The following is a 57,671-nucleotide window of genomic DNA, read 5'->3' as shown; positions in this document are numbered from 1 at the left end:
TGAAGGAACAATTACCTTTAATCCCGGAGTATTCGCATACCAGCTCTCAAAAGCCTGGGAGTGGGTAGCACCCAACTGACCCGCAGAAGCGGTAGGCCCGCGAAAAACGATAGGAATATTAAACTGCCCGCCACTCATCTGGCGCATCTTGGCAGCATTATTAATGATCTGGTCAATTCCCACCAGGGAGAAGTTAAAGGTCATAAATTCAACAATAGGACGGTTGCCATTCATAGCACTACCTACTCCAATCCCGGCAAAACCAAGCTCCGAAATCGGGGTATCTATCACACGCTCGGGACCAAATTCATCCAACATCCCCTTAGATGCTTTGTAAGCACCATTATATTCCGCTACTTCCTCACCCATCAGGTAAATGGACTCGTCTTTTCGCATCTCTTCGCTCATCGCTTGCTGAATGGCTTCCCTAAATTGAATTGTCTTCATTATAGTGTTTGATATTTATTCTAATTCTTGAAAGAACAAAAATAGTAATTCAGTAATGTTTATACCACAATTCAGGTACAAAAATTTACCCGACAAACAGACCCGATCGCAGTAAAAATTAAAACGCGAGAAAATCTACAGCAAAAAAGGGCTTCAGTTTTATTAAAATTAATAAAAACACGCTTTTTTTAAGATATCTTTAATTTAATAAAAACAAAAAGCTTGAAATTTATTATGCACGCATAGCATTTTTTGATTAAAATTATGTAACTTCGTAAACGAAAACGATATAATTAAAAACATTCTTCATATGAAAATATTAGTGTGTATTAGCCACGTACCTGATACAACCTCAAAAATCAATTTTACCGATGGTGATACCAAGTTCGATACGAACGGGGTTCAGTTTGTGATCAACCCTAACGATGAGTTTGGTCTTACCCGGGCAATGTGGTTCAAGGAAAAGCAGGGAGCAAGTGTAGATGTGGTAAATGTTGGAGGAGCCGATACCGAACCTACCCTTAGAAAAGCGCTTGCCATTGGTGCCGATTCTGCAATTAGAGTGAACACTCCTGCAACCGACGGATTCCAGGTAGCTAAAGAACTAGCAAAAGTAGCCAAAGACGGGGAATATGACCTAATTATCGCCGGAAGGGAATCCATAGACTACAACGGAGGAATGGTACCGGGAATGCTTGCCGCTTTACTGGATGCTAACTTCATAAACAACTGCATCAGCCTTGAAATTGATGGAGACAAAGCCAAGGCTATTCGTGAGATTGACGGAGGTAAAGAAACCCTTACTGCCAGCCTTCCTTTGGTGATCGGAGGTCAGAAAGGACTTGTAGAAGAGAGCGATCTTAAGATCCCTAATATGCGCGGAATTATGCAGGCAAGAAAGAAGCCGCTTAATGTAGTGGAGCCTGCCGGAGCCGAAGCGCAAACCGAAGCAGCCCATTTCGAGAAACCTGCGCCTAAAGGTGACGTAAAACTGGTAGACCCTGAAAACCTTGACGAATTAATAGATCTGCTTCACAACGAGGCTAAAGCGATCTAAGCGATCTTTTTCAGAGACCGGTTTAAAAGAAATAAGAATATAAGGGCGCTAAGCCCGCAAAAAATATAGAAAACATATGTCAGTTTTAGTATATACCGAAACAGAAGAAGGAAAATTCAAGAAAGCTTCCTTTGAGGCCGCTTCTTATGCAAAAGAAGTTGCCGGAATGTTACAAACCTCAGTAACCGCAATAAGTTTTAATGCTGAAGACACTTCCGAATTAGGAAAATACGGAGTGGATAAGGTATTGAACGTAAGCAACGATAAATTAAAGAATTTTAATGCCGAAGCTTATGCAGACGCGATAAGCCAGGCTGCAGAAAAAGAAGGAACCAAGGTGGTTATAGTTAGCCAGAGCGCAAACGCCAAATACCTTGCTCCTCTATTATCTGTACACCTTAATGCCGGCTATGCTTCGAACGTAGTGGCATTACCGGAAAGCACCGATCCATTTACAGTTAAAAGAACGGCTTTCACTAACAAGGCATTCAACTTTACCACCTTAAAGACCGATGTGAAGATCGTTGGTCTTTCCAAGAATGCTTTTGGAGTTAAGGAAAACAGCGGAGATGCTACGGCTGAGGACTTCTCTCCTAATCTTGCAGAAGGTGATTTCTCTGTAAACGTGGAATCTGTAGATAAAGCAAAAGACAAGGTTACCATTGCCGATGCCGAGATCGTGGTATCCGGAGGTCGTGGTCTTAAAGGACCTGAGAACTGGGGAATGATCGAGGAAATGGCCGATATCCTTGGTGCTGCCACCGCTTGTTCCAAGCCGGTGAGCGATATGGGATGGAGACCGCACAGCGAGCACGTTGGGCAAACAGGGAAGCCTGTTGCCTCTAACCTGTACATTGCTGTAGGTATTTCAGGAGCCATCCAGCACCTTGCAGGGATCAACGCTGCCAAGACTAAAGTGGTGATCAACAACGATCCGGAAGCGCCATTTTTCAAGGCTGCAGACTACGGTGTTGTTGGTGATGCCTTCGAGATCGTTCCAAAGCTGAACGAAAAATTGAAGGAATTTAAAGCAAAAAACGCATAATTTTCATAACTTGCACCCCTTAAAAGGGCTGTCTAAATCTGGTGAAAATGTCCTTATTTAGACAGCCTTTTTTAATTTTTACTGCTATATGAGTTTAGTGCGCCTTAACATTAAAGGAATCTCTTACAGTCAAACCCAAAACGGTGCTTACGCATTAATTTTAAGCGAGGTAGACGGGGAAAGGAAACTCCCTATCGTAATCGGAGCTTTTGAAGCACAGTCTATCGCCATAGCCCTGGAAAAGGAGATAAAACCTCCAAGACCCTTAACCCACGACCTTTTCAAGAATTTCGCCGATCGCTTTGACATCGTTGTCAAGCAGGTAATCATTCATAAACTCGTGGACGGAGTTTTCTATTCCAGCCTTATTTGCGAACGAGATAAGATCGAAGAGATCATCGATGCCAGAACAAGTGATGCCATTGCATTGGCATTAAGGTTTGATGCGCCTATTTTCACCTATAAAAACATCCTTGATAAAGCCGGTATTTACCTTAAAGGTGAGGAACCACGCAAAAAGGAACAGGAAGAAAATGAAGAAGAAATAATCTCAGACGAATTACTTCCGGACGATATTAATATCAAATCTGACGATACAGATTATAAAAAATTATCTTTGGACGAACTTAAAAGCCTTCTTTCACAAGCCGTTAATAATGAAGATTATGAAAAGGCTGCCCGTATAAGGGATGAGATCTCCAAACGAAAATAATCCTCTATGAACAGAACCTGGTGCTGCCTGCTATTAGTTCTTTTTGGCATTTCAACTACGTTTTCACAAAGCATCTCCAAGAACTGGCGATTTGAAAACTCCAACGACACAACTCAAACCTCTCAACCTGCCTTTTCAGCAGACCAAAGCCTGGAGCTCTCCGACGGACGTTTCAGTATAACTCCTGAAGGTGCAAAGGAAGCTTCAGCTTCCGGAGACTATCTTTACCAAAACAATTTGCTGGTGTTTTTTTACCAAACACCAAAGGACACCATTAGAAATTACAGGATCGCTGAACTGACCGATTCTTCGATGGTGGTTTCTGAAGGAGAGACCAAATACAGTTTCGTACAGGCAGATCAAAAAGTAACCGAAGCAGTGCCCGCCCCGGTGGCTAAAGAAATGATCCCAAACCAGGGAATTTCCACAAGCAGTGTCTTGCGCGGTGCCCTTGGAATGCTTGCTCTTTTATTTATAGGCTTTTTATTTAGCAGTAACCGTAGGGGAATAAACTGGAAAACAGTGGGTATTGGTCTTGCCGCCCAATTGCTTCTGGCAGTGGGAGTACTAAAGATCACAATTGTTCAGAAAATCTTTGAATTTGTAGGAAACATATTTGTCCGAATTCTGGACTTTACCGCGGCAGGAAGTGAATTTCTGCTGGGAGGAATGATGAATGTCGACACTTTTGGCTTCATATTTTTATTCCAGGTGCTTCCTACCATCATATTCTTTTCCGCCTTAACCTCGGTACTTTTCTATCTAGGGGTGATCCAGATCATCGTAAAAGGAATGGCCTGGATCCTCACAAAACTCTTAAAAATATCAGGAGCCGAGAGTCTGAGTGTTGCAGGAAATATTTTCCTTGGACAGACAGAAGCCCCCCTAATGATAAAAGCTTACCTGGAGCGAATGACCCGCTCTGAAATACTCCTGGTAATGATTGGCGGGATGGCCACCGTTGCCGGCGGAGTTCTTGCGGCCTACATAGGCTTCCTTGGAGGTGATGATCCTGCGATGAGGCTTCAGTTCGCAAAACACCTTCTGGCAGCATCGGTAATGGCTGCTCCTGGAGCCATTGTGATCTCCAAGATCCTCTACCCTCAAACCGAAAAGATTAACACCAATCTGGAGGTTTCTTCAGAAAAAATAGGTTCAAATATTCTTGACGCCATTGCTAATGGTACTACCGAAGGCCTGAAACTGGCTGCCAATGTTGCGGCAATGTTATTGGTATTTATCGCCTTTATCGCAATGATCAATTTTATCCTGGGTAAAATTGGAGGCTTCACCCATCTTAATATGCTAATGGCGGAATACACGCCTTACTCTAAGTTCTCCCTGGAATCTATTCTTGGTTTGATCTTCGCGCCTCTTATGTGGCTTATTGGTGTTGCCAAAGAAGATATGATGTTAATGGGACAACTCTTGGGTATTAAGCTTGCAGCGAGTGAATTTGTCGGGTATGTACAACTTGCCGACCTTAAGAATCCTGCAAACCCGTTAAGTCTTACCTATCAGAAATCGGTGATTATGGCAACTTATATGCTGTGCGGATTTGCCAATTTCGCTTCTATCGGGATCCAGATTGGAGGAATAGGCTCTCTTGCTCCCGGCCAGCGAAAAACCCTGTCAGAATTCGGGATGAAAGCCCTGATCGGGGGAACACTTGCTTCCCTGCTTTCGGCTACCATTGCCGGAATGATCATTGGCTAGGCGTTCCATAACCAGGCTTAAGACACCGCGTTAATAACTAATTGATAACTCCGGGGAACTTCCGGTTTTATTCTATGCTTCATTTCCATATTTTAGCTTCAGTTTCACTATTTTACAGAGTTAAAAGCAGAAGAGATTATGAAGCAATATCACGATTTACTTAAACACGTGCTGGAGCACGGAGCAGAAAAAGGAGACCGCACTGGCACCGGAACAAAGAGTGTTTTCGGGTACCAGATGCGCTTTGATCTTAGCGAGGGCTTCCCTATGGTCACCACGAAAAAACTTCACCTGAAATCGATCATCCACGAACTGCTTTGGTTCCTGAAAGGAGATACCAACATTAAATACCTAAAGGAGAACGGGGTTCGAATCTGGAACGAGTGGGCCGATGAAAACGGAGACTTAGGTCCTGTTTACGGGCACCAGTGGCGTAACTGGAATAGTGAAGATATAGACCAGATCGCAGAGATCGTGGAGACCTTAAAAAAGAACCCGAACAGCCGAAGAATGCTGGTTTCAGCCTGGAACCCTTCGGTGTTACCCGATACCTCAAAATCTTTTTCAGAAAATGTGACTAACGGAAAAGCTGCCCTCCCGCCCTGCCACGCCTTCTTCCAGTTTTACGTGGCCAATGGCAGGCTTTCCTGCCAGCTATACCAGCGCAGTGCCGATATCTTTTTAGGTGTCCCCTTCAATATCGCTTCCTATGCCCTGCTTACGATGATGATGGCCCAGGTTTGCGGTTATGAAGCCGGAGATTTCATACATACTTTTGGAGACGCCCATATTTACAGCAACCATATGGAACAGGTAGAACTTCAGCTTTCAAGAGAGCCAAGGAATCTGCCTACTATGAAGCTAAACCCTGAAGTAAAAGATATTTTTGGATTTACGTTTGAAGATTTTAAATTAGAGAATTATAACCCGCATCCGGGCATAAAAGCTCCGGTTGCCGTTTAGTATTTATTAATTTAAAATTTCAAAGAATTATGAAAAAGTTAGTAGTTATTGCATGTATGTTAGTAGGAGGTCTTGGCGTAGCCCAGGCACAGCAAACCTCACCGGTTTGGCCGGGTTGTGAAGGCAGTGATGATGTGAAGGCATGTTTTAACCAAAAACTTTCACAACACGTGAGAGCCAATTACGAATACCCAAAGAATGATAAGGGAGAGTATGTTCGCGGAAAAGTGACCATTACTTTCGAGATCGATGAAAATGGAGAAGTTGCCGTAAAATCTGTTGAAGGATCTGAACCTGCAGTAAATGAAGCAGCCAAAGCAATGATCCTTGAAATCCCAAAAATGAAGCCGGGAACTCTAAACGGTGAAGTTGACGCGAGGGAATTTACCGTACCTTTCAACTTCTAGAATAGTATAAAAAAAACACCTATGAAAAATTTATTAATTATTGCCTGCCTGCTGGTTACAAGTCTGGGTTTTGCCCAGGACGATGTTGATGTAAAAGGCAACACAGTAACTGTTAGGGAAAAAGCACCGGTATGGCCGGGCTGCGAAGCGCAGGACGACAAAAAAGCCTGTTTCAACAAACAGCTTATGAAACACGTTCGGGAGCATTATAAATATCCCAGAAATGAAGCAGGGGAATTAGTACGCGGAAAATCGACGATTTCCCTTCAGGTAAATGAAAAGGGAAATGTAGAGATCCTTTCCATAAAAGGCGATAAAGAGATGGTAAATGAAGCTGCGCGAAGAATGATAGACGCCATCCCGCAAATGACGCCGGGAACCCGGGGCGGAAAAGCCACCGTTATTAAATACACCATCCCGCTCACCCTCTAGACCAGGCATTTTATACTTTAACTTCGCCTTAACTCCTTTGAAGAAGGAGCATTGACAAAAAATCGTAAATTTGAGAGATACCCTAAAAAGTATCTCTCTTTTTTATGATGTCACAACAGGAACTATTAGAGTTTTTTAATGAAACCCGGGCAAAATCGGAAAGAATTTGCTCCTTTCTGGAAACCGAAGACTATGTGGTACAACCCATAGTAGATATTTCTCCTCCTAAATGGCATCTTGGTCATACCACCTGGTTCTTTGAGGAGTTCGTACTTAAGGATCACCAGGAAAATTACCGGCTTTTCGATAAAAATTCAGCTTATGTCTTCAATAGCTATTATGAGAGCGTAGGCGATAAAGTTGTACGTACCAACAGGGGTAACCTCTCCCGCCCAACCGTGGCCTGGGTCTATGATTACCGCACCTATGTTACCAAAGCGATGGATAAGGTGCTGAAGGAAGAGGAACTTTCAGAAAAGCTTCTGGGCATCATAGAAATTGGCTGCCATCACGAAAAACAGCACCAGGAGCTCCTGCTCACAGACATCAAGTATATCCTCGGAAATAATCCGCTCTTTCCAGAATATAATGACCAGTTCAGAGAAAACCCTATCCAGGACTTCAAAAGAGAATGGATAAATATCGCAGAAGGAGTTTATGAATTCGGTCATAAATCTGATGATTTCTGTTATGACAACGAGCTGGGCAAACATAAAAGATACCTTAACGAATACCAGATCTCGAACAAACTGGTTACCAATCGTGAATATATAGAGTTTATGGAAGCCGGCGGGTATGAAGATGTTCTGCTCTGGCACGCCGAAGGCTGGGATTGGATAAATGAGAATAAAATTAAATCTCCATCCTACTGGCATAATATAAACGGAAGCTGGAATCAATACACCCTGAACGGACTCGAAGAGCTCGTGCCCGATGCGCCTTTAAGTCATATTTCTTACTATGAAGCTTTTGCCTACGCCCAATGGAAAGGGATGCGCCTTCCTACCGAATTTGAATGGGAAGCGGCGCAAAATTATTTTAAATGGGGTTCCCGATGGGAATGGACCGAAAGCGCTTACTCCCCCTACCCAGGGTTTAAAACCGCTGAAGGTGCCCTTGGTGAATACAACGGAAAGTTTATGGTTAACCAGAAAGTGCTGCGAGGCGGTTCGGTAGCCACTTCCAGGAATCATACACGTCCTACTTACAGGAATTTTTTCCATCCGAACCTGCGATGGCAATTTACAGGTCTCCGACTTGCAAAATAATCAACAGATTACATGAAAAAAACACCGAATTTACATTTTGATTCTCCTTTTAAGGAGGATGTTTATAAAGGGCTAAGCGCTTTTCCGAAGTACCTGCTTTCAAAATATATCTACGACGAAAAAGGAGACAAACTGTTCCAGCAAATAATGGAGATGCCGGAATATTACCTTACAAATTGCGAATTAGGCATCTTACAGACACATACCGCCGCGATTTCAGACTCCTTTAATGCCGAAGCAGGTTTTGACCTAATTGAGCTTGGCGCCGGGGACGGAAAAAAGACCAAGATCATTCTTAAATACCTTTCTGATAAGAATTACGATTTTAATTACCTGCCTGTAGACATCAGCCAGAGCGTGCTGGTAGAACTGGAGGCTTCGTTAAAGAAGGAACTCCCAAAGGTGAAGGTTCAGCCACAACAGGGCACCTATTTCAAGACGCTTGAAAAACTTTCGGATTATAACCGCCGGAAAAAGGTAATTCTTTTTCTGGGCTCCAATATCGGAAACCTGCTTCACGAAAAAGCAATAGACTTCCTTAGGAATATAAGAGAGGCGATGAACCCTGAAGATATGCTGTTTATGGGTTTCGACCAGAAAAAACATCCGCAAAAGATCCTTGATGCCTATAATGACCCTGCGGGGATCACCGAAGCCTTTAACAAAAACCTGCTGGTAAGGATCAACCGGGAACTAGATGCCGATTTTGATCCCGACCAGTTCCTGCACTGGGAAACTTACGATCCCGAATCGGGAACGGCCAAGAGTTTCCTGGTAAGCAAAAAACCACAAAAAGTATTCATTAAAGGCCTTGATCTGAAAGTTAGTTTTAAGGCCTGGGAAAGTATCCATACCGAGATCTCCCAGAAATATGATGACAGCGTAGTGAAATGGCTTGCGGATGAAGCCGGACTGGAAGTAGAGACCAGCTTTAAAGATAATGAGAACTGTTACAAGAATTATATTTTCAGAAAGATCATAAATTAAAAACTCAACTTATGAAAAAGCTACTTATTGTAATGCTTCTGCTTTTTTTGAGCAGTACCGTTATTTACTCGCAGAAATCAGAAGGGAGCATTAAAAATTTTTTAAACGAGGAAAGCATCAGCTTAAAGGATATAGTGCTTAATCCCCAAAACAAGGAAGCCGAATACCTGAGCTCAGAAGAACAGGCCAACTTTCAATATCTAAGCATCCGGGAACAGATAAAACTTCAGGAAGCTTTTAATAAGGAAGAGAAGCCCGAAACATTAAAAAAAGAAGGAGAGATCTCTTACGAAATCGATAAAACCGACAAAGCGATCATTTTGAGCCCGGATGCAGATGATCTTCCTGAGATCCTTATATACTTTAAAAAGGATAAAATGAAACTAGGGGAACACAGCCTTCAATTTGACAAGGAACTCGAGGCCACAGATTCCGATAATATTTTCAACAGTCCCTGGAAAGGTTACAGGTGGAAAAAAGGGCATTCGAAGGTGGTTATAGGAAAACTCGAAAAAGACGGCAGGTACTTTATACACTTGAACAACCTGACAACCGGCAACAAGAGAGACAGAATACTTGTGGAATAACTTAAGACCTGAATTTCTTAAGCTCTTTTATCAATATCCCGAGTTCTTCCTCGGTATTGAAGTAATGGAAACTCACCCTTATTCCATTTCCCCGTTGCGAAGTAATAATACCTCTGCTTCGCAAGTGCCTGTATAATTTGTCATCACCTTTAATATTGAAAATTGAAGAATGCTCCTTTCTTGCGGCAACGGCATCTTCCAGCAGCTCCAGTTCCATAAATTGCTCTTTTGCCCTGGCTTTTAAACTGTTGATCTGCGTTTCGACCTTTTCAAGGCCTGTAGAGCTAATAAGGTCCAGTGCAGTTTTCAGGCTTCCATAATTCAAGGTGTCCTGGTGACCAGGCTCGAACTTCCCTATAAAATTCCCTTCCTGGGCCTTATATTTCCCCTGCAACGAATTAAAGCCTATGGCTTTCGTCAGGATCTTAGGCTGTACGTTTTTGTTAAAAAGAATAAACCCGTTCCCATAGCCGGCATTCAACCATTTATAGGTGCTGCTTATCAAAACATCTATCCCGCTATGGTCAAAATCGAAAACTTCTGTTCCGCAGTATTGGGTCCCATCAGCTACAAATACCACTTCCGGAAATTCTTCTTTCAGATTTTTCAGAAAATTGATATTGAGTTTTATGCCGTTTATATACTGTACGATACTAAAGGCAAAGAAATCAGGTTCCTCCTTTCTAAGAGCTTCAGCGATATTTTCCTCCAGATGCTCATCAATTTCGGCATAAGAAACATCATAATTCCGAGATTCTACAGCCCAGTTGATGGAAGGATAATCATTTTTTAAAAGCAGGGCTTTCTTAGGTTTTTCGAGCCCTTCAAGCAGGGTATTAAACCCATAACTGAAATTAGGCACAAGAGCCACCCTGTTTGGAGCACAGCCAAAAAAGCTCCCGACAGTTTCCCGGACCCCCGTAAGAATCTCTCCCTGCCTTTCCTTAAGAAGGCTGGCCTGTAACAGGAAATCAAGATCGTGATCCTGCCTGAATTCCCATACTTTTTCAGGGAGCAAGCCTGAAGTTGCAGTATTCAAATAGGTATATTGTTCCAACACCGGAAAGCCTTTTCTTAAATTATCCATATACAGGCAAGGATTCTTTTTGTAAATAATGTAAATTTGATAAGACACTAAATTACTTCTAATTATGTTTTCTAAAAAGAAAAACACCTCGAAACTGGACACAGAGCAGCGTGAGCTATATGAGAATGCACGCCGAAGAACCCTCCAGAAAAGAAGGCTTTTCCAGCACTTTGTAGTCTTCTTGATTGGCGCAGTTTTTTTAATTGTCCTCAATGTGGTTATAGGCTATAAAAGCGATTTTCGTCCGCTGGGTTATGACTGGTTTGTTTGGGCGGTGTTACTGTGGGCTTTTATCCTGCTGGTACATTTCTTCAACGTTTTTGTTGTGGACAGCTTTATGGGCAAGGAATGGGAAGCCCGTCAAATGGAAAGGCTTGTTAGAAAACAAAAAGAGAAGATCGCAGAGCTGGAACAAAATGTAAAAAGAGATTTCCCACTGCCTCCGAAAAAAGAAAAAGAACCTAAAAAAATAGATCCGGAGAAACCGGACCAACCAATTAATAGTTAGTATGATCACAATGATTGCCGCGGCAGCGGAAAATAATGCCCTCGGAAAAGACAATGACCTGGTATGGCACCTGCCGGACGATTTTAAGCGATTTAAAAAACTTACTACCGGTCATCATATCATAATGGGCCGGAAAACCTTTGAGTCTTTTCCGAAGCTCCTGCCTAACCGAACTCACGTGGTGATAACCCGAAAAAAGGACTATCGCCCTGAAGGCACCATAGTTGTAAATTCTTTGGAGGATGCATTAGAAATTTCAAAGAATGACGACCAGCCTTTTATTATAGGCGGAGGTGAGATCTACAAAATGGGGATGGAAAGATCTGATAAAATTGAACTCACCCGCGTACACGGAACTTTTGACGCCGACACCTATTTCCCGGAAATAGACACAAATAAATGGAAGGTGACAGCCGAAGAACATCACAAAAAAGACGAAAATCACGATTATGCATTTACCTATTTAACCTATGAACGTAAATAAGCATTTTACGAAACTCATAAGTGAGATTGGAGAAGAAAACAATTTAAAGATCACCGAGATCTCCAGCCTATCGGGGGGAGATATCAACAACGTCTTTCTTGTCGATACCGAAGCTTCCGGAAAGAGAGTGATCAAAATCAACCTGGCAGAAAAATACCCGGGGATGTTCGAGGCCGAAAAGGAAGGGCTTCAGGCTTTGGCTGCCCCAAAAGTAATTGACGTTCCCGAAGCTATTGCCACAGGACAGGTGGACGAAGAATCCTACCTGCTCCTGGAATATAAAGCCCCGGGGCGGGAGACCCAGGATTTTTGGGAAAAGTTCGGGGCCCAAATGGCCGCTCTGCATAAAAACACTTCTGATACCTTTGGCTTCGGAATAGACAATTATATAGGAAGTCTCCCGCAGTATAATACCAAATGCAGTTCGGCTTCAGAATTCTATATCACCCAGCGCCTGGAACCACAGTTTAAAATGGCCAGAGACAGCAAGTATGAGCTTGGCAACATCCGGGCCTTTTTAAATAAGGTCCCTAAGCTTATTCCGGAAGAACCACCCGCACTCATTCACGGTGATCTGTGGAATGGCAACTACCTTGTGAATATAGACGGGCTTCCCTGCCTTATTGACCCCGCAACCGCATACGCCCCAAGGGAAATGGACCTGGCAATGATGAAACTCTTTGGCGGTTTTAATGACAGGCTTTTCAATATTTACAATGAAAAATTTCCTTTGGAAGAAGGCTTTGAAGACAGAATTAAACTGTGGCAGCTTTATTATCTTCTTGTACATCTTAATTTATTCGGCAGCGGCTACCTGAACTCTGTAACGGGTATCATTAAACGATACCTTTAATTTTACACTTCTTAACAGAGCGAACATATCTTTTAGGAGTTTATTAGCGCAAATCACATAAGCAGCTTATTATCTTCATTTTATAAATCAAAAAAATCAGAGATAATGAGCACTGAAAACCTTAGCAGCAGTGAAGCCAGGAAGAAACTAGCCGATTTGGCGCAGGATATAGGAGTCGCGATGATGGTCACCAATATTGGGCATAAACCGCTTAGTGCCATCCCAATGTCTACAAAAAAAGTAGATGAAAATGGGAATATCTGGTTTTTAAGCAGGCTTGACAGCGAACATAACAACCATATAGTTAAAGATAATGATGTACATCTGTTATACAGTAAACCTTCCGGTATGGAATTTTTAAGCGTATACGGAAAGGCCTCTGTAAGTACGGATAAAAAAATACTGGAAGAACTTTATAGCAAAATAGATGATGCCTGGTTTGATGGTATAGACGACCCCAATCTTACCGCATTAGTGGTAAGCCCTAAAAGCGCCTACTATTGGGACACTAAACAAAATAAATACATAAGCCTTTTAAAGATAGGAATGTCGGCCCTAAACGGGAACCAAAAAGACATTGGTGAAAAAGGAAAATTGAATCTGTAAAGGCTGTATTTGTCGAAAGACCTTATAACTCTTAGTGGTTATGAGGTCTTTTTTATTTAGTTTCTTATTTTAGCCGAACCAAAATGAAAACACTATGAACGCATATATATTTCCGGGTCAGGGCGCACAGTATCAAGGGATGGGCAAAGACCTTTACGAAAAATCTGAAAAAGCCCAGGAACTTTTCAAAAAGGCTAACGATATCTTAGGCTATTCCATAACTGATATCATGTTCGAGGGTTCTGCCGAAGACCTTAAGCAAACCAAGGTTACCCAGCCTGCAGTATTCCTTCATTCTGTAATTCTGAGCAAAGTACTGGGAGACAGCTTTAAACCCGATATGGTTGCCGGCCACTCTCTTGGAGAATTTTCTGCACTTGTAGCCAACGGGGTGCTGAGTTTTGAGGACGGACTGAAACTGGTTTATAAACGGGCTATGGCTATGCAGCACGCCTGTGAACTGGAGCCTTCAACTATGGCCGCGGTCCTGGGGCTGGAAGATGAAATGGTGGAAGCTGTTTGTGCTGAAGTTGATGGCACCGTAGTCGCGGCAAACTATAATTGTCCCGGACAGCTGGTCATTTCCGGAGAAGTAAAGGCTGTTGAAGAAGCCTGTGAAAAACTAAAGGAAAAAGGAGCCCGAAGAGCTATGCTGCTTCCAGTAGGCGGAGCATTTCACTCTCCTTTAATGGAGCCGGCAAGGAAAGAACTCGCAGAGGCTATTGAAAATGCGACCTTTAATAAACCGATTTGCCCGGTATACCAGAACGTAAGCACATTTGCAGTGACAGACCCCGAAGAGATCAAGAAAAACCTTGTATTCCAGCTTACGGCACCGGTTAAATGGACACAATCCGTTCAGAATATGATCAAGGACGGAGCGACCCACTTCACTGAAGTAGGCCCCGGAAAGGTCTTACAAGGGCTGGTTAAGAAAATTGACAGAAGCGCAGAAACCGCATCTGCTACTATTTAAAAGATATAAGACCAACAATAAAAAAAAGCCCTGAATCACTTCAGGGCTTTTTTATTTTTTATGTGGGAAATTACATTTTATAGATCTTCCCTTCCTTCATCACAAACTTAACCTTTTTCAGGGTTTCGATATTTTTGGTCGGGTCTTCATCTACCGCAATAATATCGGCATAGAAACCAGGCGCGATCTGTCCTGTCCTCTCTTCAAGTTTAAGGATTCGCGCAGGAATAATGGTTGCACTTTGGATAGCTTCCATTGCCGGCATCCCGGCTTCAGTCATATAAACGAATTCACGGGCATTTTCTCCGTGCTTAAAAACGCCTGCATCTGTCCCGAATGCAATACCCACTCCCCTTTTATAAGCTTCAGCAAAAGTATTCTGGATCTTAGGTCCTATCTCTTTAGCTTTAGGCACAACCAGTTCGGGATAATAGCCTTCAATTTCAGCCTTTTCTGTCACTTCTTTTCCGGCTGTAATAGTAGGAACAAGATAAGCATCATATTCTTTCATAATATCCATCGTTTCCTTACTCATAAGCGTTCCGTGCTCAATGGTCTTCACCCCGCCTCTTACGGCCCTCTGCATTCCTTCATCTCCGTGGGCGTGGGCGGCGACGTGAAATCCGTAATCTTTGGCAGTTTCGGTAATACCCTGGATTTCTTCCAGGGTAAACTGCGGATTGGAACTGCTCTTGGCCACACTTAGCACCCCTCCGGTAGCGGTGATCTTTATCATATCGGCTCCGTTCTTATAGCGTTGTCTAACCGCTTTCCTGGCATCGGCCACCCCGTTCACCACACCTTCCTTTGGCCCGGGATCCCCAACAAGCTTTTTATTCATCCCGTTAGTAGGGTCGGCGTGTCCCCCCGTGGTTGCAAGCGATTTTCCCGAAGTAAAGATTCGAGGCCCCATCACTTCACCCTTATTGATGGCATCGCGAAGAGAGATATTTACTCCCGTGCCACCAACATCACGAACCGTAGTGAAGCCCGCAAGTAATGTCTTTTCAGCAAAACCTATAGATTTAAACGCAAGATCGGCTTCATTATCGGTATAGCGCTGAAGGTAGGCTTTTGGATTCGACTCACTTTCCAGGTGTACGTGCATATCGGTAAGCCCCGGTAATAAGGTCTTATCCCTTAATTGAATAAGGCTGTCCTCTTCTTTTTCTGGAGACACATAACCGTCTTCCACACTTTTAATCCTGTTCCCGGAAACTATGATGGTCTTTTCATTCAGTACTTTTCCGTTCTTAGTATCTACTAATTTTCCCGCCTGGATGTAAATATCCTGAGCCTGGACTCCGGTTGAAAGGGCCATCCCAAAGAACAGCATTAAAAGTTTTTTCATATATAAGGATTTAGTTATTCACAAATTCTATCACCGCTTTGGTAATATGATCTATCTGGTCATCTTCCAATTCGGTATGCATAGGCAATGAGACCACCTCTTTCACCAAACGGTTGGTTACCTCAAAATCTGCCTCATTATACCTTTCATCGGCATAAGCCTTTTGCTTGTGCAACGGGATTGGATAATACACCCCGCAAGGGATATCATTCGCCTGCAGGTGTTTCACAAGGGCATCACGCTTTCCGTTAGTGATCTGTAAGGTATATTGGTGATAAACGTGGGTATCTGGCGCTCCTTTCAGAAAGGGAGTCACTATATGCTCCTGACCTTTAAAAGCCTGGTCATATTTATTTGCTGCCTGGCGTCTGGCCTCGTTATACTTGTCAAGCCTTGGAAGTTTAGCTCTCAACACCGCAGCCTGCATGCTGTCCAGCCTTGAGTTTACCCCTACGACATCGTGATGGTAACGCTCGTACATTCCGTGGTTTACTACGCCCTTAATGGTATGCGCAAGTTCATCATTATTGGTAAAGATGGCTCCGCCGTCCCCATAGCACCCAAGATTTTTGGAAGGGAAGAAAGACGTAGCACCTATATCTCCAATAGCCCCGGTCTTATAGGTCTTGTTTTCTTTTGAATGAAAATTACCGCCTATGGCCTGGGCATTATCTTCAATCACATACAGGTTATGCTCCCTGGCAATTTCCATAATCGCATCCATATCGGCAGTCTGCCCGAAAAGATGCACAGGAACAATAGCCTTGGTTTTCGGCGTAATTGCCTTGCGTATGGCTTCGGGATCTATATTAAACGTATCAGGTTCTACATCTACCAACACCGGGGTAAGTTGCAAAAGAGCAATCACTTCCACCGTGGCTGCAAAAGTAAAATCTGCCGTAATCACCTCATCTCCGGGCTTAAGGCCCAGTCCCATCATAGCTATTTGCAGGGCATCGGTTCCATTGGCACAGGGAATCACATGCTTCACCCCAAGGTAATCTTCAAGTTCTTTCTGGAAATTATGAACCTGAGGCCCGTTTATAAAGGCAGTAGACTCCAAAACCTCCTGCAGGGACTCGTTCACTTCATCTTTAATCGTGGCAAATTGACCTTTAAGGTCAACCATTTGTATCTTCTTCATGTATTTTTTATTGTAGTGTGACGAAAATACGAAATATCACCCCTATCGCCAATCCAATTTTAAGGAAAGGCCTATTTTAGCAATCAGAAAATAAAAGCATTGCATTCAGTTTATAATTTCATAGTCAGAACTTCGGAAGTCCTACTTCCCATAGCAGGTAATTTCAGTAATAAAATGAAGCTTTTTACCGAAGGCCGGAAAGAAGTTTTCTCAAAGCTGGAAAAGGAAATTACCCCAGAGGACAGGATCATCTGGGTGCATGCGGCCTCCCTGGGAGAGTTCGAACAGGCTGTCCCTGTGATGGAAATGCTGAAAGAAGACTATCAGAATCACCGAATCCTGGTGACTTTCTTCTCTCCCTCGGGTTATGAAAACAAGAAAAAGCATCCGCTTGCCGATGTGATCACCTATCTCCCGCTGGATACTCCGAAGAATGCCAGAAAATTCCTTGACCTTGCCCATCCGGAACTGACCCTTTTTATCAAATACGATATCTGGCCCAACTTCCTGGCGGAATTAAAAAAACGGCAGATCAGAACTTTCCTGGTATCGGGGGCCTTCAGAGAAAACCAGGTTTTCTTTAAGCCATACGGCGGCTGGATGAAAAAAGCCCTGTACAGCTTCGAGCACTTTTTTGTTCAGAATAAGAAATCTCAGGAACTGCTGAATTCCATAGGCTTTAAAAATGTAAGTATTAGCGGAGACACAAGATTCGACAGGGTTTCCCGGCAGATTGAATATGACAATAAGCTGGAGTTCATCGAAGAATTCCTACAGGATGAGCTTGCTGTTGTTGCGGGAAGCACCTGGCCTGAAGACGATGAACTGCTGATTCCATATATCAACTCTGCTCCAGAAGGTGCCAAATTCATCATTGCCCCCCACGAAATAAAACCCGAAAAGGTCAAAAAGCTCCAGGAAAAGATAAAGCTTCCAGTAGTGCTCTTTTCCGAAATGGAGGATAAAAACCTAAAAGATCATAAAGTACTGATAATTGACACCATAGGTCTTTTAAGCAAGATCTACAGTTATGCCGATATTTCTTACGTTGGCGGAGCAGCCGGAAATACCGGGCTGCACAATATTCTGGAACCGGCAACTTTCGGCATCCCGGTAATAATAGGTAAGAACTTCGACAAGTTTCCTGAAGCGAAAAAACTTCAGCGACTGGCAGGACTCTTTTCAGTTTCAACTAAAGAAGAGCTGTCCCAGGTCCTCTTAAAACTTATAGAAAACAGGGGTTTTCGGGAAAAAACCGGTATGATCTCGGGACATTTTATAAGCTCCAATACCGGTGCTACCCGTACAATTCAGTCTTACCTGCACCAAAACCCCTGAAAATTTCAATGTTTTTTAAGGTATTATCTTAAAAATTTACAAAAATAGCAGCTTCAACCCATATAAGTCGTAATTTCGATTTATGAACTAAAAAACCCTAAATCATGAAACGAGTTTTTGTTTTAGCTACTTTACTTATTATGAGTGCATCAAGTTTAATTTCCTGTAGAGATACGAAGGAAAAAGAAACAGTGATCAAAGAGGTAGAAGTGGAAAAGGAGCCTGAAGTTAAAGAAGTAGAAGTAGAAAAAGAAAGAGAAGGTATTCTTGAAAGAACCGCCAAAGAGGTGGACAAGGAAGTAAATAAGGAAATCGACGAGGAGATCGAAAAAATAGGAGACGATAACTAAACTACAGTCGGCTCTTTAAAAACATTAATAAATAAAACAACCAAATTATGAAACGATCAATTTTATTACTGGCTATAATATTTAGTATCAGCACAGTATTTACATCCTGCAGGGAAACCAAAGAAGAAAAGGATGAAATGGAAATGCATGAGGACGATATGGATAATATGGACGAAATGCATGAAGATGAAATGGATGATGTTAATGACGATATGGACGATGTTGGAGACGACATTGAAGAAGCCGCTCAGGACGCCGGAGATGCCGTTGAAAACGCTGCCAATGAAACAGGTGATGCTGTTAAGAAAGCAGCTAATGAAGTTGAAGGAGAGATTGAAGGAACTGACGATAATTAATCTAATCGTATTCTACAGAATCTGATTATAACTTATTAACCAACAAAAAAAATCCCTTTCCTGACCAGAAAGGGATTTTTTTGTTTTGCAGCTCCGGAATCTTAAGATTTATAGACTTTAATATAGTCTATAAGAAATTGTTTCGGGAAGATAGAATCGTCTACCTCGGGACCCCCAAAATTACCTCCTACGGCCATATTCAGCAAAAAGTAGAAGGGGTGATCGTAAGGATAGGTCTTTTCATTCTTCTCTTCAGGTGAAAAAGTATACACCTTCTCTCCGTCTATATAAAATTCTATCGCTTCTTTACTCCAATCGATCTTGTAGGTATGAAAATCTTCAGTTACGTTCTCTACGTGAGTTTCCATTGTATTCTCGGTATCTCCGTGACTGGCAGGAGTATGCAGGGAGGTATGTATCACATCGGGTTGTCTCCCCACGAATTCCATAATATCGATCTCTCCTGAACCGGGCCAACCGGCTTCATTGATGTTTGCCCCCAGCATCCAGACAGCAGGCCATAATCCGTGACCAGCGGGCACTTTAGCACGAACTTCCACTATCCCGTACTGAAACTCGAACTTGTCTTTGGTATTGATCTTCCCGCTGTAATAGGTATCACCAACTTTGTTTGCCGTAATCACAAGATTACCATCTTTTACAGATACATAATCTTCATTATAGATCTGCCGTTCGTTGTTTCCCCAGCCACAAATATCGGGGCAACCGTCACCAGTCTCATAGCTCCAGTTCTCCATAGAAAGGCTATCTCCGTTAAAATCTTCCTCCCACACGAGTTCCTTTTTTTCCTGGGCGTAAACAAAAGAACCGGCCATCATCGCAAGGCCAATTCCTAGAATTCTATATTTCAGCATAATTGTTTATTTATATTCAAATCCGGTTTCTTTCAGGTCTACGGAATTCCCCCCGATAAATAATTTGAATTCCCCCGCTTCAGCTTCCCATTTCTTATTTCTTGTGAAATAGGAGATCATTTCTTCGTCTATCGTAAAACTAAGCTTTTTAGTCTGGCCAGGCTGTAATTCTACCTTCTGAAATGCTTTCAGTTCTTTTACCGGACGGGTAATGCTCCCTATAAAGTCTCTTAAATACAGCTGGACCACTTCCTCTCCGGCAACGTCTCCGGTATTGGTCACTTCTATGGAGGCAGTGATCTTTCCGTCCTTGGAAAATTCGTTCTTATCAAGACTGATCTCTCCGTATTCAAAATCAGTATAACTAAGGCCATAACCGAAAGGATACAATGCATCACGACGAGAATCTGTGTAATGAGACCAGGTAACCTGTTCTCCACCCGAAGGCCTGCCGGTATTTTTCTGGTTGTAATATAAGGGTTCCTGTCCCACATTTCTCGGGAATGAAACCGGAAGTTTCCCGGAAGGATTATATTTTCCGAAGACCACTTCTGCCACGGCATTTCCGTGCTGAGACCCTAAAAGCCAGGTTTCAAGAATAGCTGAAACCTTCTCTGAGCTTGCAGTAATATCCATTGGTCTCCCGTTCATAAGCAGCATCACCACATTGCTGTTCGCCCCGGTGACCTGCTCTATTAGCTCATCCTGTACTCCGGCAAATCCAATATCGGTCTGGCTACGGCCTTCCCCGGTCTGGTAGGCATCTTCCCCTACCACGAGGAATACAAGGTCAGCTTCCCCGGCAAGTTTAACAGCTTCAGCAAATCCGCTCCTATCGGTTTTATTTATGCTCATAGGATCCAGAAACCCACGCTTCCCTGTTGAAAGTTCCGCTCCTTTTGCATAAGATACTTTTACTCCTTCGGGAGCGTGATTCCTGATTCCCTCAAGTACGGACACAGCCGAATTCTCCACCGCGTGTGCCCGCCAGTTCCCAAGCGGACTATCTTTATCATCAGCCAAAGGACCGATCACGGCAATATTCCTAACTCCCTTTTTTACCGGAAGTATATCTGCTTCATTCTTCAGAAGAACAATAGATTTCTTTGCCGCTTCAAGGGCTACCTGCTGATTCGCCTCAGAGTAAAGTTCCTTTTTCTCCAGCTCTTCATCAAAATATTTATAAGGATCGTCAAAAAGTCCAAGTTCAAATTTTAAACGAAGTATTCTTTTCACCGAATTATCGATCAGGGCTTCTTCTACCTCTCCATTCTCCACTAGCTCCCGTAAAGAGCTTTCGTAGGCCCCGCCTTCCATATCCATATCACTTCCGGCTTTTACAGCCATCTCGGCAGCCTGTTTTTTATCGGCTGCCACCCCGTGAGGAATAAGCTCGGCTATAGAACCCCAGTCCGAAACGATGAATCCGTCCCAGCCCCATTTGCCTTTCAAAAGATCTCTTTGCAGGTATTTGCTTGCAGTTGCCGGTACTCCGTCAATTTCATTGAAGGAGTTCATAAATGTTGCCACTCCGGCATCGGCAGCTGCTTTAAAAGGCGGCAGAATGCTATTGTGTAATTCGTGCAGGCCGATATTCACCGTATTGTAATCCCTTCCGCCTTCAGCAAAACCGTATCCGGCAAAATGCTTGGCACAGGCCGCAATGGTCAATGGATCGCTTAAATCCTCTCCCTGAAAGCCATTGATTCTGGCCACAGCGATCTTTGAATTAAGGTAAGGGTCTTCCCCGGCACCTTCCATAATACGCCCCCACCTGGCATCACGGGAAACATCCATCATAGGCGCAAAGGTCCAGTGCACCCCTGAAGCCGCAGTTTCCCTGGCAGCAACACGGGCGGTTTTCTCCATTAACTCCAGGTCCCAGCTGGCGCTTTCTCCAAGCGGTACGGGAAACATGGTCTGGTAGCCGTGAATCACATCATAAGCGAAGATTAACGGAATCTTCAGCCTCGAATTTTCCATTATGATCCGTTGTGCCTCCCTGGTATTTTTTACCGAGGTCACATTAAGCATAGAGCCCACAAGACCTTTTTTTAGATTTTCCAGCTTTTTCTTATTATCGGTACCGGTAGCGGGTCCTGTAACATCCCAGGAGCCGTTATACTGTACCATCTGGCCAATCTTCTCATCAAGAGTCATTAAGGCCAGAACCGAATCTACTTTCCGGTCTATATCTTTCGGGTCTTTCCCCTTGCCAAACCTCTTATCAGATTCTGCATTAAAGGCATAAAGTGTGGCAATAGAGATCAGCCCGATTAAAATCAGTAACTTTTTCATAATACTTTTTAAGAAAAGAGGCGGGTATTGCGGCCCGCCTCAGGATTATTTTGATTGCAATTATTCCGCAGCCTGGTAAACTCTTACATAATCGATCTCGAAGGTAGCCTGACTAAAGTCGCCAGCTACATCTCCGCCAAAAGTTCCTCCCATCGCAAGATTCAGGATAAGAAAGAAAGGATCGTTGAAAGGACTATCGGCAGTGTTCTCGAATTCATGATACACCACGTCATCTACAAGAAAGAGGATACGATCTTCAGACCACTCCACACCGTAGTTATGGAATTCAGAAGCAGCATCGCTTACCGTTGTGGTTTCGGTTATAGCATCCCCGGCGAAATTCCCCGGCATATGCAGTGTTCCGTGCACAACCCCGGGTTCATTCCCCTTATATTCCATAATATCTATCTCACCCGCTTCAGGCCATCCCGCTTCAGGGAAATTGGCTCCAAGCATCCAGATCGCAGGCCAGGTTCCTCCACCTTCCGGCATCTTGGCTCTTACTTCCACCCGTCCGTAAGTGAATTCAAACTTATCCATAGTGGTGATCCTCGCAGAAGAGTAATCGAAACCGTTAGTGGATTCTGCTACTGCATTTATCTTAAGGATCCCGTCTTCTATCACCGCGTTCTCCTCGGTGTAATACTGAAGTTCCTGATTTCCCCAACCATCGTTATTCCCGGTTTCAAAGTTCCACTTATCTGAATTTAGCGTTCCATCCCCGTCAAATTCATCAGACCATACCAGTTCATTGAATTCAGACTGGAATTCCTCCTCTTCTTCAGGTTCTCCCTGGGCAGTGGTGAATTTAAGATACCAGGCAAGTGCAGGATTATTACCCATAATTGCCCTTACGTGCATAGTGTTCTCGTCTATAGAAAGTACCTCATAAGTGCTGGCGCCAATATAATAGCTCATAGTTCCGCCATCAGAGATATTGATCGCAGTACCGGTGGTAAGCTCTGCAGGAACTCCTGAAGTAGCAGGAGAAAGCGAAACAGATTTCACTGAAGAATCATCGTAATCTATACACTGGTCTCCTTCACCGCTGCCACCAAATTCAGCAACATAATCCACGTTAAAGAAGGTTTGCCCGTTGTTGTTATATACGTACTCGATATTATCGTTAGCATTAAGGCTAAAGGTCATTTCATCAGTATAGAAACAAGAACTGGATGGAGCTCCTGCTTTTTCGAAAGGAACTGCTGCATACCATACCGGGCTGGTAAAGCCCTCGCCTGAACTTGGACCTACCCCCAGGTGGCCAGGCTCTGCAGCAGCCACATACCAGGTCTTGGTACTTCCTCCTGTAAGCAGTTGCTTGGTTTCAGGGTCACTGAAATCACTAAACACGGTAACAGTTTCAGTGGTATTGGCTGAGTTTCCAGCGGTCCCTGAAGCGATCACCTTTACGGTATAATCGTTCACCCCGTTCTTGTTAAAGCTGTGGGTGGTCTCCCCGCTTGCGGAAACTTCTTCAAAACCGTCTCCGTAAATAAACCGGTAGCTCATCGCATTATCGGCTGAGGCGCTAAACTTTACAGCACCGCTTCCGTCTCCGTTGGGCATCTCTTCAGATTGCCCAACAACTTCAGTAGTCACATCCAGATTGGTTGGTTTCGTGATTTCACCAATATCATAGTCTTGTGTACAGGAGACAAAGAGTGCCAAAGTCAGTACCGAAAGACTTATCTTAATTAAATTTTTCATTTTCATTCCTATTAATTAGTAAGTTGAATATCGTCAAAATAGAAGGTAGAGCCGTCTCCGTTAGTCCCGAAGTCGTAGAAGATAACCACCCTGTCATAGTTGGCATTAGGATCGAAAGCATCAAAGCTTGTCAGATCAAAGGTCATTTCTTCCCACTCATTTGAGGTGGCGGTATTTTCAATCACCTCAACAACCACAGATGGATTTCCGTTATTATCAGGCGCCGACTGTGAATCTTCAAATTTGAATAAGACCGGAACGCCTTCTTTTGGAGACCAGGCCTTCATTTTGATGGTGGTTCCGTTAGAGAAATTAACAGCTTCCTCAAGGTTCAGGGAAATTCCTGCCCAGGTCTCGGCTCCGTCACCTTTAGTAAGTTCAGATACCCTGGAACTGCTGTTGATCCCTGAAGGATCTGGGTTAGCGATCACAGATCCTGAGGCTCCTCCAAACCCGTTCCAGGTATAGGTAAGGGCTTCAGCTTCAAAATACAACGGAAGTGCTACCGAAGTTGCCTGCGCTTCAGAGGTAAGACGGATATCATCAAAATAGAAGGTGGAACCGTCTCCGGTGTTTCCGAAGTCGTAGAATACGATCACCCTGTCATAGCTGTTATTCGGATCGAAAGCATCAAAATCGGTAAGATCGAAGGTCATTTCTTCCCACTGGTTTGAAGTGGTGGTGTTCTCCACAACCTCAACTACAACCGAAGGATTTCCGTTATTATCAGGAGCCGATTGTGAATCTTCCATTTTAAACAGGATAGGCGTTCCTGCCTTTGGAGACCATACTTTCATCTTCACGGTGGTTCCGTTGGTAAAGTCTACGGCCCCGTCAAGGTTCATCGAAATTCCCGCCCAGGTTTCAGCGCCGTCACCTTTGGTCAGCTGGCTTACCTTAGCACTGCTGTTAGCTCCGGTTACATCAGGATTATCTATCACAGAACCAGAGGCTCCTCCAAATCCGTTCCAGGTATAAGAAAGGTTCTCGTTTTCAAAGTTCAGTGGCAGATCAACCTTTTCCAGCCTAGTGGTCTGAATATTATCGAAGTAGTATGTCTCTCCCGTACCCGGTGTTCCAAAGTTAAAGAACAGGGCTATTCTGCCATACTCAACTGCAGGATCTATAGCGGTAAGATCAAAAACAAGTGTTTCCCAGGCATTGCTCACCGTAGTGGTAGCTGTGGATTCAACAAAAATACCCGAATCGTCAAGATTCTCAATTTTGAATAAAACCGGCGTACCCGCAGTTGGGGACCATACATCTACACTCACATAGCGCTTAGATGAGAAGTCTATTGGCTCATCCAGGGCAATGGTTGTTCCTGCCCAAACTTCAGAACCTGAAGGCTTGGTATAAGAAGCCACTTTACTGCTGGTATTGATTCCCGAAGGATCAGGATTATCGATCACAGGAGCTCCTGCCCCTTCTCCTCCTCCAAAGTTGTAGAAGGTATAGTTAAGCGTTTCCGATTCAAAATCTATTGGTAGGAACAAAGGATCGGTTATGGAAACCTCCTTGGTCACTTCTGTAGTTGCGGCACCTCCACTTAGAGCCACCACTCTTACGTTATAATCTCCAACATTCTCATAGGTATACGTAACTGATTCGCCCGGCATCAAAAGAACCGGCTCTTCGTCTTCATCTGAAGATTCATCGCCTGTTGCCTCTCCAAAATAAACTTCGAACATCGCAGCGTACTGGGCATTTGCAGTAACCGTGATCTTATAATTGTTCTCAGCATCTTTTACGATCTCAGTCTCCAGGTTTTCAGGAGCGCGGAAGGATACCGTTAGCGGTTGAGAACCCTGTCTCATTTCCCCGTTAAGGTTCTTTCCGGTCACTACAACCTCGTATTCACCTTCATCATAGATATGCTCTACAGATTCTCCCGTTTCAAGGTCTTCGGCTGGGCTTGAACCATCACCAAAATCAACATCATAAAGTACTGCACCGTCCCCTGTTGGAGTTACGGTAACCAGGCCTGTATTATCCTGGGTGATCTGGAAATTCGCTCCCAGATTAGACGGAGCCTCCAGGCTGGAGAGGTCCACCATAGCATCGTCATCACTTACACAACTCATCACTGAGGCGGCAAGAAAAACCGATAAGATTATTTTAAAATATTTTTTCATACGTTTAATTTTTAGCAACCGGATACTTTAAGAACCGGCTGAAATTATCTTTTTGAATAGGTCTCTTATTAGTATCCGGGGTTTTGTTGCCAGTTACCCTCAGAAAATTCGATCTCCTCTAAAGGCACAGGGAATAATTCATTTTTCCCGGTTGTAAAACCTTCGATATTCTGGGCAGCTCTTTCTGTTCTCACAAGATCGAAGAAACGATGACCTTCCCCTACAAGTTCACGTCTTCTTTCATCGTAGATGGCTTCAGTAAGGTTATTTTCTGAAACTTCAACAGGGTCTAATCCGGCTCTTTCCCGTACCTCATTAAGGTAAATTCTTGCACGCTCATCGCTGATTCTGCCTCTGTTCAGGGCTTCAGCAGCCATAAGCAGTACATCTGCATATCTAATTGCGCGGTAATTGTTAGGCTGAGTAAGGTTAGCATCACCGGCATTATCGTTCTTACGCGGTAGGTATTTACGGTTGAAGTATCCCGTGTGTTTGTAACCTTCGGCATAAGTAGCCCCGGTCTCCTCTGCCCAGGCTTCGATATCAAGAATAGAGTAATCTCTTCTTATATCATCTTCGCTGAACATATCATAAGCTTCCTGAACAGGTACATTAAAGCTGAAGCCAGGCTCAAACAAGGGCCCGCTGTAATTTCTTATGCCCTGGAATCCTACGGCTACGTTACCTTCACTACACTGAAGGCAGTCGAAACCTGCACCTTCTTCTCCTGTGTATTGTACCTCAAATACAGACTCTATATTGTTCTCTCCTTCCTGCTCGAAAAGAGTAGCGAAGTCAGATAAGGCATATGGCCCATTCTCTATCAAATTGGTGAATACAGGAGCAGCTTTATCAAACTCATTCTGATACAGGTAAGCTTTTCCTAGAAGTGCCTGGGCCGCTCCTTTTGTTGCACGCCCTGTTTGAGGAGCTGTATAACCAAGTTTTTCTATAGCAAACAAGAGGTCATTTTCAATTTGAGTGTACACCTCATCAACCGGTGCACGTGGTACGGAGTTCTCATCTCCCAACACAAAGCGCTCATCTCCTTTAATAGGGATAGGCCCAAACCATTTTACAAGTTCAAAAGTAAAGTAAGCTCTAAGGAACCTGGCTTCGGCAATAATCATATCCCGGCCCTCAAAATCGGTCTTATCCTTAAATTCCAGGATATAGTTTGCTCTTTGCACTCCCGCGAAGTTCCAGTCCCATATATCATCAAGGTTATCGTTCACCGGGGTGTGAGTCATTTCATCCACCTGTTGGAAACCTATCACATCGGTGGCGCTCTCTCCCCCACTTAAAGTATTGTCTGAGGCAATCTCCCCAAGCATTACATTCACATAGGTAGATTGCAGCACATCATAAGCTCCTATAAGTGCATTGTAATAATCTTCTTCAGAGTTAAAGTAGTTTTCAGAGTCTATATTGTACTCTTCTGTCTTTTCAAGATATTCCTCGCTACATCCAAAACTTATTGCCAGTAAGAGTAGCAGGAACAGGCTCTTTATAGTTATACTGTTTATCTTCATCACGCTGTTTTTTAAAAGTTAAGATTTAATCCGGCTAAAAATATTCTTGGCACCGGATAGAATCCGTAGTCAATTCCGCCTCCAATGGCTTCTCCAGTAGATGCCGAAGGATCGAAACCTTTATAGTCTGTAAAGGTGTACAGGTTGTTTACCGAAGCATATACTCTTAGTTTATCTACTCCAATACTGCTAAGGGTATTCTCCGGAAGAGTGTAACCTAACTGAATATTCTGGATCCTGGCGTAAGAAGCATCTTCCACATAGTAGTCTGAAAATGCCATGTTTGAAGTAGCTCCTGTGGTCACTCTTGGCACCTCGTTACTGGTTCCGGGACCTGTCCACCTGTCCAGCACATAAGCGTGGCGGTTCACGTTAGGCTGGGCTCTCTCATAGTTCCTAACCATATCGTTTCCTAAAGAAGCATAGGTATAGGCGGTAAAATCAAAATTCTTGTAATAAAAATTAAGGTTAAGTCCCATAGTTGCAGTTGCAATAGGGTCTCCTATATTAGTACGGTCTTCGGTGTTTATTACCCCATCGCCGTTAATATCCACATATCTAATATCACCGGGTGCGGCCTGGGCTCCAAGCGCTTCCTGAGAAGGGTGAGCATCTACTTCAGCCTGGGTCTGGAAAAGACCGTCGGTCTTATATCCGTAGAAATACCCGATCGGGAATCCGGCCTCGAACCTTGAAGGCTGCGGCTGACCTACTCCGAACTGACCTCCCGGCAAGAAATCTGTTCCGTTAACCTCGGTAACTTCGTTATCAAGGAAAGTTGCATTGTACCCGATATTGAACCTGAAGTCATCGTTGATCCTTTGCTTGTAATTAACAGAGAATTCAACACCCTGGTTTCTGGTAGTACCGGCGTTGATGGTAGGCGCTCCGGAACCCGGTGCTCCGCCGCCAAAAATACCCGATACCGGGATCCCGGCGATCAGCAGGTCATTCCTGTCTTCACGGAAAACATCAGCCGTGATATCAAGTTTGTTATTGAAAAGTCTAAGGTCTATCCCGATATTGGTCTTTTCAGCCTCTTCCCATCCGGAAGCAGGGTTAGAAAGTCTACCAAGGGCAGTACCGTTCACAAGCATTCCGTCCAGCACATAAGTGGCTTCCCCGTCTAATAAAGAACGGTAGAATTCTGCACCTCCGGCCTCGTCATTACCAAGCACCCCGTAACTTCCTCTTAATTTCAGGAAGGAGATCACCTCTGAACCGGCAAGAAAATCTTCTTCAGAAAGTATCCATCCCGCGGTAGCTGAAGGGAAATACCCTACCCTGTTACCGGGACCAAATCTTGTGGAAGCATCACGACGCAACATTGCTGAAACCAGGTATTTCCCTTTATAGTCATACTGAAGACGACCAAAGAAAGAAAGTTTCCTGATATCATATTTATAAGCGCTGTTGTTTAGTCCGTCGTTGGTTCCCGTTGTCAGGCTGATATCGGCAAACTCCCAGGAGTTATTTGGCACATCATAGCCTGTGGCGTATAGCCCGTCTCCCCAGTTTCGTATTACCGTCATACCTGCAGTACCCGTTATATGGTGGGTATCGGCAAAGGTATTTTCATAAGTCCCGAAAAGGTCATAGGTATAACTGTTATCGTTAATCCTGTTCTGGTTCACCTGGCTGCGCACGTTATTGAAAACCTTACCAGATCCGTAGCTGATGATAGGTGCAAAGTCTTTTCCCTTGCTAACAGCCATACTGTATCCAAGTCTTGAAGTAAAGGTAAGTTCCTCCAGGGGCGTAAAGTCTAACTTTACAGACCCGTTTAACTTGCTTAGGTTATAATCGTTAAAAGTATTTTCAATTTGAGAAAGCGGGTTAATGATCTCATTACCCAATGTTCCGTCAAGGTCTTCCTCATCAATTCCAAAAGTAGGAGCGATGTTCAGGGCGTTAAACAATACAGATCCCAAACCGTTCTCGTTGATGGAACGACGATCTATACTGGTATAGATGGAATTGGCGCTGAAATCGAACATATCGCTGATATCGATCCCGAGGTTAAAACGGGCAGTGCTTCTTCTGAAATCAGATTTCTCTGCACCTACAATACCTTCCTGATATAAATGTGAACCTCCAACCGAATAAGTTACCCTTTCAGATCCACCCGAAAGTGTCAGGTTATGGCTAATTATAGGAGATGTATCAAATACCTCATCCTGAAAATCGGTTCCTTCTCCCAAACCACTCACATTAGGATAAGGCAAATCCTGGCCGTTATTGGCATAACTTTCATTCAGCAGTAGTGCATATTCAGTTGCGTTTAGCAACGGAATCTTTCTCGAAGTCTCCTGGAGGCCCACATATGAATCATAAATTACCTGGGGAGCGGTATTCTTTTTACCGGACTTAGTAGTGATCAACACCACCCCGTTAGCACCGGCAATACCATAAATAGCCGCCTGAGCATCCTTAAGAATGGAGATAGACTCCACATCGTTAGGGTTAAGCGTACCAAGATCTCCCTGGTATCCGTCAATAAGCACCAAAGGTCCGTTCTCACTGTTAGAAGCGATCCCCCTGATGTTGATATTGATCCCGGATCCCGGAGCACCTGATTCCGGAGTTACATTTACACCGGCTGCAGTTCCCTGTAAGGCCTGCTCTACTTTAATGGGCTTAAGATCTTCAATGGTCTGGTTATTTACCACAGACACCGCCCCGGTGATATCCTTACGCTGCTGGGTACCGTACCCGATCACAACGATCTCTTCCAGAGCCTGCGAATCTGTTTCCAAAGTAACATTGATGAGCCTTTGGTCTGTAACTGTAACCTCCTTAGTGGTATACCCCACATAAGAAAATACGAGTACATCCCCCTGAGAAACATTATCTATAGTATAGTTCCCGTCAAAATCGGTCACCACCCCGTTCGAGGTGTTTTTCACTATAATGTTCACTCCCAAAAGCGGGATGTTTGTTTCGGCTTCTTTTACATTACCCGAAACCGAAAAGGTTTGAGCATGCAATGCAGAAATGGATGCAAAGCATAGTAAAAAGAGTAAAAGTGTTCTATTCATTTGTTGATGATTTTATTTGATCTCAATCTATTAATTAAATGTTAAGAGCAAATAAAACCCACCTCTACACCTCGTATACATCCGAACAAAAGCAGCAAAAAATTAGGAATATTTCATTTTAAGGCACCTAAAACTAAAGAAAACAGAAGGTTTTGGCTAAACGGAATTAACCGCTGAAATCCACCAGATTAGCTGAATGTTGAGGTAATGTTGAGGAGAAAAGGACTTCTGTTGAGGTATTAAAACGTAAGGATGTATTCTACCAGACCCTGATCGTGGTCTAATTCCATCTTTTTACGCAAACGATATCGTTTGATCTCGACACTGCGCACCGAAATATTGAGCAGTGGAGCGATCTCTTTTGAGGATAAATTCAACCTTAAATAAGCACATAATTTCAGGTCGTTGGAAGTTAAATTAGGATGCGCATTCTGGACCGACTGAAGGAAATCTTTATCGGCATTATCAAAAGCTTCCTTGAACAGCTTCCAGTTATCCTTCTCGGCTATGTCCTTATCTATAATTTTGATCACCTCCCTAATATCTTCCTTCTTTTCGGCAGAAGCAAGTTTATTCTTCAGGTCGGTAAGAAATTCATTCTTCTTGATAAGGTTCATTGTAGAAGCAGCAAGCTCCCTGTTCTTCGATTCCACATCGGCCTCAAGCTTCTGGTTCTTAAGAGTGATGATCTCCTGCTGAGACTCCAGCTGTTTGATCTCCAGTTTCTTCCTGTTCTTTTCTATAAGCTTGTCCCTTTGTCTCTTATAATACCGTGTATAAAAGAAATGCACTAGGTATATAAGCACGATAAGAAGCAGAACATACACCATGATGGCCAGGTTTGAGAGATACCAGGGGCGCGCTATAACAAAAGCATAACTGGCAGTATTGGTGACCTTGTTATTATATTTCGCCTTTACCTTAAAAACATAATTCCCGGCCGGAAGATTTTTAATATTTGCACTCCCCTCTGAACTCCAGTCACTCCAGGAAGAAGAATAATTCTCAATAAAATAGCTGTATTTAAGATCATTCAGCTTCCCGTAATGGGGAACGCTAAAACCAAAATTCAGATAATTGGTCTCATTGGGAAGCGATAATTTTTCGGTCTCAAGATCAGCCGGGGTATATGAAGTACCGTTTTGAGCGGTTTCCACCAGGTTAATACTAAGCTTACGCGTCTCTCCTTCCGGGAGAGGAAGGTCAAATACCGCATAACCCACATTAGAACCAACCAGATATCTTTGTTCTGCTATTAGCGAAATATTCTCAAAACCACGGGCAATACTTCGGTATTCCAGCGGCAAAGGTACGGTCTTGCTTATAAGTTTATCCTGAAAGACATCGGCCTTCACATAATAAAGATTGTCTTTCCCAAAGGTCCACCAGGTGTTATCATCAAGCACCCGGGAAATACCGCTGATCCTTGGCTTATCTTCGGTCAGGCTGTTCAGTTCATTATCTGAAGTGAATTTATCCCCGGCCGAAAAATATTTGTAGACTTTATTCTCTGTTGAATAGTAGATCTCATCCCTGAATTTAAAAACCTTCAACCCCAGTCTTTCCTCATAGGATACCGGGTAATTCTTTTTTGCGATCACCCTCTTATAATCCTCATCCAGCTTAAGCCTGAAAATCCCCTTGTGATCGTGACCAACCCATACAACTGAGTCATTTTCGATTACCAGGTTTCGGGAAGACAGGTCAAAATCATCAAAATAGCGCGGCAGTTCATTCTCCATATTGTAACTGATCCCGTTATAATGCCCCTGCAGGATCCCATTCCCCAGTTTTTTGACTTCCCAAGTTCCGAGGCCGTCAAAAAGCTGTTCCGCTTTATTTCCATTGATCCTGAAGGTCCCAAGATCGTGCCCCACATAAAGCACCCCTTCAATTTCATTTATACTCCAAACCTGGCCACTGGTCCCGGGAACCATCTTAAACTCTTCATTGGCGCCAAGCCGGTTATAATATAAACCCTGGTTGGTTCCGAGGTATTTCAGGCCATCCTTTACATAACTGCAGTAAACCGTCCCGATTTCCCCGTAAGTATCGGTAAAAAGCCTGAACGGGCTGTCCATATTGATAAGGCTGAGACCGTTATCAAGTCCGCACCAGATATTGCCCTCTTTATCTTCCATCACAGAAAGCACGGTGTTATTCAGGATGACCGGTTGCGATAGTTTAAGCCGGCCAGCTTTTCCATCTATAATATAAAGGCCCCCGCCTATGGTCCCGAGGATAAGCGTCCCGTCATTAAGGCGCTCTGCTGAAAAAATACTTTCCGAAAGCGGGTATTCATCCAGTTCCTTCTTTTCCCAATTCCCGGGTTCTGCATAATAAAGCCCGTCATCGCGGGTTACCGCCAGAATTCTGCCATTTTCCTCATAAAACAGGCTGACTATGGGACTGTTATTGATAAGCTCATTGGAAACAAACAGCTCTGCCTCTCCCCTTCTTATGGTAAAGAGACCAACTTCGGCTACCTGATAATAGAGATTCTCATTTACCTTGTAAAGGTTGGAAATGGTTCCTTCGGCCTCAATGACTTTAACCCTTCCGGTTTCCCGGTTATAGTTATAAAGCCGCCTAAGACTCTGGAAGACGATATAATCTCCAAATTCCTCAATATGCCAGAACTGCTCCCCATCCAGGATCTCCGCCTCCTTCAGATATTTTTCCAGGCTATGATACTCCAGGCAGCCTGTCCTTTTCTTTTCCCAGTAGCCAAAGTCCATATAGGATCCCGTATACACCCTGTCTTCCAAAGCCAGTACTGAACGCACTGCAGAGCCATCGGGCACTTCATTTAAAGACCACTGCTCCCCATTGTATTCAAGCAAGCCGAGATTATTGGCGATAAAAATATGCCTGTCCGGTCCCTGGGAAAGCATCCAGTTCTGGTTGCCTGCCGAATAGGTCTTGGTATCGAAATTTGAGATCGGAGGCATTTCCTGAGCTACCCCCACGAAGGATATGAAGAAAATAAAGAGGAAAAAGTATTTTCGCATATTGGTCTGACTGAAGCGTAAAAATATCAATTTTAGCCGACTAGCGCGAAAGCCTTCTGATTTATTAAGTTTTGAATAAAAAACAGGTTACACTTAATATGATCCTGCCAATGTATTTACTGCACTTTTTTAAAAGTCCTTAATTCGCGCTTCAGGTCTTCCATAGATTCCTGGAGTTCTCTGAAAAGCCCACTTTCCGAGGGATTGTCTAAATTAAAGGTAAGCTTGCTGTTCACCTGCCAAAGCTCCTGTATCTCGTTAACGTTAACTTCTATCGGCAGGTATTCTTCATTATAGCTTATAAGCAGGACCTTGGAAGGATCGGGCAGCTTCTGAAGTTTCTTAACCAGCACCGAATCATATAGCACCACCACGTAAACGCGATTATTACTGGCTTCTTCAAGACCGGCAACAGCCTTTCCTAAAACCCATTCGTTAGGACGATAATTTGGCAGCATACTGTCACCTTCTATCTGAAAGCCCCTGTAGGTAGCATTGCGAAATTCCGGAAGCGGAATATCAAATGCCGGAAGCTGATGATACCACTCCACATCCTGCACATTATGCGGGTATCCGGCAGCAGCCTTCTGGTTTACCATCACGATATTCTCATTATCGGCACTATCTACGGTTACCACCTTCGGGCTAACGTCGCCTTTGCTAAGCTGCAGGTATTTCTGACCGCTGTCACCAAAAAGCCATAGCGGATTGATCCCGAACTGACGTAACAACTCGGCCACCACCTTTCCGGAGAGCTTGGTGCGCCCGCGTTCAATATCGGCAGTGGAGTTCTTAATTCCCAACAAGTCTGCAAACTCGGTTTGCGTGTAGTTATGTTCTTCACGAACTTCCTTAAAGTGCTTAATTTCAATAGATCCAGGTGTTCCCATAATGACGCTAATTTAGGAATAATTCCAATACAAAAATAAAATTTATGGAATAACTCCAAAATTATTCCTGATAATTAATTGACATAATAAACTTCCGGAAGCATAAAACTTCTGGCATTGAAATTGTAATTTCTCCCCACTGAAAAACAGATGATTTTAGGTGTTAAAATTGACCGAGGAGTCTGCGCAAATAGTATTTTTGCAAGCGCCAATTTTCGCCCTGAACAACAACTCATTTTCAGCAGGTTAAAAACCACTGAAGATGACAAAAAAACGTAAATGAGATGAACCAGATACTTAACTTTCTTAAAGCCGTGAAATTTGAGATCACCGATGAGGGAACCAATAGTTTTCGTGCCCTGTATTCTTCCAAGGGAATCAAACTGAAAGCGGTTTACCAGGACAAGGTGATAAGAATATGGTATGAGCATTTTAATATTAAGAGACAGCTTTTGGGAGAAAGCCAGATAGAAAAAGCCGAAGACCTGCAGTTCATTCTTTCCAAGAATATGTTCCTGAAGAATGAATTCCCGTTTCTGATGAAACAGATACAGGAATACCAGTTCCGGGAACCGGAAGCCTGTGAATAAGGGTTGAACATTAAATTATAACAAAAGCCATCTGCAACCCGGATGGCTTTTTAAGTTTTATGTAAGATTGGATAATTCAGATTATTGTAATTTTAGGCTTCCCAAAAACACCTGAATAAATGAAATTCCTTTTTAGTCTTTGCTTTTTACTCTTAAGCCTGTCTCCTCTTAAGGCCCAAAACAGCCCACTCCCTGAAGGATTCATACACGTAAAGGAAGCCGTTCCCGGTGTAGCCTATGAGATACGTTATGCAGGCGATCATAATTTTATGGGGCGCCCGGTTACCGGCTATAAAAAAGCTGAAGCGATCCTGAGTGAACCCGCTGCCCAGGCCCTGTGCCTGGTTCAAAAAGACTTAAAGAAAAAAGGTTATGGCCTGAAGATCTTTGATGCTTACAGGCCTCAGCAGGCGGTAGATCATTTTGTGAGTTGGGCCTCCAAGCCCGGGGATACCCTCGCAAAAGCCGAATTTTACCCTGACGTTGCAAAGAACAGGCTTTTTCAGCTTGGGTATATCGCCTCAAGATCTGGCCATTCCAGAGGAAGCACCGTAGACCTTACCATCATCGACCTGGAAACCGGAAGAGAAATCGATATGGGCAGTCCCTACGACTTCTTCGGGGACATCTCTCATCACAACACCAGCAAGATCGGCAAAAAGCAAAAGGGAAACAGGGAGTTACTGAAAAACGCAATGATGAAACAGGGTTTCAGGCCATATTCTGAGGAATGGTGGCACTATACCTTAAGGAACGAGCCTTACCCCGATACCTACTTCAACTTTGAGGTGAAATAGAAAACTACTCTCCTTTATCGGGTTTGCCCACATTTACATCGAAACCCGGCTTTTTGTAATCTTTTGGTAAGTTTTCTTCAGGAGTTGTACTTCTGTTTCCATCGCGAACCGAAGTATACCCGGGAGAAAGAATCTCAATATTCGCTTTATTGAAAGCGTCCTGGATATGCTGATGCAGGTCTGATTTTATCCTGGCGATCATTCCCGGCTGATCTGTATAGGCATTTATCTGGTAACTCACCGAATAGTCATCAAGGCTGGTCTGGAATACAAAAGGCGTGGGCTCCTTTTTGATAAGTTCTGTTTCCAGTGCCGCTGCAATAAGCAGCTCGTGCACCTTCCTCCAGGGAACATCATAACCTATAGTGACGGTTGAATGCACGACCAGTCCCACCTCGCTGGCATTGGCACTGTAATTTATGGTGCTGCCGATCAAAATTGAGGAGTTAGGAATGGAGACTTCCTCGTTTTTAATGGTCCTTACCCTGGTCACCAGCATCGTCTTTTCGATCACGTCACCCGTGGTCTCTCCTATCTTTACGCGGTCTCCTATTTTAAAGGCCCGCATATAGGTAATCACCAGGCCGGCGATAATATTCCCAATGGCCGTTGAGGAACCCAAAGAGATCAGTAATCCCAGAAACACGCTTACTCCCTGGAATACCGGAGAATCGCTTCCCGGCAAATAAGGGAAGATCACAATAAACGCGAAAGCGAAGATCACCACCCGCAACAGGTTGAAGGTAGGCCTTGCCCAGTCCGGGAAAAACCCCGGGATCTCCAGCTTCCCCCGTTCGACTTCCCTGGAAAGAAAGTACAGGAATTTCAGAATATAGCGGGTAATGACGATCACCACCACTATGGTAAACAGGTTGGGCAAATAACTTATCACCGCTGAACCAAACTTCTTAACCGGGTTCAGAAGATAATAGAAAATGGTATGGGCCAGACTTTCGGTGGCAGGAAAGATACTGAATAAGGTAGGCAGGGTAAGACTTATAAGGAATACGATGATCACCCATTTCAAAACCTTTAGTACCTGCAGGATGATGAGTTGTTCCCGCTTTACCGAAATAAGCTCGTAATCCTTGATCTTTAGCCCTTTTATGAACTTGGCCCTGCTTTGAACCGATTTTTCTATCAGGTAATTGAAGCCTTTATTAAGGAATTTGATCGCAAAAAAGAATGCGACAATGGTCAGGAGCAGGAGGGCAATCCTGGTAAGTTCCTTTAGCCACCGCTCTTCCTTAAGGTTGGCAATGGCAGCCTCCTTAAAATGCTGTAAATATTCCGCCGCCAGCTGCTCCTTGGTAGAAGACATTTTCTCGGCATCCTCATTGGTCACACTGGCAAGGATCTCATCCTTATACCGGATGTTGATCAGGTCGGCGGCTTTCTCAAGGCTGAAGTCTGAAGAATCGATCACTTCGGCCTTATAGAGCGCTTCCAGTTTACGGTTGGTGTTCGCGGCCCGGTCTTCTGCAGTGAAAGGACCTATGGGTTTGTAAATAACATACAGCGTATCCTTTTCAAAAAGCACCGGGTGCCCCTGTTTCGCGAGGGAATCTCCAGGAGTGACCTGGCTTAAAGAATCACCCTCTACAGTTACATTTTCCCGCTCTTCCTGATCCTGCTGAAGAAAATAAGATAAGACGGAAGTGGAAAGTATGATCAAAAACAGCCTGAGCCCCATCGAAGTAATTGATTAGTTGGATATTAAATTACTAAATAAAAATTAACGAAGCCCATAATTTTAATCCGGGTGCATTCTAAGGATCCTGCTTCGGCTAAAAACCAAAGAGAAAATCCACGACTGAGCTGGTATTTATTTTGGCCGGGAAAGTATCTGGCATATAATTTTCGAAAACATCGCGATCCCGCTTTCAATGATCTCCTCGGGAAAATCATAATCGGAATGATGCAGTGCCGGGGAAGCTGTTCCCGACCCCAGGCCGAACATCGCCGCCCGGGTCTCTTTGGAAAACCAGCCGAAGTCTTCGCCAAATTTATTGGGGTAAGCTCTTTCAATCAGCTTCAGGCCGTTTTCTTTAGCAGCCGTTGCGATCATTTCGTTACAGAATTCATCGTTCATAGTCGCGGGAAAATAATCGAACCACGCTGTGGTGAATTTAAGCTTCTCCTTTTCACAGACCTCTGAAATCAGCCTCAACAGATCTGTCTTCAGGTTTTCCATTTTTTCTTCGGAAATACTGCGCAGGGTATAATGCATTTCCCCCGTTCCGGCAGAAATTCCGTAATCTACGCTTCCCATTTTTATACAAACCGGCGTGAGCAGGGCAAAATCAGGCTTCTTGATATCCCCCTGGTTGAGCTCTGCGAAGGCCGTGGTGATTTGCGCAACGGCCATCGCGGGATTTATTCCGTTCTCGGGCTCGGAGGCGTGGGATTGTTTCCCCTTCAGGTGAATGGCCAGGCTTTGCACGGTGGAAGAAAAGGCAGGTGCTGTTTTTATAATGCTGTGAAGCTCTTCCCCGGGCAGGTTGTGCAGGGCAAAGGCATAATCTGCTTTTAATTCGGCGTATTTGGGATCCTTCAGCATCGCGTAAGCCCCTTTCCCGGTTTCCTCTGAAGGCTGAAACAAAAGAATGACCTTCCCTGCGTTAAAGTCCTGCTTTTCTAGCCACATCGCGAGGCCGGCCACGATGGTCATATGCCCGTCGTGCCCGCATTTGTGAGAGACGCCTTTGCACACAGAGCGGTACCCAAATTTGTTTTCCTCCTCGATAGGAAGCGCATCCAGCTCGCACCGTATCAGTATAGAAGGCCCCTCTTCCGGGAAGTCGAAAACCGCGGCCAGCCCGTGGCCCCCGATTCCGCAGATCAGCCTGGCGCTGCTTTGCTTTTCAAGAAATTTCCGGATGCGTTCGGCGGTTTTTACCTCCTGCCCCGAAAGCTCCGGGTTTTGATGTAGTTCCTTTCTTAGTTGCTTTAGTCCTTCTAGCATAAGTTCGAAGATAGTTTTTTTCTCAATGCTGAGGGAATATTCATTTCAATTATAACCGCCATACACGGGACGAATGAACTCCCCGTTCAGAAATTTCACCGGGTCTATCCGGCTTTGGAGGATGATCCCGCGATGGGAGCTTTCAAGCAAGAGCTGTGCTGCCTGCAGTAAAGGCGCAGCCGTACTGGTCTGGATGGCCCTGAGCATATGTTTCCCCACCTTTTGAGGAAGGATCTTTTTGGAGACCTCTCTCCTCCGTAAGATCCCTTCAGCATCCTTTCCCTCTACGGCGGCATAAAGAATAATCTGGTCGTCCTCAAGATGCGGAATGGCATCCTGCATTTTCTGCTGAAGCCGGGAGATACTATCGGCCTTTCCTTCCAGGTTTTTGAGCTGCCGGTCTACCCAGGCATAGTGCCCCGGAAACCTCAGGGTCTTATAATCGAGGGTACGTACTTTTCCTTCCAGGGCTGAAGGCAGGTCGGCAGCTCCTCCTGAAGTAAGGTCTTCTTCATAAGTGATCCCGTCAATAATGATACTGGCCCTTTCCGACAAAGCCGAAAGCCGGGTCTTCCTGAAGTCACGGATCACCTCAGCCTTTTTCAGGTATTCGGTGGCCACCCCAACCGGGCTCCAGGTAAAAGCATAAAAATGAGGAGCTATGGCATTCCTGCCAAGCGCGCCTACCTTTAATTCCAGCTTGTCTGCTGTCTCCACCCGATGATCCCGGCAAAAATCCCGGAACAGGCCATTCCCCAGCACATCTATATAACCCGGGGCAAGCCCCGTTTGCAGCACAAATCCGGTATCGGCGCCTTTTGCCAGGTACATTATCTCATTGGTTTCAGCTACATATTCGGTGAGATTGGCGTAATGCAGTTTAAATTCTTTTGCCAGCCGGGCCATTCTTGGCGCCTCGCTGCCCGGGAGACAGTCCAGCAGGATATCCCCTTCTTCCAGGATGCTTTTCATCGCTTCGGGCACACCGGATTCAGGGAGATGAAAGGCCTTCACATTGCAAAGCCGGGTGGTGCCCTTTTCGATCCATTCGGCAAGGGTCTCTGCTTTCGGCAGGTTACGGTTCCCAATAAAAAGCCCGGGTTTTACCCGGCTCCATTCCATTAAAAGCAGGCCGGCGGCTTCCGCGATCCCCCCGGCACCGGCAATTATGATGTTGGCCTTCGTATTCATACTTAAATTTAAGGCTTTTAACCTAATATTCAGGCACAAAAAAACCCGCTTATTGGCGGGCTTCTTTCTTATGGCCGGAATTATATGCTTCTAAGATCAGGAAACTTCAGCAGCTTCCTCAACTTCCTGCTCTGCTTTTTCGGTATTATCCTTATCGGAAATTTCTTCAACTGCTTCTTCCCCGTCAAAATATGGGAATACATCTAAAATAGGAGATTCGGAAATTGTTGGGATGCTATATTCCCCCATAGTGTTCTGCATCGCCTGCTCGGTATTCTCAAAGGCTTCCTTCACATCGTTCGCCTGGATAAGCAGGTAGATATTAGATTTCTTCTCCTTACCGCTGTCCTCATCAAAAGCGATCAGGGCCACCTTCACCTTGAACCAGCGATCGGAATTCTCAAAAGGGTGCACCTCTGCGAGCCTGGCTACCTTAATATTGGTAATTAAGAACTCCTCACTGGTGTAGGATTTCATCTCTTCGGTGATCCGCGACTCTGCTTCGGTATAGGAGACCGCGTCCAGCAGATAGGTCTCTGTCACCACTTTCTGTTCACCCGATTCCAGGGTCTTCCTGTATTTCACTTTGCATTCGTACCAGGTTGCGCTCATATCTTTGATTTTTTTGGGACGCCAAATATAGACCTTAGAAAAAATAAGGGCGGATAATTTCCAGATAGATATTCACAATTTTATCCAAGAGCGAACCCGGCAGCTTTCAAGAGCTGAGCTTCTGTGTTTTACGGAAAGACGAATATTCCCCTGTCAAATTTCTTCAATTTGCCCCCATATAATTCCGGGTTCAAAAAATTACTTTTTTAAAATATGAAGGTATTCAACAGTGCTGTTTGCTTTATGATTTCTGTTCTTCTCCTTATCGGCTCTAAATCTCTGATACTCTGTTGATACTAAATGATAACGGCCATATTTGGACATTACTTCTTCAATTTGCCCTAAAGACATTAATCCTTCATTGTTATAGCTTAGAAAAGTATATTCGAAATCGGCTTGGGCAATTAATTCCTCAAAAGCTCTCAAAACTGAAGCTTTACTACAATATTCCGATCTATTATAGTCTCTTAAACCCGTTTTCCCTTTTGGAGTAAAATCATCATATAGGGCAATAGTATTCAACAGGTGATAATTAGCTCCATATTGCCTTGAATTATAGGGAGGGTCAAGATATAGAATATCACCCTGAATTTTTTCAATTAGCAAGTTGCTGTCCATATGATGAACTTCATGCGTATTCTCATTTTCATCGAAGTGAGCAGCTTCAACCTGAAGGGATTTTTGAGCAGACTTCTTCAGTTTCTTCAGATAAGCCCCATAAACGGACGCCGTATTTGCGACTTTATCGGCACTTTCTAATAAACTGGCTAATAAAAAATAGTACGTGGACTGATCAATTTCTCCTGATTCCTTCCAAGCCTCAATTTTTGTGCGAATGGCATCTATTTTCTTTCCATTTTCGTCACTAAAATATTGTCTTTCACCATGTCCTCCCAGACAATAATTTCTATAGATAAATCCTGAAACAGGCTCAAGGCTGTTTAGCTGACTTAACAAGGATTCTTTCTCCTGAATAGGTAAATGGTTACCTATATAGTTTCTGTTTAAAACATAACTATAATACTCAATATCGTTACTAATAACTTTCTTAACTTTAGTCTTAAAGTTACGTCCAACTATACCGGTACCTGCGAACAGGTCGCAGAAGACTTTATTTGAAAGATCTCTTCCTGCTACAGTTTCTATATTTTCCTGAATGAAGGCACTTAGTTTATTTTTGGAACCGATATAATTCATAGATGAGTTTGAGCGATGCAAAAATAAAGATAAAGAGCAAACAGGCTTGGAAAAATATCATTCTTTTTTAAGGACGAATGCCTGTCTAAAAGCTATAGGATCGTACCAGTAACAACCTATACAACCTAGCTCTTCAGTATATTCCACATCACCCTGAATAAAGGAAGTTGTATATCCTAATCGTTTTGCGTCAAATCTTTGATTGGTTTTAGCACATACTTTACAAAATTGACGTTTAGCATCATTCGCAGGTTTACTTAAAGGCTGAAAATCTTCTATTCTTTGTGTTTTAGGATTCATTACCCTGGGGTTATCTTTTCTTCCGTCTTTATGATCTACCTCGGTTTTATGGTCACAGCTCCTTGTAGTCCCTAAAATAATACATCTCTTTTTGGCCAGCTCCTTTTTTATTTTGGGATGAATTGTTTGGACATTAGAACTCAATTTTTCTTTATATCCATTTAATTTTATGGCTATAGTTGGAAACCCCGGACTATTTGCTTTTATAAATTCAACTTTAAAAACCCGTTGAAAGAGAGAAGATCTCCTGGCCCAGTCGGCCCCATTCCCGAATTTAAGATTAGAGTAAGATCCTGTAAACTCAGAAACTTCTACAACCCTGGAAATACCGTCCTCATTAGGATTGGCTAGTTCTAAAAATTGATAGGCCTTACTTCCCTTTTTAAAGGTTTTTTTCCAGCTTTTATTCTTCATAGATAATTGATTAGTCATTTTTAATGATCCAAATGATATCAGACAAAATAACCTCACTGTTTACAGCAATCTTTATAAGATTTTCCTCTGAAAATTTAGTCATATAACCCTCTATCGACTGCTTTATTAGTTCTATTTCAGATTTCATTTTCCAATGCTGACCTGAAGAATCATATAAAACAATAAACATTCTATTTTTGAGGTGCTTCCTTCCTTGCTGACTTTGGTTATTATATAACCATTCAATCAATTCCTTTTTATGATTTATGGCATAACCAATACTCTGTTCAAAGCCTCTTGGAAAAACTGAAGTCTTATGATCGAAAGGAATTCGCTGTATAGTGAAATCCACTAACTTATCATAGACATTCTTATTGGGGGTCACCCGCCCTTGAGAAGAAAAGATATATTCCGCCCCCATTGCTGACCAGTAATTATACCATCTATTCAGAGCATAATCACGTACATCAGGATCAAGATTATTAATCCGTTCCAACAGACGTCTAAAACTATAGGTTTTATAGATAAAGTTAGTATCTCGATCCCAGGAATCCGATTGTTTCCTACCCCACCGATAGGGATAATCCAGCCTTTTCTTAAGCTCTCTTTCAAGACGTTCCAGATCCATTACTTAGAAAAGTTGGTTAAATTTAATAAGTTCATTACCAGATCCGGTTTCAAATAAATATACTTGCAAATCGGCAGTTTTTCTAATCCCTTCATTGCTTAATTCCTTTTTCCCGTTTTCTATTTTCTCAATCATGGCTTTATACCAAGGTGAAAAATTATTTTCACGTTTATCATTTTCAGAGAGGAATTTAAAATATTTACCTCTTCTTGATGGACGGACCTGTCGGGGAGATTTTAAAATTAGAATAGGAATGATTTCAGTATAATCTTTATAAGCAGATATCCATCGAGAATATTCCTGGATTTGATTATATATGTTTTCATTGAAAAGAAAATCATTCTTTAATTCTATTAGAATACAATTATTCTGATCTGTCCCAAACAATAGATCCATTCTTCTTTCACTGAAGGAGCAAGCAATTTCATTAGCTATGAAATTAACGTTCCCATTATTATGAGGTTTTAGAACTTGATTTAGAACCCCGTGATTATTCGCATACGCCGTAAACAATATTCTTAAATCCTCCTCCCGATAAATTTTATTTAGCCTTTCAACAGACCTAGGCGGTTTGGTAGTGCATTCCTCGTGATATAGAACACCCGTGTTTAAGGACTTAATTTTTCCATTTACATAATCATAACACCCACTCTTTGCTATAGTGTTGTTGTTTTTAGCAAGGTTGCTTTGAAATAGTTCAAATTCGGTTTCATCGATGGAAACGCACCCCCTATTCCCTTTTAACTTTTTAAAAATCCAGGACCACTGTAAATTAAAAATTGAATTATCCTTTATATTCTCCGGGTTTTCCATCATATCCCATTCGGAAATATAATTTTCATACACTTCATTTGGCTCAATCTTCATTCTGTAAGTAAGAGTCTTGCCTCCCAGGTCATCATTCAGATACTGGGGGTGATATCCATCGTAAGATTCATAATCATAAAAGACTTCTCCTGTAGCTTTAAAGATCCCAAAGAATCCCCTTTGCATCACATAAAAAATGATGTTATCCCCTTCCCTAATACTAAAAATATCGGCCAAGGCTCCTGTTTGATGTGGAGATCCATTCTTTCCAGTTCCTATAAACATATACCTGAGGTGGATAGGGAATGTAGTCTCATTAACAGTTAATATATGGGTCGCCATTAAAACATCTTTTTAAATACCAGAATATATTCATGCTTAAAAATAAAGTAATCACTATTTAAAGCACGGTATTTCCAAATCCCTCCTGTTCCTTGTTTTCCCCTGTTCCCGGCGATATTTTTAACCACTATCCCTTTAAGTTTTACCTTGAACTTACTTTTAATTTCATTTATTAATAAAGAAGAGAGCGGTATAACCTCCCCATTTTTGTAGACATCCCCAATTACAACTGAAAAATATCTATCCTTCTCCAAAAAGCTTAAACAGTTGGTTGTCACATCCATCATTTTAGCCAGAAATAAAGCAGCGTCTGAAATTTGAGATAAGTCAGCTTTATTTTCTGTGAACTTAATTATATCTAAGTATGGAGGATGCATGAGAAGAAACTGCACTTTATCAGCTCTTAAAGATTTTAAAGATGAGTCCATTGACGATTGAAATTCCGCCTGATTACTTACGTCAGTAATCCTTATTTCATATTCAATATTAGACTGATCCTGCATCTGATTTTCAACGAAATTGAAAATTTTTTCATTTACGTCAAAGCCTATAAAATTTCTGTTTAGATTTTCACATTCATAAAGAGTGGTCCCACTTCCGAGAAATGGATCTAAAACAATTTCTCCTTCCCTGGTATATCTTCGGATCAATTGATTAGGAATTTGGGGAATAAAATTTCCGTGATAAATATTAGAATGCTTTCCTGACTTTTCTCGTTGATCTATCAACCAAAGACTATCGACATTAATGTCGCTCTTTTTCCATTCTTTAATATTGAGGTTATTGTACTTCATAGTGATTGCTCAGGGAACTTGGTCCAAGTTAGAAAAAGTTAATAAAACGTGAAAAATAGATTTCTGTTATTTAAAGAATAAAAAGCAAAGGTGAACCATTAACCTGAAAACTATTTTTTCCCAAGTACAAACAACTCACAACATAGCATAAAAAAAGCCTTATTGATCTATAGATCAATAAGGCTTCTATTTATAATAATTCCTTTTTACAGATCGATCTCAAAATCCTCATCCTCGGGATCTTCAGCTACCAAAAGATCTTCAATAAATTCATCGATCTGGGCCCTGGTCACATTGGGCATACAGATAATATGGGAGACCTCGCCTTCGGTAGCCAGCTGCCATTTCTGCTTCACCGATTCCGGTGTACGTGGCATCACCACGGTAAGCGCGCCCGGGTTGCCCCAGGCTTCAACCCCTATTTCATTAAGCCGTGCCTTGCAGTATTCGGCTACTTCAAGACCTTCTAGGTAGCGTGCCTTCAGGCCTTCTTCCCCCAGTTGCTTCAGGGCATACCAGAGAAACAGCGGGCTATGGCCGTTCCTGGAACCGGTGATGGTGGTATCCAGAGAGCCTATATACGATATGCCTTTGGCAATGCGATCGCGGTGCCCTCTTTTGGTGATGATCACCCCACAGGGAATGGGTGAACCCACGAATTTATGGCCGCTGATCGAAATACTGTCGGCCCCGTCCTTAAAATCGAAAGGCAGCCTGGGTTCCATAAAAGCCCCGTAGGTACCCGAAAGGGCGGCATCACAATGAATATAGTGATCCTGCACCGCAAGATTCCTCAGTATTCCCTTGATCCGCGACACATCGTCCTTGGCTTCCTTCATCGTGGTCCCAAAGGTGGTAAGCACGATGGCCGGTTTGTGCCGGTTCATCCTGAGGGTATTCTCGAAATCCTCGTAATCTATCTCCCCGTTCTCCTGGGACCTGATCACGATACTCGGGATATTGAGCAGATGAATGTTCTTCCGCACACTGTAGTGTGTAGACTCGGAATAGTACACCATCGCCTTGGGATACATTTCGCGAGCCAGGTAAAGTCCATACAGGTTACTTTCAGACCCGCCGTTGGTGACATAGCCCCAGTAATCTTTAGCCCGGGCCCTGAAGAGCCTGGCGAAAAAGGCCACGACCTCCTTTTCCATCTCGTGGGTCTGCACCTTCCAGGTACCGTCTTCAAAAGGATCACCAAGGTTGTTGATCGGGTACTGCAAAAAGGGAGTAAGCTCAGAGTAGTCGAAGTCTTTAGACACAGGGTACCCAAGGAAAGTATCCCGGGAAGAGCCCAGGTTCTTCTTTAAATTTTCCAGACGTTCTCTGTCAATTTCCGCTAAATTCCTCTTTGTCACCGCCATTTTTGATGGATTTTGAAAATTTGCGCGAAAGTAATTATTCCATAGGAAGTGACGTAGGAATTGGGTTTAAATTTGAACAGGAAGCAGAATTATGACGGAATACCCGGGAAAGAGAAGTACAAAAACAAAAAACCCTCTAAATCAAAAAGACATAGAGGGTTTCAGTACTCGGAGCGGGACTTGAACCCGCACGGACGCATTTGTCCATTGGATTTTAAGTCCAACGTGTCTACCAATTCCACCATCCGAGCGTAGACTATAAATGAGCGAAAAACGGTCCCGAAGCCTCGGGAGAACCCGGCGACCCCAGGAAAACTTTTTCGCTTTTCAGAGCGAAAAACGGGATTCGAACCCGCGACCTCCACCTTGGCAAGGTGGCGCTCTACCAACTGAGCTATTTTCGCGTTTTTTAAGAACTTCCCGACAGGCGGGATGCAACTTCTGATTGCGGATGCAAATTTAATACAAATCTTATAATAGCAAAGATTTTTTTATAAAAATATACCGCCTAAGCCCGCGCTTTCTCCTTGCTGGCAAGCAGCCGCTTGATCTCGTTCAGCTTCATCAAAGCCTCTACCGGCGTAAGTGTATCTATATCAATATTTAGAAGCTCCTCCTTGAGCTCCTCCAGCAAGGGATCGTCAAGATTAAAGAAGCTCAGCTGCATTTCCTCTTCCGCCGACTTCTTCAGGATCTCCCCCGAATCTTCCATTGCGTGCGATTTTTCGAGCTTTTTAAGGATCTTATTGGCCCTGTGCAGCACCTGCAGCGGCATTCCGGCCATCTTGGCCACGTGTATCCCGAAACTGTGCTCACTGCCCCCGGGAACAAGTTTCCGTAAAAACAACACATTATCCTTGAGTTCCTTCACCGAAACATTAAAGTTCTTAATGCGTTCGAAACGTTCGCACATCTCGTTGAGCTCGTGGTAGTGCGTGGCGAACAGGGTCTTTGGCCGGGCCGGATGTTCGTGCAGGTATTCACTTATGGCCCAGGCGATCGAGATCCCGTCGTAGGTACTTGTTCCACGGCCTATCTCGTCCAGCAGCACCAGGCTACGGTCTGAAATATTGTTCAGGATGCTCGCCGTTTCGTTCATCTCCACCATAAAGGTAGACTCGCCCATAGATATATTATCGCTGGCCCCTACCCTTGTAAATATCTTATCTACCATCCCGATATGCGCCGCTTTGGCGGGCACAAAACTTCCCATCTGTGCCATCAGCACTATCAGGGCGGTTTGCCTTAAAATAGCCGACTTACCACTCATATTGGGCCCGGTGATCATAATCACCTGCTGCTCATCCCGGTTCAGCTTCAGGTTATTGGTCACATAGCTTTCTCCGATGGGAAGCTGCTTTTCGATCACGGGGTGGCGGCCTTCTTCAATGTCTAATCCATAAGTGTCCTCCATCTCCGGCCTGCAGTAGTTTTCGGTATTGGCCTGTTGTGCGAAAGACGAAAGGCAGTCCAGTTGTGCGATCAGCTGGGCATTCTGCTGCACGGGCTGAATATAATCTCCCATCCACAGCACCAGTTTTGAGAACAGTTGCTGTTCCAGCTGCAGGATCTTTTCTTCGGCTCCAAGGATCTTGGCCTCATACTCCTTCAGCTCCTCGGTGATATAACGCTCGGCATTAACCAGGGTCTGTTTCCTTATCCAGCTCTCCGGCACCTTGTCCTTATGTGTATTCCTTACCTCTATATAATATCCGTAAACATTGTTGTTCCCTATCTTCAGCGAGCTGATGCCGGTAGCCTTGCTTTCGCGCTCCAGCATATTATCCAGGTAATCTTTCCCCGAAAAAGCGATCTTTCGAAGCTCGTCGAGTTCTTCTGAAAAACCTTCTGCGATCACATTGCCCTTCTGCACATTCACAGGAGCCTCTTCGTTGATGCTTTCCCCTATCCTGCCTCTAACCTGCTCACAACTGTGCAGCTTTCCGCCAATAGCTTTTATCGCCTCATCCTCACAATTAAGCGCGAGTTCCTTGATAGGTATCACCGCTTCCAGGGAGTTCTTCAGCTGAACCACTTCCCGCGGACTCACCTTTGCCGTCGCCACCTTCGAAATCAGGCGTTCCAGGTCACTTATCTTTTTGATATGCTGCTGGATCTCCTGCAATACCGAAGGATTATTGATGAGGAATTCGACCACGGCGTGGCGTTTTTTGATCTTTTCGGCATTCTTCAGCGGCAGGGCCAGCCATCGCTTTAAAAGCCTGCCCCCCATAGGCGAGATGGTCTTATCGATCACATCCAGCAGGGTCACCGCATTGGCGGCTGTGGAATGATATAATTCGAGGTTCCGGATGGTAAAACGGTCCATCCACACGTATTCCTCTTCGGCTATCCTGTTGATGGCCGAGATATGCTGCAGTTTATTGTGCTGTGTCTCTGCAAGGTAATGCAGGATGGCTCCAGAAGCGATCACCCCTTCTTCCAGGTGCTCCACACCAAAGCCCTTCAGAGACTTTGTCTCAAAATGCCCGTTCAGGGTCTCATAGGCGAAATCGCTTTTGAACACCCAGTCTTCAAGCCCGAAAATATGAAAGTCTTCCCCGAAATTTCCGGAAAAATCTTTCTTGAACTTCTTCTGAACCAGCACCTCGCTTGGGCTGAAATTCTGCAGTAACTTATCTATATATTCCCTGTTTCCCTGTGCCGTCAGGAATTCACCCGTAGACACATCCAGAAAGGACACTCCAAGAATCTTCTTACCGAAATGAACGGCACATAAAAAGTTGTTCGATTTGCTTAGAAGCACCTCGTCACTCAATGCCACCCCGGGAGTCACCAGCTCGGTCACCCCGCGTTTCACGATCTTCTTGGTCATCTTGGGGTCTTCCAGCTGATCGCAGATCGCAACCCGCTGCCCGGCCTTGACCAGTTTCGGCAGGTAGGTGTTCAGGGAGTGATGCGGAAAGCCTGCAAGCTCGGTGCGCTCACTTCCGTTATTCCTGTTGGTAAGAACAATGTTCAGGATCTGTGCGGCCTTCACGGCATCTTCGCCAAAAGTCTCGTAAAAATCCCCCACCCTGAACAGGAGCATAGCATCGGGATACTTGGCCTTGATGCTTGAATATTGCTGCATTAATGGGGTTACTTTGGGAGTTTTTTTGGCTGCCACGTTTTCGGTTTTTTAAGTAGCTGCTAAAGTAGACAATCCTGTATTTTATTTAAAAATTTATTTGTTAAACAAGACAGCCCCGTCTCCTTAAAAAAGACGGGGCTGTTTCTGCAATCTAACAATTTGCGGGGTATTTAATTCTGGTTCTTCTGTATTGCCGCCATCAGCGAAGAGGTATCATAAAAACCATATTCTTCAACGTTCTTTCCGTCCTTGAACCAAAGGGCCAGATGTACGGGAACCTTTATGGTCTCGCCGCTGCCCTTAAGCGTCCCTTTCCATATGCCCCACATATAGACCCAGGTCTTGCCCTCATCATCCACTATTTGTTCATAGAAGATAGGTTCATCAAGAAATTCATAGGAAGTCATATTGCTGAGCAGCTCCTTATGGCTCTTCAAAGCCTCCTCGGGCATTCTCGCATTTTCCCAGGTGTTGTGATAGATCTTGCTGCTGTCTGTATACTGCATCATCCAGGTGTCCCAGTCCTGGTTCTCATAAGCTGCCAAATATTTTTTCGTGTTTTCAATTAAGGGAGACGAGGTGGTATAACGTTCACTTGTCTCCTGGGCCCGGCAATTCATACCCATTGTGATCACCAGGGCTAAAAGGATTAGTTTTTTCATAATTTCTGATTTTTATTTTCAATAGAACCCAAGGCTCATTCCATCCTGCCGATCTCGGTTTTCCACATTTCCACGTAAGAGAAGAATTCCTGCATCACTTCTTCGGCCTTATCCATTCCTCCGGCAAGCTTCCCCATCTCGGCATACCATTTGGCATCATCGGGGGAAATTTCATAATTAAGGGTTTCTATGCCCTCTTCCAGTTTCCAGACCACCACAAAATCGAAATCGCCGGTGGTCATATTCAGCACCGTGGGCGGACTTATACCCGCATTCGCATCCGCTTTGGCGAAGTAATCATCAATTATCTTGACGGCTTTATCCTTTTTCCCGGGATGAAATTTGATAAAACTCACATAGATCCAGTTAGGATTCTCATATTTCTTCGGGCCCATCTCCTGGGCGAACAATCCCTGGCCACAGAACAGGAACGCGGCCAGTATAAGCGTGATCTTCATAGTCTTCATAATGCTGGTGTTTTAGTTGTTATTGAAGTTCTTGTTAATTCAAAATTCACTTATAACACTGCAGGCTGCTTCGGAATTTGGGATAGCAGTAAAAGCCTTTACCGGATTCCGGTTCAGTTTAGATTGATTTGGATATAGCGGGGGGATAACTGTGGCAGGTTAAGAAGGGCGTGTTTTTCCTTAAAAACATTCTAATTTACTGCTTTTTAGTGAATTACACACAACACAAGCTGATTTTCAGTAAAATGCGGCAGAAATAAAATAGGACCCCGTAACCGGACAGATTTTCAGAAATTCCTATTTTTGTGCTCTATGGAAAACCGAAAGTTGAAAAACAGCGAACTGGGCCGGAAAACGGTCCCTGAATTTAAGGAAGCGAAGAAAACCCCTATCATCGTGGTGCTGGACAATGTTCGCAGCCTCAACAACATAGGTTCGGTATTTCGTACCGCCGATGCTTTCCTGATCGAAAAGGTCTTTCTGTGCGGGATCACCGCCCAGCCTCCGCATAAAGACATCCAGAAAACCGCCCTCGGCGCCACCGATACCGTGGCCTGGGAATATATTGAAGACACCCTGGAGCTGGTCAAAAAACTTCAGGAAGACGAGGTTAAGGTGTTTTCCATAGAACAGGCTGAAGGTGCCATTATGCTCAACGATTTTAAACCCCGGAAGGGAGAGACCTGCGCGGTCATTTTCGGGAACGAGGTAAAAGGCGTGCAGCAACAGGTGGTTTCGGCCAGTGACGGGATCATCGAAATTCCACAGTTGGGCAGCAAACACTCCCTGAACATCTCGGTAAGTGCCGGAGTGGTATTATGGGATCTTTTTAACAAGATTTCCACTTTCCAGACATAAATTTCCTACAAAAATTACAGGAGCATAATCCTCTGAAAATATGCACCAGTAAAAGCTTTTACCACTTTTTACGGTTCATAAGTTTCCTACACAAATACCCCAAAAAAGGTATTTTTATTTTATCTTGGGCTTCAACCGTCAATCTAAATCATAAATGAGCGAGGATACCAGTCGTATTTTTGACCTATGGAAGAAGGAGTATTCAAAGCAAATTAAAAAATATTCCGAATATGAGGCCAAGGACCAATTTCAGCAATTCGCCTCATTATTCACCCCGGGTAATTCTTATTTCTACATTTTAAATCTGCACAATTTAAATCTTGATTACATCTCTCCCGAGGTTGAGATCTTTACAGGAAAGCCCCCGGAGGAGGTAACTATGGAATGTTTGTTACAAACCGCTCTAAAAGAAGAGTTCGAATGGATAGAAAAGAAGGAAAGGCTCATCCAGAGCTTCTACAACGACTATCTGCCATCTGATAAGGTCACCGATTATAAGATGCTCTACTCTTATGAAATGAAAGACCACAAAGGGAACAAAAAAGTAATGCTTATCCAGGGAACACCGCTTTCGGTTTCGGAGAACGGAACTCCGCAGCATTTACTTGTTATTCACAGCGACGTTTCCCATTTACAGGTGTGCAGCATCAAAGAAGTCTCCTTTATTAGCCTTAAAGGTGAGAAGTCCTTTTACAACCTTGACCCCGAAAACGGGTGTTTCAATCCCGAACTATGCAGGGAAGAACATAACGATCTTGCCAATATTATTACAAAAAGAGAACAGGAGATCATTAAATACCTGGCCAAAGGCCTTAATGCCGAAGAGATCGCGGAAAAACTGAATATTTCAAAACATACCATCCGCACGCACAGGAAAAACATCCTTCAAAAGACCGGATGTAACAATACCACCCAGCTCGTTGCTAAATGCCTTACAGGAGGCATTATAACTCCCCAGGACCTGTAAACTAGTCTAAATGATTGTCTATTTCCTCCAGCAAAGCGAGATAATCTGCCCGTTTGTTCACAAAATCCTTTCCTGAAATATCTATCACCTGCACCTTCATATTGGTTTGTGATTTTATGAAGTTCAGGTAGCTCTTGTTGATCTCCATCAGGTATTCAGGCTGGATGTTCTGCTCATAATCCCGCCCGCGGGTTTTGATATTCTCCAGCAAACGATCGGTATTCTGGTAGAGGTATATGTACAGGTCCGGCTTCACCAGCTCTTTATACATCAAATGAAAGAGCTTGTGGTATAAAGAATATTCATCTTCGTGAAGAGTGATCTTGGCAAAGATCAGCGATTTGAAGACATCATAGTCTGAGATCACAAAATCCTTAAAAAGGTCGTATTGCGCGAGATCGTCGGCCAGCTGCTGGTACCGATCGGCCAGAAAGGACATTTCCAGCGGAAAGGCATAACGCTCCTGGTTTTCATAGAATTTCGGCAGAAAGGGATTATCCTTAAAGCGTTCAAGAATGAGCTTCGCATTAAAATCCTGCGAGACCATAGTCGAAAAACTGGTCTTCCCGGCACCAATATTTCCTTCTACGGCTATATAACTGCATTTTCTGAACCGATATTGCTTTGAAGGAATCTTTAACTCATCGCCAATTTCGCTTAAACCCGAAGTATCTTCGGTTTGCGACAATAATTCCCTTACGGTTAGTTTCAGTTTCGGATGAATTTCCCTTGCTGCGATATCTGCCAGAGGCTGAAGTACAAACCTTCTCTTTTGCATTTGAGGATGAGGGATAAGCAGCCCTTCAGCTTCAATAACCTCTTCTTCAAAGAACAGAATATCCAGGTCCAGGCTTCGGTTCTGGTAATCTTTTGAATCACTGCGCAGCCTGCCGAATTCCTTTTCGATCTTCAGCAGTTTCTTCAGTACTTTTTTAGGAGTAAAGCGGGTGCTCACCGCAATACAGGCATTTAAAAAGGCATTTCCTTCAAATCCCCAGGCCGGAGTTTCGTAGACTTTTGAAACCTTGGTCACTTCACCTATCTCTTCAAAGATACGGTTCACGGAAGCCTGCAAAATGCTGAAGCGCTCGCCAACATTGCTTCCCAGAGCTATATATACTATTTTAGGGGAATTCAATTTAAATTAGGAAAAGATTTTAGGATTAACCTGTAATTTTCACAGCAAATTAAGCAAAACAAAACTACATAGGCTTAATTTTGTTATAACATAAAATAAAAATTTGGCACAACTTTATATCAAAGACAGGCTTGCGGCACAGCGTATTTATTTGATATTAGGCGCATTATTCATCGCCTCGCTGGTAGTTTCCAATCTTATTTTTCAGAAGTTTTTTTCCTGGGATTTTTTCGGGATCTACACTTTTGAGATCTCGGTAGGCATCTTACCTTACCCCATCACTTTTCTGATCACCGATATCATAAGTGAGGTCTACGGAAAGAAAAAGGCCAACGAAATCGTGACCGCCGGGATCTTTGCTTCGCTCTTTTCCTTATTGATTATTTATGCCGCCAACGGGGTACCGGCCACCAACTGGTCGCCGGTAGGGAACGAGCTTTTCAGTAAGGTATTTGGCGCTACCGCCATTGCCGTTTTTGCCTCTATGGTCGCTTACCTGCTGGCCCAGTACATAGACATCCAGCTTTTTCATTTCTGGAAGCGTCTCACCAAAGGCCGGCATTTATGGCTGCGGAATAACTTCTCGACCTTCCTTTCCCAGTTTGTCGATACATTTTCGGTCCTGTTTTTGCTCTGTAGCTTTAATAAGATCGCCTGGGAACAGTTTGGAGCACTCTTGCTTAGCGGTTTCTTATTTAAAGTACTGGTAGCTGCCCTTGACACGCCGTTCCTGTATGCCGCGGTATTCGGGCTGCGAAGGCGCTTCAACCTGGAACAGGGCGAAGAATTATATTTTGAAGAAGAGATACTTACAGGCGAGCCCGAAACACGGGAAGCCTGATCTAAAAATTATAAGAGATGAAAAAAATATTAAAAATTTTAGGGATCTTTTTGCTGGTGATCGTGGTATTACTGGTTACTGCTCCAATTGTATTTGAATCTCAGCTGAAAGACCTGGTTAAAAAAGCCATCAATAATAACGTGAATGCGAAGGTGGAGTTCGCCGATCTGGACCTGAGCCTTTTCAGGAGTTTTCCCCAGGCCACTTTGGTACTGGAAGACCTGAGCATCGTGAACAACGCGCCTTTTGAAGGGGATACCCTGGCAAAGAGTGATGAAGTAGTGCTCGAGATGTCGGTAAAAGAACTGTTTAAAGCGCAGGATGAACCTAAGAAAATTGATGAACTCAAACTGAACAATGCCTTTCTGGACATCAGGATCGATTCGCTGGGCAATGCGAATTACGATATCGCAAAAGAAGATACTACCAGCACCCAGGGATCGGGCAGTGCATTCAGGCTGGACCTGAAACATTACGAGATCAATAATTCCCGGGTAAAATACCTGGACCAGGGAGCCAATATTGCCCTGGACATAGAAGACCTGAACCATAGCGGGACGGGAGATTTCTCCCTGGACCAATCAGAACTGGACACCAAGACCAATGCCCTGGTAAGCCTGGATTATGACGGCACCAATTACCTGAACAAAAACAAGGTGGCCCTGGATGCCATCATCCAGATGGATCTTGAAAACCAGAAGTATACCTTCCTGGAAAATGAGGCAACGATCAACCAGCTGCCGCTTACCTTCAATGGTTATGTGAAAGTGAATGAAGACAACAACGAACTGGATCTTAGCTTTAAAACGCCTTCTTCAGACTTTAAGAACTTCCTTGCGGTTATCCCGGCCACCTATGCCAAGAACATAGAGAATGTGGAAACCCAGGGAAATTTTGTAGTGGACGGAAGAATAAGCGGAATCGTAGATGAGAACAGGATCCCTGAGATGGATATCAGCGTAAGCTCAGATAACGCTTCCTTTAAATATCCCGACCTTCCCAAAAGCGTTCAGGATATCAACATCGACCTGAAGGTGCTTAATGAAAGCGGAATCCCGGAAGACACCTATGTGACCTTTAAGGATCTTAGCTTCAGGATAGACCAGGACAGGTTTACGGCTAACGGAAGCCTGAGGAACCTTACCGAAAATATGCTGGTGAATATGGAACTGAAAGGGACCGTGAACCTGGCCAATATCAGCAAGGCTTATCCGCTGGAGCTGAAACAAGACCTGAACGGGATCCTAACGGCCGATGTGACCACCAGCTTCGATATGAACAGTATTGAAAAGGAACAATATCAGAATGTGAACAGCAAGGGAACGGCAAGCATCAGGAATTTCAGTTATAAATCTCCCGAGATCCCGAACGAGATCAGGGTCTCGAATGCGAATCTGAATTTCAACCAGGGAAATGTACGGGTACCCGAACTTAAGCTTACCACCGGAAAGTCTGATATTACAGCATCAGGGAATATTCATAACCTGATGGGATTCCTGTTCACCGATCAGCAGCTGAAAGGGAATTTCCAGGTGAACTCCAACACCTTTTCCATTAACGACTTTATGGTCGCGAGAACATCAGGGGAAAAGAAAGAAGCCGGAAAGACTACCACCACCTCTGCGGAAAAAGCGGTAAAGATCCCTTCATTCCTTGACACCGAAGTGAACTTCAGGGTGAACAAGGTATTGTATGACGACCTGGTACTGAATAATGCCAGCGGGAAGATCATACTAAGGGATGAGACCGCGACACTTCAGAACGTTAGCACCGATATTTTTGACGGAAACATCGGCCTGGATGGTAATGTCTCTACAAAAAATGAGATCCCTACCTTCCAGATGGATCTTCAGCTAAATGCGCTGAATATTTCCCAGTCTTTCAACGGGCTTGATCTCCTGCAGGGGCTTGCGCCAATTGCAAACGCGCTGGACGGGAAACTGCAGACCAGCCTCCAGTTAAAAGGTAACCTGAACAACGATTTCACCCCCGATCTCAGGACCATAGCCGGGGAAGCCCTGGCGCGTATCCTTACCGCCGATCTTGATCCCGCGAAAACCCCTTTACTGGGACAACTGGATCAGCAGCTTGGCTTCCTGAACCTGAAAGATATAGATCTAAACAAGCTTAAGACCCATCTTACTTTTGAGGACGGAACGGTAAAGATAGATCCCTTCGATTTTGACGTGAAAGGTATCAATGTAGAGGTCTCCGGGGGCCACAGCTTCGATATGAGTATGAATTACAATCTTAGCCTGGATGTTCCCGCAAAATACCTGGGAAATGAAGTAGGATCGGCACTTGGCAAACTTAGCGGGGAAGAACTGGAAAATATGAGGGTAGAGCTTCCAATAGGCCTTACCGGAAGTTTCCAGAACCCGAATATTAGGATCAATATGAAGCAGGCCGTAAACAGCCTCACCCAGAGGATCGTTGAAAAACAAAAGCAGGAGCTTGTAAAGAAAGGAACCGATGTGCTAACCGGGGTGATCAAAGAAAGGACAGGTGGCAGGAGCAAACCCGACACCACGGCTACCAAAACAGGAAAAGACACGAGTGCGGTAAAGACCCCTGAGCCAAAAGACAGTGTAAGCACCCCTACCAGCAAAGAGAAAAAGCTGGAAGAGACCGCTAAAGATATTTTAGGCGGCATCCTGAAGTCCTCCAAAAAGAAGAAGGACACCACTCAGAACCAATAACCTAAAAAGCCTCTCAGCAAAAACTGAGAGGCTTTTTTATTTTGACTTGGAAAATATTTATAAAATGTTGAATTCTACTACAAAACCTTCGTGCCCGCGAACGTTAAATACGGTCCCGTCTTCGAAGATAAGATATTGCCCTTTTATTCCTTTAAGAACCCCTTCGTAAAAAGGATTCTTGCCAAGATTAAGCGTCTTTATTTTCTTTGGAAATTCCAGTACGGGAAATTCGATCTCTGTCTCCTTATTGCTGGCTATATAATATTCCTTTGCCTCATCCGGGATAAAATCCTTCAGTTTCTCACGCTCTTCAACCAGGTTCAGGTCCTTGATATCATTGGTGAGCATTTTACGCCAGTTGGTCTTATCTGAAACGTGATCTTTCAGGGCTACCTCGGTAATTCCGGCAAGATAACGATTGGGCACTTCCACGATCTCAATGGCCTCGTGAGCCCCCTGGTCTATCCAACGCGTCGGGATCTGCTCCTTTCGGGTCACCCCAACCTTCACATTACTGGAATTGGCCAGGTACACGATATGAGGCTGTAACTGGGCTCTTTTTTCGAATTCCAGGTCACGGTCTTCCTCATCCAGATGAGCGCGGCTAAGCTCCGGCTTCATAATCCATTCCCCGGCCTGCGGAATTTCATTAAAACAGTCGAAACAAAAACCCTGGCGAAAGATCTTCTTCTCCAGCCCGCAATTAAGGCACTGATACCTTAGAAAATTTATGCTGACCTTCCTGTCCAGCAACTGGTTAAGATTCAGGAAGTCAGAA

General features: G+C 43.8%; 51 protein-coding genes and 2 tRNA genes (2 of these 53 cut by a window edge). 24 read left to right on the top strand and 29 right to left on the bottom strand.

Going from position 1 to position 57,671, the window contains the following annotated elements:
• Window positions 1–447, bottom strand: the start of a protein-coding gene (locus ACFQ3Q_RS04660) for a pyruvate dehydrogenase complex E1 component subunit beta (RefSeq protein ID WP_380743415.1). Its footprint begins 531 nt before the window's first position; the window shows 447 of its 978 coding nt (coding positions 1–447); its start codon is at window positions 445–447; the stop codon falls past the left edge of the window.
• Window positions 448–757: 310 nt separating this feature from the next.
• Between ACFQ3Q_RS04660 and ACFQ3Q_RS04655 the strand changes: the two genes are divergently transcribed.
• The 10 genes from ACFQ3Q_RS04655 to ACFQ3Q_RS04610 all read left to right on the top strand — a co-directional run bounded on the left by ACFQ3Q_RS04655 (window position 758) and on the right by ACFQ3Q_RS04610 (window position 9,621).
• On the top strand, window positions 758–1,504 hold the full coding sequence (locus tag ACFQ3Q_RS04655; RefSeq protein WP_380743413.1) for an electron transfer flavoprotein subunit beta/FixA family protein: 747 nt from the start codon (window positions 758–760) through the stop codon (window positions 1,502–1,504).
• Between the two features lie 76 nt (window positions 1,505–1,580).
• On the top strand, window positions 1,581–2,549 hold the full coding sequence (locus ACFQ3Q_RS04650; RefSeq protein WP_380743412.1) for an electron transfer flavoprotein subunit alpha/FixB family protein: 969 nt from the start codon (window positions 1,581–1,583) through the stop codon (window positions 2,547–2,549).
• A gap of 88 nt (window positions 2,550–2,637) precedes the next feature.
• Entirely contained in the window at window positions 2,638–3,261 is a 624-nt protein-coding gene (locus tag ACFQ3Q_RS04645; RefSeq protein WP_380743411.1) for a bifunctional nuclease family protein, read from the top strand.
• A 6-nt stretch (window positions 3,262–3,267) separates the two neighbouring features.
• On the top strand, window positions 3,268–4,977 hold the full coding sequence (locus tag ACFQ3Q_RS04640) for a NupC/NupG family nucleoside CNT transporter (RefSeq protein ID WP_380743409.1): 1,710 nt from the start codon (window positions 3,268–3,270) through the stop codon (window positions 4,975–4,977).
• A 138-nt stretch (window positions 4,978–5,115) separates the two neighbouring features.
• Window positions 5,116–5,940, top strand: a complete 825-nt coding sequence (locus ACFQ3Q_RS04635; RefSeq protein WP_380743407.1) for a thymidylate synthase — start codon at window positions 5,116–5,118, stop codon at window positions 5,938–5,940.
• A 29-nt stretch (window positions 5,941–5,969) separates the two neighbouring features.
• Window positions 5,970–6,347: a TonB family protein gene (locus tag ACFQ3Q_RS04630; protein ID WP_380743405.1), complete on the top strand. Its 378-nt coding sequence runs from the start codon at window positions 5,970–5,972 to the stop codon at window positions 6,345–6,347.
• A 21-nt stretch (window positions 6,348–6,368) separates the two neighbouring features.
• Window positions 6,369–6,779, top strand: a complete 411-nt coding sequence (locus ACFQ3Q_RS04625; RefSeq protein WP_380743403.1) for an energy transducer TonB — start codon at window positions 6,369–6,371, stop codon at window positions 6,777–6,779.
• Between the two features lie 104 nt (window positions 6,780–6,883).
• A complete protein-coding gene (egtB, locus tag ACFQ3Q_RS04620; protein WP_380743401.1) occupies window positions 6,884–8,047 on the top strand; it encodes an ergothioneine biosynthesis protein EgtB in 1,164 nt (387 codons plus the stop codon).
• A 12-nt stretch (window positions 8,048–8,059) separates the two neighbouring features.
• Window positions 8,060–9,034: an L-histidine N(alpha)-methyltransferase gene (gene egtD / locus ACFQ3Q_RS04615; RefSeq protein ID WP_380743399.1), complete on the top strand. Its 975-nt coding sequence runs from the start codon at window positions 8,060–8,062 to the stop codon at window positions 9,032–9,034.
• 11 nt (window positions 9,035–9,045) lie between these two features.
• Complete coding sequence (locus ACFQ3Q_RS04610) at window positions 9,046–9,621, top strand: hypothetical protein (RefSeq protein WP_380743397.1); 576 nt, start codon at window positions 9,046–9,048, stop codon at window positions 9,619–9,621.
• Window position 9,622: 1 nt separating this feature from the next.
• On the opposite strand, the gene ACFQ3Q_RS04605 is transcribed toward ACFQ3Q_RS04610, so the two are convergent.
• Complete coding sequence (locus tag ACFQ3Q_RS04605; RefSeq protein WP_380743395.1) at window positions 9,623–10,708, bottom strand: aminotransferase class V-fold PLP-dependent enzyme; 1,086 nt, start codon at window positions 10,706–10,708, stop codon at window positions 9,623–9,625.
• 64 nt (window positions 10,709–10,772) lie between these two features.
• Between ACFQ3Q_RS04605 and ACFQ3Q_RS04600 the strand changes: the two genes are divergently transcribed.
• The 5 genes from ACFQ3Q_RS04600 (at window position 10,773) to fabD (ending at window position 14,135) form a co-directional block, all read left to right on the top strand.
• Window positions 10,773–11,216, top strand: a complete 444-nt coding sequence (locus tag ACFQ3Q_RS04600; protein WP_380743392.1) for a 2TM domain-containing protein — start codon at window positions 10,773–10,775, stop codon at window positions 11,214–11,216.
• Window position 11,217: 1 nt separating this feature from the next.
• Window positions 11,218–11,700, top strand: coding sequence for a dihydrofolate reductase (locus ACFQ3Q_RS04595; protein WP_380743390.1), 483 nt, complete (start codon window positions 11,218–11,220; stop codon window positions 11,698–11,700).
• Window positions 11,687–12,553 (top strand): fructosamine kinase family protein, encoded by an 867-nt coding sequence (locus ACFQ3Q_RS04590; protein ID WP_380743388.1) that lies wholly within the window; start codon window positions 11,687–11,689, stop codon window positions 12,551–12,553. Before ACFQ3Q_RS04595 ends, ACFQ3Q_RS04590 begins: the two co-directional genes overlap by 14 nt.
• A 105-nt stretch (window positions 12,554–12,658) precedes the next feature.
• Window positions 12,659–13,159: a pyridoxamine 5'-phosphate oxidase family protein gene (locus ACFQ3Q_RS04585; protein ID WP_380743386.1), complete on the top strand. Its 501-nt coding sequence runs from the start codon at window positions 12,659–12,661 to the stop codon at window positions 13,157–13,159.
• Window positions 13,160–13,253: 94 nt separating this feature from the next.
• A complete protein-coding gene (gene fabD / locus ACFQ3Q_RS04580) occupies window positions 13,254–14,135 on the top strand; it encodes an ACP S-malonyltransferase (protein WP_380743384.1) in 882 nt (293 codons plus the stop codon).
• A 70-nt stretch (window positions 14,136–14,205) separates the two neighbouring features.
• On the opposite strand, the gene ACFQ3Q_RS04575 is transcribed toward fabD, so the two are convergent.
• Window positions 14,206–15,486, bottom strand: coding sequence for a metal-dependent hydrolase family protein (locus tag ACFQ3Q_RS04575; RefSeq protein WP_380743381.1), 1,281 nt, complete (start codon window positions 15,484–15,486; stop codon window positions 14,206–14,208).
• Between the two features lie 10 nt (window positions 15,487–15,496).
• On the bottom strand, window positions 15,497–16,630 hold the full coding sequence (locus ACFQ3Q_RS04570) for a DegT/DnrJ/EryC1/StrS family aminotransferase (protein WP_380743379.1): 1,134 nt from the start codon (window positions 16,628–16,630) through the stop codon (window positions 15,497–15,499).
• A 174-nt stretch (window positions 16,631–16,804) separates the two neighbouring features.
• On the opposite strand from ACFQ3Q_RS04570, the gene ACFQ3Q_RS04565 reads away from it, so the two are divergent.
• From ACFQ3Q_RS04565 to ACFQ3Q_RS04555, 3 genes are all read left to right on the top strand, one after another.
• Window positions 16,805–17,968: a 3-deoxy-D-manno-octulosonic acid transferase gene (locus ACFQ3Q_RS04565; protein ID WP_380743377.1), complete on the top strand. Its 1,164-nt coding sequence runs from the start codon at window positions 16,805–16,807 to the stop codon at window positions 17,966–17,968.
• Between the two features lie 104 nt (window positions 17,969–18,072).
• Window positions 18,073–18,318 (top strand): hypothetical protein, encoded by a 246-nt coding sequence (locus tag ACFQ3Q_RS04560; RefSeq protein WP_380743375.1) that lies wholly within the window; start codon window positions 18,073–18,075, stop codon window positions 18,316–18,318.
• A gap of 47 nt (window positions 18,319–18,365) precedes the next feature.
• Window positions 18,366–18,674, top strand: coding sequence for a hypothetical protein (locus tag ACFQ3Q_RS04555; RefSeq protein ID WP_380743373.1), 309 nt, complete (start codon window positions 18,366–18,368; stop codon window positions 18,672–18,674).
• Between the two features lie 101 nt (window positions 18,675–18,775).
• Here ACFQ3Q_RS04555 and ACFQ3Q_RS04550 read toward each other — a convergent pair whose 3' ends face one another.
• The 8 genes from ACFQ3Q_RS04550 to ACFQ3Q_RS04515 form a co-directional block, all read right to left on the bottom strand.
• Window positions 18,776–19,549, bottom strand: a complete 774-nt coding sequence (locus tag ACFQ3Q_RS04550) for a glycoside hydrolase family 16 protein (RefSeq protein WP_380743371.1) — start codon at window positions 19,547–19,549, stop codon at window positions 18,776–18,778.
• 6 nt (window positions 19,550–19,555) lie between these two features.
• The gene (gene bglX / locus ACFQ3Q_RS04545) at window positions 19,556–21,847 is read right to left on the bottom strand and encodes a beta-glucosidase BglX (RefSeq protein ID WP_380743369.1); all 2,292 of its coding nucleotides are present in this window, start codon (window positions 21,845–21,847) and stop codon (window positions 19,556–19,558) included.
• Between the two features lie 60 nt (window positions 21,848–21,907).
• Entirely contained in the window at window positions 21,908–23,557 is a 1,650-nt protein-coding gene (locus ACFQ3Q_RS04540) for a family 16 glycosylhydrolase (protein WP_380743367.1), read from the bottom strand.
• 11 nt (window positions 23,558–23,568) lie between these two features.
• Window positions 23,569–25,692 (bottom strand): hypothetical protein, encoded by a 2,124-nt coding sequence (locus ACFQ3Q_RS04535; RefSeq protein WP_380743365.1) that lies wholly within the window; start codon window positions 25,690–25,692, stop codon window positions 23,569–23,571.
• A 68-nt stretch (window positions 25,693–25,760) separates the two neighbouring features.
• Window positions 25,761–27,224: a RagB/SusD family nutrient uptake outer membrane protein gene (locus tag ACFQ3Q_RS04530; RefSeq protein WP_380743363.1), complete on the bottom strand. Its 1,464-nt coding sequence runs from the start codon at window positions 27,222–27,224 to the stop codon at window positions 25,761–25,763.
• A gap of 11 nt (window positions 27,225–27,235) precedes the next feature.
• Complete coding sequence (locus ACFQ3Q_RS04525; protein ID WP_380743361.1) at window positions 27,236–30,262, bottom strand: SusC/RagA family TonB-linked outer membrane protein; 3,027 nt, start codon at window positions 30,260–30,262, stop codon at window positions 27,236–27,238.
• A 239-nt stretch (window positions 30,263–30,501) separates the two neighbouring features.
• Window positions 30,502–33,273, bottom strand: a complete 2,772-nt coding sequence (locus ACFQ3Q_RS04520) for a helix-turn-helix and ligand-binding sensor domain-containing protein (RefSeq protein WP_380743359.1) — start codon at window positions 33,271–33,273, stop codon at window positions 30,502–30,504.
• Between the two features lie 116 nt (window positions 33,274–33,389).
• Window positions 33,390–34,163 (bottom strand): XRE family transcriptional regulator, encoded by a 774-nt coding sequence (locus ACFQ3Q_RS04515; RefSeq protein WP_380743357.1) that lies wholly within the window; start codon window positions 34,161–34,163, stop codon window positions 33,390–33,392.
• 284 nt (window positions 34,164–34,447) lie between these two features.
• Between ACFQ3Q_RS04515 and ACFQ3Q_RS04510 the strand changes: the two genes are divergently transcribed.
• Window positions 34,448–34,753, top strand: a complete 306-nt coding sequence (locus ACFQ3Q_RS04510) for a hypothetical protein (protein WP_380743355.1) — start codon at window positions 34,448–34,450, stop codon at window positions 34,751–34,753.
• Between the two features lie 119 nt (window positions 34,754–34,872).
• The gene (locus tag ACFQ3Q_RS04505; protein ID WP_380743353.1) at window positions 34,873–35,550 is read left to right on the top strand and encodes a M15 family metallopeptidase; all 678 of its coding nucleotides are present in this window, start codon (window positions 34,873–34,875) and stop codon (window positions 35,548–35,550) included.
• Between the two features lie 4 nt (window positions 35,551–35,554).
• On the opposite strand, the gene ACFQ3Q_RS04500 is transcribed toward ACFQ3Q_RS04505, so the two are convergent.
• The 15 genes from ACFQ3Q_RS04500 to ACFQ3Q_RS04430 form a co-directional block, all read right to left on the bottom strand.
• Window positions 35,555–37,243 carry a mechanosensitive ion channel family protein gene (locus ACFQ3Q_RS04500; protein ID WP_380743351.1) on the bottom strand — a complete coding sequence of 563 codons (1,689 nt, stop codon included), beginning with the start codon at window positions 37,241–37,243 and terminating at the stop codon, window positions 35,555–35,557.
• A 132-nt stretch (window positions 37,244–37,375) separates the two neighbouring features.
• Window positions 37,376–38,515, bottom strand: coding sequence for an amidohydrolase (locus ACFQ3Q_RS04495; protein WP_380743349.1), 1,140 nt, complete (start codon window positions 38,513–38,515; stop codon window positions 37,376–37,378).
• A 45-nt stretch (window positions 38,516–38,560) separates the two neighbouring features.
• Window positions 38,561–39,706 (bottom strand): saccharopine dehydrogenase family protein, encoded by a 1,146-nt coding sequence (locus ACFQ3Q_RS04490; RefSeq protein WP_380743347.1) that lies wholly within the window; start codon window positions 39,704–39,706, stop codon window positions 38,561–38,563.
• A gap of 96 nt (window positions 39,707–39,802) precedes the next feature.
• Entirely contained in the window at window positions 39,803–40,318 is a 516-nt protein-coding gene (locus tag ACFQ3Q_RS04485) for a DUF4494 domain-containing protein (RefSeq protein WP_380743345.1), read from the bottom strand.
• A 198-nt stretch (window positions 40,319–40,516) separates the two neighbouring features.
• On the bottom strand, window positions 40,517–41,515 hold the full coding sequence (locus ACFQ3Q_RS04480) for a DNA adenine methylase (protein ID WP_380743344.1): 999 nt from the start codon (window positions 41,513–41,515) through the stop codon (window positions 40,517–40,519).
• Window positions 41,516–41,572: 57 nt separating this feature from the next.
• Window positions 41,573–42,229: a restriction endonuclease gene (locus ACFQ3Q_RS04475; RefSeq protein ID WP_380743342.1), complete on the bottom strand. Its 657-nt coding sequence runs from the start codon at window positions 42,227–42,229 to the stop codon at window positions 41,573–41,575.
• 10 nt (window positions 42,230–42,239) lie between these two features.
• The gene (locus tag ACFQ3Q_RS04470; RefSeq protein ID WP_380743340.1) at window positions 42,240–42,857 is read right to left on the bottom strand and encodes a hypothetical protein; all 618 of its coding nucleotides are present in this window, start codon (window positions 42,855–42,857) and stop codon (window positions 42,240–42,242) included.
• A 3-nt stretch (window positions 42,858–42,860) separates the two neighbouring features.
• A complete protein-coding gene (locus tag ACFQ3Q_RS04465; RefSeq protein WP_380743338.1) occupies window positions 42,861–44,006 on the bottom strand; it encodes a hypothetical protein in 1,146 nt (381 codons plus the stop codon).
• Window positions 44,006–44,800 carry a DNA methyltransferase gene (locus tag ACFQ3Q_RS04460; protein ID WP_380743336.1) on the bottom strand — a complete coding sequence of 265 codons (795 nt, stop codon included), beginning with the start codon at window positions 44,798–44,800 and terminating at the stop codon, window positions 44,006–44,008. The genes ACFQ3Q_RS04465 and ACFQ3Q_RS04460 overlap by 1 nt, the downstream gene beginning before the upstream one ends.
• 206 nt (window positions 44,801–45,006) lie before the next feature.
• Window positions 45,007–46,167, bottom strand: a complete 1,161-nt coding sequence (locus tag ACFQ3Q_RS04455; RefSeq protein WP_380743334.1) for a histidine decarboxylase — start codon at window positions 46,165–46,167, stop codon at window positions 45,007–45,009.
• A 165-nt stretch (window positions 46,168–46,332) separates the two neighbouring features.
• Window positions 46,333–46,418: transfer RNA gene (locus tag ACFQ3Q_RS04450), tRNA-Leu, on the bottom strand.
• A gap of 80 nt (window positions 46,419–46,498) precedes the next feature.
• Window positions 46,499–46,571 (bottom strand) — tRNA-Gly (locus ACFQ3Q_RS04445).
• 104 nt (window positions 46,572–46,675) lie between these two features.
• Window positions 46,676–49,297 carry a DNA mismatch repair protein MutS gene (mutS, locus tag ACFQ3Q_RS04440; protein WP_380743332.1) on the bottom strand — a complete coding sequence of 874 codons (2,622 nt, stop codon included), beginning with the start codon at window positions 49,295–49,297 and terminating at the stop codon, window positions 46,676–46,678.
• A 134-nt stretch (window positions 49,298–49,431) separates the two neighbouring features.
• Window positions 49,432–49,923: a nuclear transport factor 2 family protein gene (locus tag ACFQ3Q_RS04435; protein WP_380743329.1), complete on the bottom strand. Its 492-nt coding sequence runs from the start codon at window positions 49,921–49,923 to the stop codon at window positions 49,432–49,434.
• Window positions 49,924–49,958: 35 nt separating this feature from the next.
• Window positions 49,959–50,390 carry a hypothetical protein gene (locus ACFQ3Q_RS04430; protein WP_380743327.1) on the bottom strand — a complete coding sequence of 144 codons (432 nt, stop codon included), beginning with the start codon at window positions 50,388–50,390 and terminating at the stop codon, window positions 49,959–49,961.
• A 312-nt stretch (window positions 50,391–50,702) separates the two neighbouring features.
• On the opposite strand from ACFQ3Q_RS04430, the gene ACFQ3Q_RS04425 reads away from it, so the two are divergent.
• Together ACFQ3Q_RS04425 and ACFQ3Q_RS04420 are read left to right on the top strand one after the other, a co-directional pair.
• The gene (locus ACFQ3Q_RS04425) at window positions 50,703–51,248 is read left to right on the top strand and encodes an RNA methyltransferase (RefSeq protein WP_380743325.1); all 546 of its coding nucleotides are present in this window, start codon (window positions 50,703–50,705) and stop codon (window positions 51,246–51,248) included.
• A gap of 154 nt (window positions 51,249–51,402) precedes the next feature.
• Window positions 51,403–52,215: a response regulator transcription factor gene (locus tag ACFQ3Q_RS04420; protein ID WP_380743323.1), complete on the top strand. Its 813-nt coding sequence runs from the start codon at window positions 51,403–51,405 to the stop codon at window positions 52,213–52,215.
• A 1-nt stretch (window position 52,216) separates the two neighbouring features.
• On the opposite strand, the gene folK is transcribed toward ACFQ3Q_RS04420, so the two are convergent.
• Entirely contained in the window at window positions 52,217–53,353 is a 1,137-nt protein-coding gene (folK, locus tag ACFQ3Q_RS04415) for a 2-amino-4-hydroxy-6-hydroxymethyldihydropteridine diphosphokinase (RefSeq protein WP_380743322.1), read from the bottom strand.
• A 103-nt stretch (window positions 53,354–53,456) separates the two neighbouring features.
• Here folK and ACFQ3Q_RS04410 point away from each other — a divergent pair, with 103 nt between their 5' ends.
• The gene (locus ACFQ3Q_RS04410; RefSeq protein ID WP_380743321.1) at window positions 53,457–54,194 is read left to right on the top strand and encodes a queuosine precursor transporter; all 738 of its coding nucleotides are present in this window, start codon (window positions 53,457–53,459) and stop codon (window positions 54,192–54,194) included.
• 17 nt (window positions 54,195–54,211) lie between these two features.
• A complete protein-coding gene (locus tag ACFQ3Q_RS04405) occupies window positions 54,212–56,893 on the top strand; it encodes an AsmA-like C-terminal region-containing protein (RefSeq protein WP_380743319.1) in 2,682 nt (893 codons plus the stop codon).
• Window positions 56,894–56,950: 57 nt separating this feature from the next.
• Here the strand turns inward: ACFQ3Q_RS04405 and ACFQ3Q_RS04400 are convergent, their stop codons facing one another.
• A protein-coding gene (locus ACFQ3Q_RS04400) for a DUF2797 domain-containing protein (protein WP_380743317.1) crosses the window boundary here: on the bottom strand, window positions 56,951–57,671 show its 3' portion. 74 nt of this gene lie beyond the right edge of the window; only the last 721 of its 795 coding nucleotides appear in the window; the start codon falls outside the window, past its right edge — the gene reads right to left on this strand; the stop codon is at window positions 56,951–56,953.

The organism is Salegentibacter chungangensis (genome assembly GCF_042678405.1).
Lineage (GTDB): Bacteria > Bacteroidota > Bacteroidia > Flavobacteriales > Flavobacteriaceae > Salegentibacter_A > Salegentibacter_A chungangensis.
The sequence above is the reverse complement of the archived record's forward strand: the minus strand, read 5'-3'. Positions and strand labels throughout refer to the sequence as shown.

Bases quoted from the DNA above. Each gene is read 5' to 3' on its own strand.
- ACFQ3Q_RS04425 (WP_380743325.1), top strand. From the start codon at position 50,703: ATGGAAAACCGAAAGTTGAAAAACAGCGAACTGGGCCGGAAAACGGTC.
- egtD (WP_380743399.1), top strand. From the start codon at position 8,060: ATGAAAAAAACACCGAATTTACATTTTGATTCTCCTTTTAAGGAGGAT.
- ACFQ3Q_RS04495 (WP_380743349.1), bottom strand. From the start codon at position 38,515: ATGCTAGAAGGACTAAAGCAACTAAGAAAGGAACTACATCAAAACCCG.
- ACFQ3Q_RS04460 (WP_380743336.1), bottom strand. From the start codon at position 44,800: ATGAAGTACAATAACCTCAATATTAAAGAATGGAAAAAGAGCGACATT.
- ACFQ3Q_RS04650 (WP_380743412.1), top strand. From the start codon at position 1,581: ATGTCAGTTTTAGTATATACCGAAACAGAAGAAGGAAAATTCAAGAAA.
- ACFQ3Q_RS04535 (WP_380743365.1), bottom strand. From the start codon at position 25,692: ATGAAAAAATATTTTAAAATAATCTTATCGGTTTTTCTTGCCGCCTCA.
- egtB (WP_380743401.1), top strand. From the start codon at position 6,884: ATGATGTCACAACAGGAACTATTAGAGTTTTTTAATGAAACCCGGGCA.
- ACFQ3Q_RS04470 (WP_380743340.1), bottom strand. From the start codon at position 42,857: ATGGATCTGGAACGTCTTGAAAGAGAGCTTAAGAAAAGGCTGGATTAT.
- ACFQ3Q_RS04630 (WP_380743405.1), top strand. From the start codon at position 5,970: ATGAAAAAGTTAGTAGTTATTGCATGTATGTTAGTAGGAGGTCTTGGC.
- ACFQ3Q_RS04515 (WP_380743357.1), bottom strand. From the start codon at position 34,163: ATGGGAACACCTGGATCTATTGAAATTAAGCACTTTAAGGAAGTTCGT.
- ACFQ3Q_RS04490 (WP_380743347.1), bottom strand. From the start codon at position 39,706: ATGAATACGAAGGCCAACATCATAATTGCCGGTGCCGGGGGGATCGCG.
- ACFQ3Q_RS04625 (WP_380743403.1), top strand. From the start codon at position 6,369: ATGAAAAATTTATTAATTATTGCCTGCCTGCTGGTTACAAGTCTGGGT.
- ACFQ3Q_RS04635 (WP_380743407.1), top strand. From the start codon at position 5,116: ATGAAGCAATATCACGATTTACTTAAACACGTGCTGGAGCACGGAGCA.
- fabD (WP_380743384.1), top strand. From the start codon at position 13,254: ATGAACGCATATATATTTCCGGGTCAGGGCGCACAGTATCAAGGGATG.
- ACFQ3Q_RS04530 (WP_380743363.1), bottom strand. From the start codon at position 27,224: ATGAAGATAAACAGTATAACTATAAAGAGCCTGTTCCTGCTACTCTTA.
- ACFQ3Q_RS04405 (WP_380743319.1), top strand. From the start codon at position 54,212: ATGAAAAAAATATTAAAAATTTTAGGGATCTTTTTGCTGGTGATCGTG.
- ACFQ3Q_RS04525 (WP_380743361.1), bottom strand. From the start codon at position 30,262: ATGAATAGAACACTTTTACTCTTTTTACTATGCTTTGCATCCATTTCT.
- ACFQ3Q_RS04585 (WP_380743386.1), top strand. From the start codon at position 12,659: ATGAGCACTGAAAACCTTAGCAGCAGTGAAGCCAGGAAGAAACTAGCC.
- ACFQ3Q_RS04610 (WP_380743397.1), top strand. From the start codon at position 9,046: ATGAAAAAGCTACTTATTGTAATGCTTCTGCTTTTTTTGAGCAGTACC.
- ACFQ3Q_RS04430 (WP_380743327.1), bottom strand. From the start codon at position 50,390: ATGAAGACTATGAAGATCACGCTTATACTGGCCGCGTTCCTGTTCTGT.
- ACFQ3Q_RS04455 (WP_380743334.1), bottom strand. From the start codon at position 46,167: ATGGCGGTGACAAAGAGGAATTTAGCGGAAATTGACAGAGAACGTCTG.
- ACFQ3Q_RS04520 (WP_380743359.1), bottom strand. From the start codon at position 33,273: ATGCGAAAATACTTTTTCCTCTTTATTTTCTTCATATCCTTCGTGGGG.
- ACFQ3Q_RS04500 (WP_380743351.1), bottom strand. From the start codon at position 37,243: ATGGGGCTCAGGCTGTTTTTGATCATACTTTCCACTTCCGTCTTATCT.
- ACFQ3Q_RS04480 (WP_380743344.1), bottom strand. From the start codon at position 41,515: ATGAATTATATCGGTTCCAAAAATAAACTAAGTGCCTTCATTCAGGAA.
- ACFQ3Q_RS04575 (WP_380743381.1), bottom strand. From the start codon at position 15,486: ATGAAAAAACTTTTAATGCTGTTCTTTGGGATGGCCCTTTCAACCGGA.
- ACFQ3Q_RS04555 (WP_380743373.1), top strand. From the start codon at position 18,366: ATGAAACGATCAATTTTATTACTGGCTATAATATTTAGTATCAGCACA.
- ACFQ3Q_RS04485 (WP_380743345.1), bottom strand. From the start codon at position 40,318: ATGAGCGCAACCTGGTACGAATGCAAAGTGAAATACAGGAAGACCCTG.
- ACFQ3Q_RS04435 (WP_380743329.1), bottom strand. From the start codon at position 49,923: ATGAAAAAACTAATCCTTTTAGCCCTGGTGATCACAATGGGTATGAAT.
- ACFQ3Q_RS04570 (WP_380743379.1), bottom strand. From the start codon at position 16,630: ATGAAGAAGATACAAATGGTTGACCTTAAAGGTCAATTTGCCACGATT.
- ACFQ3Q_RS04420 (WP_380743323.1), top strand. From the start codon at position 51,403: ATGAGCGAGGATACCAGTCGTATTTTTGACCTATGGAAGAAGGAGTAT.
- ACFQ3Q_RS04565 (WP_380743377.1), top strand. From the start codon at position 16,805: ATGAAGCTTTTTACCGAAGGCCGGAAAGAAGTTTTCTCAAAGCTGGAA.
- ACFQ3Q_RS04605 (WP_380743395.1), bottom strand. From the start codon at position 10,708: ATGGATAATTTAAGAAAAGGCTTTCCGGTGTTGGAACAATATACCTAT.
- ACFQ3Q_RS04465 (WP_380743338.1), bottom strand. From the start codon at position 44,006: ATGGCGACCCATATATTAACTGTTAATGAGACTACATTCCCTATCCAC.
- bglX (WP_380743369.1), bottom strand. From the start codon at position 21,847: ATGAAAAAGTTACTGATTTTAATCGGGCTGATCTCTATTGCCACACTT.
- ACFQ3Q_RS04510 (WP_380743355.1), top strand. From the start codon at position 34,448: ATGAACCAGATACTTAACTTTCTTAAAGCCGTGAAATTTGAGATCACC.
- ACFQ3Q_RS04550 (WP_380743371.1), bottom strand. From the start codon at position 19,549: ATGCTGAAATATAGAATTCTAGGAATTGGCCTTGCGATGATGGCCGGT.
- ACFQ3Q_RS04640 (WP_380743409.1), top strand. From the start codon at position 3,268: ATGAACAGAACCTGGTGCTGCCTGCTATTAGTTCTTTTTGGCATTTCA.
- ACFQ3Q_RS04655 (WP_380743413.1), top strand. From the start codon at position 758: ATGAAAATATTAGTGTGTATTAGCCACGTACCTGATACAACCTCAAAA.
- ACFQ3Q_RS04475 (WP_380743342.1), bottom strand. From the start codon at position 42,229: ATGAAGAATAAAAGCTGGAAAAAAACCTTTAAAAAGGGAAGTAAGGCC.
- ACFQ3Q_RS04595 (WP_380743390.1), top strand. From the start codon at position 11,218: ATGATCACAATGATTGCCGCGGCAGCGGAAAATAATGCCCTCGGAAAA.
- ACFQ3Q_RS04645 (WP_380743411.1), top strand. From the start codon at position 2,638: ATGAGTTTAGTGCGCCTTAACATTAAAGGAATCTCTTACAGTCAAACC.
- ACFQ3Q_RS04540 (WP_380743367.1), bottom strand. From the start codon at position 23,557: ATGAAAAATTTAATTAAGATAAGTCTTTCGGTACTGACTTTGGCACTC.
- ACFQ3Q_RS04560 (WP_380743375.1), top strand. From the start codon at position 18,073: ATGAAACGAGTTTTTGTTTTAGCTACTTTACTTATTATGAGTGCATCA.
- ACFQ3Q_RS04505 (WP_380743353.1), top strand. From the start codon at position 34,873: ATGAAATTCCTTTTTAGTCTTTGCTTTTTACTCTTAAGCCTGTCTCCT.
- ACFQ3Q_RS04590 (WP_380743388.1), top strand. From the start codon at position 11,687: ATGAACGTAAATAAGCATTTTACGAAACTCATAAGTGAGATTGGAGAA.
- ACFQ3Q_RS04600 (WP_380743392.1), top strand. From the start codon at position 10,773: ATGTTTTCTAAAAAGAAAAACACCTCGAAACTGGACACAGAGCAGCGT.